This is a genomic window from Enterococcus sp. DJ147D b (assembly GCF_058216655.1).
Genome location: NZ_CM177104.1, coordinates 2,249,187 through 2,306,857 on the forward strand (window position 1 = coordinate 2,249,187; position 57,671 = coordinate 2,306,857).

At 37.0% G+C, this 57,671-nt stretch carries 55 protein-coding genes, 1 tRNA gene, 1 pseudogene and 1 other annotated feature (2 of these 58 cut by a window edge); of the genes and pseudogenes, 17 read left to right on the forward strand and 40 right to left on the reverse strand.

Features of this window, described 5'->3' with window-relative positions:
• The 3 genes from AC4BD1_RS10600 to AC4BD1_RS10610 form a co-directional block, all read right to left on the reverse strand.
• On the reverse strand, positions 1-339 hold the 5' portion of the coding sequence (locus AC4BD1_RS10600) for a 6-phospho-beta-glucosidase (protein WP_490466486.1). 1,095 nt of this gene lie to the left of the window's left edge; the window shows 339 of its 1,434 coding nt (coding positions 1-339); its start codon is at positions 337-339; its stop codon lies beyond the left edge, outside the window.
• A gap of 36 nt (positions 340-375) precedes the next feature.
• Positions 376-1,707, reverse strand: a complete 1,332-nt coding sequence (locus AC4BD1_RS10605; protein ID WP_206897606.1) for a PTS sugar transporter subunit IIC — start codon at positions 1,705-1,707, stop codon at positions 376-378.
• A gap of 193 nt (positions 1,708-1,900) precedes the next feature.
• A complete protein-coding gene (locus AC4BD1_RS10610) occupies positions 1,901-2,650 on the reverse strand; it encodes an SIS domain-containing protein (protein WP_206910201.1) in 750 nt (249 codons plus the stop codon).
• Between the two features lie 147 nt (positions 2,651-2,797).
• On the opposite strand from AC4BD1_RS10610, the gene AC4BD1_RS10615 reads away from it, so the two are divergent.
• Positions 2,798-3,427, forward strand: a complete 630-nt coding sequence (locus AC4BD1_RS10615) for an NAD(P)-dependent oxidoreductase (RefSeq protein ID WP_490466487.1) — start codon at positions 2,798-2,800, stop codon at positions 3,425-3,427.
• Between the two features lie 69 nt (positions 3,428-3,496).
• On the opposite strand, the gene AC4BD1_RS10620 is transcribed toward AC4BD1_RS10615, so the two are convergent.
• The 9 genes from AC4BD1_RS10620 to AC4BD1_RS10660 form a co-directional block, all read right to left on the reverse strand.
• A complete protein-coding gene (locus AC4BD1_RS10620; RefSeq protein WP_206910203.1) occupies positions 3,497-4,306 on the reverse strand; it encodes an MBL fold metallo-hydrolase in 810 nt (269 codons plus the stop codon).
• A 55-nt stretch (positions 4,307-4,361) separates the two neighbouring features.
• Positions 4,362-5,234 (reverse strand): two-component system regulatory protein YycI, encoded by an 873-nt coding sequence (locus AC4BD1_RS10625; protein ID WP_206910204.1) that lies wholly within the window; start codon positions 5,232-5,234, stop codon positions 4,362-4,364.
• Positions 5,235-6,554 (reverse strand): YycH family regulatory protein, encoded by a 1,320-nt coding sequence (locus tag AC4BD1_RS10630; protein ID WP_206910206.1) that lies wholly within the window; start codon positions 6,552-6,554, stop codon positions 5,235-5,237.
• Positions 6,551-8,386 (reverse strand): cell wall metabolism sensor histidine kinase WalK, encoded by a 1,836-nt coding sequence (gene walK / locus AC4BD1_RS10635; protein ID WP_490485597.1) that lies wholly within the window; start codon positions 8,384-8,386, stop codon positions 6,551-6,553. Before walK ends, AC4BD1_RS10630 begins: the two co-directional genes overlap by 4 nt.
• Before the next feature lie 3 nt (positions 8,387-8,389).
• Positions 8,390-9,094 carry a response regulator YycF gene (yycF, locus tag AC4BD1_RS10640; RefSeq protein ID WP_067482900.1) on the reverse strand — a complete coding sequence of 235 codons (705 nt, stop codon included), beginning with the start codon at positions 9,092-9,094 and terminating at the stop codon, positions 8,390-8,392.
• 406 nt (positions 9,095-9,500) lie between these two features.
• Positions 9,501-10,181, reverse strand: coding sequence for an MIP/aquaporin family protein (locus AC4BD1_RS10645; RefSeq protein WP_206910207.1), 681 nt, complete (start codon positions 10,179-10,181; stop codon positions 9,501-9,503).
• An 86-nt stretch (positions 10,182-10,267) separates the two neighbouring features.
• Positions 10,268-11,128 (reverse strand): DegV family protein, encoded by an 861-nt coding sequence (locus tag AC4BD1_RS10650; RefSeq protein WP_490466489.1) that lies wholly within the window; start codon positions 11,126-11,128, stop codon positions 10,268-10,270.
• Positions 11,121-11,687, reverse strand: a complete 567-nt coding sequence (locus tag AC4BD1_RS10655; RefSeq protein ID WP_490466490.1) for a DUF1836 domain-containing protein — start codon at positions 11,685-11,687, stop codon at positions 11,121-11,123. The genes AC4BD1_RS10650 and AC4BD1_RS10655 overlap by 8 nt, the downstream gene beginning before the upstream one ends.
• A gap of 457 nt (positions 11,688-12,144) precedes the next feature.
• Positions 12,145-12,837, reverse strand: coding sequence for a MurR/RpiR family transcriptional regulator (locus AC4BD1_RS10660; protein ID WP_490466491.1), 693 nt, complete (start codon positions 12,835-12,837; stop codon positions 12,145-12,147).
• A gap of 43 nt (positions 12,838-12,880) precedes the next feature.
• Here AC4BD1_RS10660 and AC4BD1_RS10665 point away from each other — a divergent pair, with 43 nt between their 5' ends.
• The 4 genes from AC4BD1_RS10665 (at position 12,881) to AC4BD1_RS10680 (ending at position 16,363) form a co-directional block, all read left to right on the forward strand.
• Positions 12,881-13,498: an AAA family ATPase gene (locus tag AC4BD1_RS10665; RefSeq protein ID WP_206910211.1), complete on the forward strand. Its 618-nt coding sequence runs from the start codon at positions 12,881-12,883 to the stop codon at positions 13,496-13,498.
• A 12-nt stretch (positions 13,499-13,510) separates the two neighbouring features.
• On the forward strand, positions 13,511-14,812 hold the full coding sequence (locus AC4BD1_RS10670; protein WP_490466492.1) for a PTS sugar transporter subunit IIC: 1,302 nt from the start codon (positions 13,511-13,513) through the stop codon (positions 14,810-14,812).
• A gap of 531 nt (positions 14,813-15,343) precedes the next feature.
• Positions 15,344-15,416: transfer RNA gene (locus AC4BD1_RS10675), tRNA-Lys, on the forward strand.
• A gap of 524 nt (positions 15,417-15,940) precedes the next feature.
• On the forward strand, positions 15,941-16,363 hold the full coding sequence (locus AC4BD1_RS10680) for a VOC family protein (RefSeq protein ID WP_490466493.1): 423 nt from the start codon (positions 15,941-15,943) through the stop codon (positions 16,361-16,363).
• 108 nt (positions 16,364-16,471) lie between these two features.
• Here AC4BD1_RS10680 and AC4BD1_RS10685 read toward each other — a convergent pair whose 3' ends face one another.
• The 6 genes from AC4BD1_RS10685 to AC4BD1_RS10710 all read right to left on the reverse strand — a co-directional run bounded on the left by AC4BD1_RS10685 (position 16,472) and on the right by AC4BD1_RS10710 (position 23,037).
• Positions 16,472-18,199, reverse strand: coding sequence for an ABC transporter permease/substrate binding protein (locus AC4BD1_RS10685; RefSeq protein WP_490466494.1), 1,728 nt, complete (start codon positions 18,197-18,199; stop codon positions 16,472-16,474).
• Positions 18,192-19,385 carry a quaternary amine ABC transporter ATP-binding protein gene (locus tag AC4BD1_RS10690; protein ID WP_206910216.1) on the reverse strand — a complete coding sequence of 398 codons (1,194 nt, stop codon included), beginning with the start codon at positions 19,383-19,385 and terminating at the stop codon, positions 18,192-18,194. The genes AC4BD1_RS10685 and AC4BD1_RS10690 overlap by 8 nt, the downstream gene beginning before the upstream one ends.
• A gap of 140 nt (positions 19,386-19,525) precedes the next feature.
• On the reverse strand, positions 19,526-20,158 hold the full coding sequence (locus AC4BD1_RS10695; RefSeq protein ID WP_206897622.1) for a GntR family transcriptional regulator: 633 nt from the start codon (positions 20,156-20,158) through the stop codon (positions 19,526-19,528).
• Between the two features lie 128 nt (positions 20,159-20,286).
• Positions 20,287-20,424, reverse strand: a complete 138-nt coding sequence (locus AC4BD1_RS10700; RefSeq protein ID WP_490466496.1) for a FeoB-associated Cys-rich membrane protein — start codon at positions 20,422-20,424, stop codon at positions 20,287-20,289.
• Between the two features lies 1 nt (position 20,425).
• Positions 20,426-22,567 carry a ferrous iron transport protein B gene (gene feoB / locus AC4BD1_RS10705; RefSeq protein WP_490466497.1) on the reverse strand — a complete coding sequence of 714 codons (2,142 nt, stop codon included), beginning with the start codon at positions 22,565-22,567 and terminating at the stop codon, positions 20,426-20,428.
• The gene (locus AC4BD1_RS10710) at positions 22,564-23,037 is read right to left on the reverse strand and encodes a FeoA family protein (protein ID WP_206910223.1); all 474 of its coding nucleotides are present in this window, start codon (positions 23,035-23,037) and stop codon (positions 22,564-22,566) included. The genes feoB and AC4BD1_RS10710 overlap by 4 nt, the downstream gene beginning before the upstream one ends.
• Before the next feature lie 408 nt (positions 23,038-23,445).
• Between AC4BD1_RS10710 and nrdH the strand changes: the two genes are divergently transcribed.
• The 3 genes from nrdH (at position 23,446) to nrdF (ending at position 26,964) form a co-directional block, all read left to right on the forward strand.
• Complete coding sequence (gene nrdH / locus AC4BD1_RS10715) at positions 23,446-23,670, forward strand: glutaredoxin-like protein NrdH (protein WP_206910225.1); 225 nt, start codon at positions 23,446-23,448, stop codon at positions 23,668-23,670.
• Positions 23,671-23,794: 124 nt separating this feature from the next.
• Entirely contained in the window at positions 23,795-25,954 is a 2,160-nt protein-coding gene (nrdE, locus tag AC4BD1_RS10720) for a class 1b ribonucleoside-diphosphate reductase subunit alpha (RefSeq protein WP_490485598.1), read from the forward strand.
• Between the two features lie 44 nt (positions 25,955-25,998).
• Entirely contained in the window at positions 25,999-26,964 is a 966-nt protein-coding gene (gene nrdF / locus AC4BD1_RS10725) for a class 1b ribonucleoside-diphosphate reductase subunit beta (protein ID WP_206910230.1), read from the forward strand.
• Positions 26,965-27,169: 205 nt separating this feature from the next.
• Here the strand turns inward: nrdF and AC4BD1_RS10730 are convergent, their stop codons facing one another.
• The 4 genes from AC4BD1_RS10730 to AC4BD1_RS10745 all read right to left on the reverse strand — a co-directional run bounded on the left by AC4BD1_RS10730 (position 27,170) and on the right by AC4BD1_RS10745 (position 30,526).
• Positions 27,170-27,880 carry an MgtC/SapB family protein gene (locus tag AC4BD1_RS10730; protein WP_067482927.1) on the reverse strand — a complete coding sequence of 237 codons (711 nt, stop codon included), beginning with the start codon at positions 27,878-27,880 and terminating at the stop codon, positions 27,170-27,172.
• 112 nt (positions 27,881-27,992) lie between these two features.
• On the reverse strand, positions 27,993-28,799 hold the full coding sequence (locus AC4BD1_RS10735) for a PTS system mannose/fructose/sorbose family transporter subunit IID (RefSeq protein ID WP_206910232.1): 807 nt from the start codon (positions 28,797-28,799) through the stop codon (positions 27,993-27,995).
• Positions 28,786-29,580, reverse strand: a complete 795-nt coding sequence (locus AC4BD1_RS10740; RefSeq protein ID WP_206910234.1) for a PTS mannose/fructose/sorbose/N-acetylgalactosamine transporter subunit IIC — start codon at positions 29,578-29,580, stop codon at positions 28,786-28,788. The genes AC4BD1_RS10735 and AC4BD1_RS10740 overlap by 14 nt, the downstream gene beginning before the upstream one ends.
• 19 nt (positions 29,581-29,599) lie before the next feature.
• Entirely contained in the window at positions 29,600-30,526 is a 927-nt protein-coding gene (locus AC4BD1_RS10745; protein WP_490485599.1) for a PTS sugar transporter subunit IIAB, read from the reverse strand.
• Between the two features lie 228 nt (positions 30,527-30,754).
• Between AC4BD1_RS10745 and AC4BD1_RS10750 the strand changes: the two genes are divergently transcribed.
• The 3 genes from AC4BD1_RS10750 to AC4BD1_RS10760 all read left to right on the forward strand — a co-directional run bounded on the left by AC4BD1_RS10750 (position 30,755) and on the right by AC4BD1_RS10760 (position 34,607).
• Entirely contained in the window at positions 30,755-31,462 is a 708-nt protein-coding gene (locus tag AC4BD1_RS10750) for a GntR family transcriptional regulator (protein ID WP_206910236.1), read from the forward strand.
• A gap of 127 nt (positions 31,463-31,589) precedes the next feature.
• Positions 31,590-32,795 (forward strand): glycoside hydrolase family 88 protein, encoded by a 1,206-nt coding sequence (locus tag AC4BD1_RS10755; protein ID WP_206910237.1) that lies wholly within the window; start codon positions 31,590-31,592, stop codon positions 32,793-32,795.
• A 12-nt stretch (positions 32,796-32,807) separates the two neighbouring features.
• On the forward strand, positions 32,808-34,607 hold the full coding sequence (locus AC4BD1_RS10760) for a glycoside hydrolase family 35 protein (RefSeq protein ID WP_490485600.1): 1,800 nt from the start codon (positions 32,808-32,810) through the stop codon (positions 34,605-34,607).
• Positions 34,608-34,950: 343 nt separating this feature from the next.
• Here the strand turns inward: AC4BD1_RS10760 and AC4BD1_RS10765 are convergent, their stop codons facing one another.
• The 3 genes from AC4BD1_RS10765 to nagB all read right to left on the reverse strand — a co-directional run bounded on the left by AC4BD1_RS10765 (position 34,951) and on the right by nagB (position 38,648).
• A complete protein-coding gene (locus tag AC4BD1_RS10765; RefSeq protein ID WP_490466501.1) occupies positions 34,951-35,787 on the reverse strand; it encodes a hypothetical protein in 837 nt (278 codons plus the stop codon).
• Complete coding sequence (locus AC4BD1_RS10770) at positions 35,774-37,516, reverse strand: DUF2264 domain-containing protein (protein WP_206910240.1); 1,743 nt, start codon at positions 37,514-37,516, stop codon at positions 35,774-35,776. Before AC4BD1_RS10770 ends, AC4BD1_RS10765 begins: the two co-directional genes overlap by 14 nt.
• A 430-nt stretch (positions 37,517-37,946) precedes the next feature.
• Positions 37,947-38,648 (reverse strand): glucosamine-6-phosphate deaminase, encoded by a 702-nt coding sequence (nagB, locus tag AC4BD1_RS10775; RefSeq protein WP_490485601.1) that lies wholly within the window; start codon positions 38,646-38,648, stop codon positions 37,947-37,949.
• Between the two features lie 237 nt (positions 38,649-38,885).
• Here nagB and AC4BD1_RS10780 point away from each other — a divergent pair, with 237 nt between their 5' ends.
• Complete coding sequence (locus AC4BD1_RS10780; protein ID WP_206910242.1) at positions 38,886-40,418, forward strand: ABC-F family ATP-binding cassette domain-containing protein; 1,533 nt, start codon at positions 38,886-38,888, stop codon at positions 40,416-40,418.
• Between the two features lie 103 nt (positions 40,419-40,521).
• Here the strand turns inward: AC4BD1_RS10780 and AC4BD1_RS10785 are convergent, their stop codons facing one another.
• The 6 genes from AC4BD1_RS10785 to rplK all read right to left on the reverse strand — a co-directional run bounded on the left by AC4BD1_RS10785 (position 40,522) and on the right by rplK (position 45,742).
• Positions 40,522-41,703 (reverse strand): MFS transporter, encoded by a 1,182-nt coding sequence (locus AC4BD1_RS10785; RefSeq protein WP_206910244.1) that lies wholly within the window; start codon positions 41,701-41,703, stop codon positions 40,522-40,524.
• 68 nt (positions 41,704-41,771) lie between these two features.
• Positions 41,772-42,467, reverse strand: a complete 696-nt coding sequence (locus tag AC4BD1_RS10790) for a TVP38/TMEM64 family protein (protein WP_490485602.1) — start codon at positions 42,465-42,467, stop codon at positions 41,772-41,774.
• A 713-nt stretch (positions 42,468-43,180) separates the two neighbouring features.
• A complete protein-coding gene (rplL, locus tag AC4BD1_RS10795; RefSeq protein WP_067482950.1) occupies positions 43,181-43,549 on the reverse strand; it encodes a 50S ribosomal protein L7/L12 in 369 nt (122 codons plus the stop codon).
• Positions 43,550-43,599: 50 nt separating this feature from the next.
• Entirely contained in the window at positions 43,600-44,103 is a 504-nt protein-coding gene (gene rplJ / locus AC4BD1_RS10800; protein WP_206897643.1) for a 50S ribosomal protein L10, read from the reverse strand.
• Positions 44,104-44,313: 210 nt separating this feature from the next.
• Positions 44,314-44,439: a sequence feature (ribosomal protein L10 leader region), on the reverse strand.
• 82 nt (positions 44,440-44,521) lie between these two features.
• Positions 44,522-45,211 (reverse strand): 50S ribosomal protein L1, encoded by a 690-nt coding sequence (gene rplA / locus AC4BD1_RS10805; RefSeq protein WP_067482954.1) that lies wholly within the window; start codon positions 45,209-45,211, stop codon positions 44,522-44,524.
• A 108-nt stretch (positions 45,212-45,319) separates the two neighbouring features.
• Positions 45,320-45,742: a 50S ribosomal protein L11 gene (gene rplK / locus AC4BD1_RS10810; protein WP_206897644.1), complete on the reverse strand. Its 423-nt coding sequence runs from the start codon at positions 45,740-45,742 to the stop codon at positions 45,320-45,322.
• A 332-nt stretch (positions 45,743-46,074) separates the two neighbouring features.
• On the opposite strand from rplK, the gene sdaAB reads away from it, so the two are divergent.
• Entirely contained in the window at positions 46,075-46,743 is a 669-nt protein-coding gene (sdaAB, locus tag AC4BD1_RS10815) for an L-serine ammonia-lyase, iron-sulfur-dependent subunit beta (protein ID WP_206910246.1), read from the forward strand.
• 17 nt (positions 46,744-46,760) lie between these two features.
• On the forward strand, positions 46,761-47,633 hold the full coding sequence (sdaAA, locus tag AC4BD1_RS10820) for an L-serine ammonia-lyase, iron-sulfur-dependent, subunit alpha (protein ID WP_206910247.1): 873 nt from the start codon (positions 46,761-46,763) through the stop codon (positions 47,631-47,633).
• A 215-nt stretch (positions 47,634-47,848) separates the two neighbouring features.
• Here sdaAA and AC4BD1_RS10825 read toward each other — a convergent pair whose 3' ends face one another.
• A complete protein-coding gene (locus AC4BD1_RS10825) occupies positions 47,849-48,106 on the reverse strand; it encodes a hypothetical protein (protein WP_490466505.1) in 258 nt (85 codons plus the stop codon).
• Positions 48,107-48,142: 36 nt separating this feature from the next.
• Positions 48,143-48,271: pseudogene (locus tag AC4BD1_RS10830) on the reverse strand (helix-turn-helix transcriptional regulator); the annotation flags it as partial.
• Positions 48,272-48,442: 171 nt separating this feature from the next.
• Here AC4BD1_RS10830 and AC4BD1_RS10835 point away from each other — a divergent pair.
• Positions 48,443-48,847, forward strand: a complete 405-nt coding sequence (locus AC4BD1_RS10835; RefSeq protein ID WP_490466506.1) for a hypothetical protein — start codon at positions 48,443-48,445, stop codon at positions 48,845-48,847.
• Between the two features lie 396 nt (positions 48,848-49,243).
• Here the strand turns inward: AC4BD1_RS10835 and AC4BD1_RS10840 are convergent, their stop codons facing one another.
• From AC4BD1_RS10840 to rpmG, 5 genes are all read right to left on the reverse strand, one after another.
• The gene (locus AC4BD1_RS10840; RefSeq protein WP_206910249.1) at positions 49,244-50,344 is read right to left on the reverse strand and encodes a lactate oxidase; all 1,101 of its coding nucleotides are present in this window, start codon (positions 50,342-50,344) and stop codon (positions 49,244-49,246) included.
• A gap of 160 nt (positions 50,345-50,504) precedes the next feature.
• The gene (locus AC4BD1_RS10845; RefSeq protein ID WP_490486032.1) at positions 50,505-51,332 is read right to left on the reverse strand and encodes an alpha/beta fold hydrolase; all 828 of its coding nucleotides are present in this window, start codon (positions 51,330-51,332) and stop codon (positions 50,505-50,507) included.
• 166 nt (positions 51,333-51,498) lie between these two features.
• Positions 51,499-52,044 (reverse strand): transcription termination/antitermination protein NusG, encoded by a 546-nt coding sequence (gene nusG, locus AC4BD1_RS10850; protein WP_206910250.1) that lies wholly within the window; start codon positions 52,042-52,044, stop codon positions 51,499-51,501.
• 99 nt (positions 52,045-52,143) lie between these two features.
• Positions 52,144-52,314, reverse strand: a complete 171-nt coding sequence (gene secE / locus AC4BD1_RS10855) for a preprotein translocase subunit SecE (RefSeq protein WP_067482982.1) — start codon at positions 52,312-52,314, stop codon at positions 52,144-52,146.
• Between the two features lie 21 nt (positions 52,315-52,335).
• Positions 52,336-52,488 (reverse strand): 50S ribosomal protein L33, encoded by a 153-nt coding sequence (gene rpmG / locus AC4BD1_RS10860; RefSeq protein WP_067482984.1) that lies wholly within the window; start codon positions 52,486-52,488, stop codon positions 52,336-52,338.
• Positions 52,489-52,647: 159 nt separating this feature from the next.
• Between rpmG and cbpA the strand changes: the two genes are divergently transcribed.
• Positions 52,648-53,286, forward strand: a complete 639-nt coding sequence (cbpA, locus tag AC4BD1_RS10865) for a cyclic di-AMP binding protein CbpA (RefSeq protein ID WP_067482986.1) — start codon at positions 52,648-52,650, stop codon at positions 53,284-53,286.
• Positions 53,287-53,480: 194 nt separating this feature from the next.
• On the opposite strand, the gene AC4BD1_RS10870 is transcribed toward cbpA, so the two are convergent.
• Positions 53,481-53,978, reverse strand: coding sequence for a QueT transporter family protein (locus AC4BD1_RS10870; RefSeq protein ID WP_490466507.1), 498 nt, complete (start codon positions 53,976-53,978; stop codon positions 53,481-53,483).
• A 489-nt stretch (positions 53,979-54,467) separates the two neighbouring features.
• Here AC4BD1_RS10870 and AC4BD1_RS10875 point away from each other — a divergent pair, with 489 nt between their 5' ends.
• Entirely contained in the window at positions 54,468-55,445 is a 978-nt protein-coding gene (locus AC4BD1_RS10875) for a diacylglycerol/lipid kinase family protein (protein WP_490485603.1), read from the forward strand.
• A gap of 97 nt (positions 55,446-55,542) precedes the next feature.
• On the opposite strand, the gene recD2 is transcribed toward AC4BD1_RS10875, so the two are convergent.
• Positions 55,543-57,671 carry the 3' portion of an SF1B family DNA helicase RecD2 gene (gene recD2 / locus AC4BD1_RS10880; RefSeq protein ID WP_490485604.1) on the reverse strand. Its footprint extends 442 nt past the window's final position, so the window shows 2,129 of its 2,571 coding nt (coding positions 443-2,571); the start codon falls outside the window, past its right edge; it ends in the stop codon at positions 55,543-55,545.

The window sequence follows — 57,671 nt, forward strand, 5'->3', positions numbered from 1 at the left end:
TAGGTCATCATAAAATTGTAATCCTGTTTCATTTGGTTCTAATTCGTCACCTTTTGGAAAAATTCTGCTCCAAGCAATGGATGTTCGAAAACAATTCAATCCTAATTCCGCAAACAAACGCACATCTTCCTTATAGTGGTGATAAAAATCAATTGCCTCATGATTAGGATAATATTTGCCTTCAATCACACCATCTGTAATTTCTCTTGCTACACCATTTTTTCCAGCAGTCATGACATCAGCAACACTAACACCTTTGCCTCCTTCTTGCCAACCACCTTCTAATTGATGGGCTGCTACTGCACCGCCCCATAAAAAATCTTTTCTCAATACGCTCATACGATCGACTCATTTCTTGTTAATTTGTAAAATCGTTTATAAAACTTGTGACTCTTCTAATTGATCTGCTTCCTCAAAAGAAAGATCATTTTCTTGTGCATAATTCATTGCATCGATTTTCTTCACAAATGGTAGATAGATAAAGAAACCAACTGCTAAAACAAATGTTTGTAACAATGCTGCTTGCCAGCCACCTACTAAAAAGCCTGAGATAATTGGTGGTGTTGTCCATGGTACTTGTACAGCTGTGAATAACGGAACTAGTCCTGTATACAAAGCAAAGTAAGTGATCACGCCAGAAACAACTGGCGTTGCAATAAATGGAATGGCCATAATCGGGTTCATTACAATCGGTGTTGCAAAAATAATTGGTTCGTTAATGTTAAAGATAGCTGGTGCTAAAGATAAACGACCAAGTTGTTTGAACTGCGCTGATTTTGCAAAGAAAACCATGAACATCACGACACCAATTGTCATTCCAGCACCTGTGACTGTCATAAATTGATCTAAAAATTGTTGTGTAACGATATGTCCACCATTCGCAACAGTCAATGCTTTACCAGACTCAAGAATCTCTGTGTTTGCTAATGAATTTGCTTGTAAGATTGGTCCCATGATCCCGCCGACAATCGTTGAACCATGTACCCCAAAGAACCATAAGAATGGAACTAAGAAACCAAGCATCAATGCACCACCAAGTGAATCAGTTACACCTTGCATTGGGCTTTGGATTACTTCGTAAATCCATTGAATCATTGTTGTGCTGAAGACTGCATCAAAGAAAATATATACAAGCATTGCAAAAGTGATCAACACAGCTGCTGGAATCAATGCAGTAAATGAGTTAGCCACATTATCGGGCACTTGCTCAGGCAATTTGATTCGAATATCTCTTTTTAGGAACCAAGTGTAGCCCCATCCAACAAATAATCCCACCAAGATTGCACTGATCATTCCTTGACCACCAGTCCAAGCTTTATCAATTACGTTCCCAATTACAACACCAGATTCTGCATCCGTCACATCTGAACGCATTGTTAATAAAAAGATAACTAATGCAATCATTCCTGCTGGCAATCCTTCAAATCCTTCGTCTTTAACGTAAGAATAAGCAATCCCAACTACTGCAAAAATTGCCATGATCGCAAATGAAGCACCATACGCTTGATTAAAGTAAACAGCAAGACCAGAATTATTGACCCATTCTGAAACGGCTGTAACTGGGAAGTTCGCTAGTAATAGAAAAACCGAACCAACAATGGTGAAAGGCATTGTATATAACATCCCATTACGCAAAGCAGTAATAGGCTTTGTATTAACAAATTTTAAAACCGGAGGTAAAACTTTCTCATTAATCCATTCGTTCATAATACATCTCTCCTTATCCAAGTAAATTAAAAAAATCATCCAATAAAAAATAAGTGCACTTCATCCAATAAATCCTTTTCTATACTCCTTTCTTTCACTTTATATCCGTTTACATATATAACTATAACTAACCTTGCCAAAGAAAAAAAGAGCTCAGCCGTATGCAGGAACATGTTCCAACAAAAAAAACAGGCTAATGTGCTCTTTCCATTTCTTGACTCGCTTTTTGCGCTAACATTTCTAATAAGGTCACCACTGGGACTTGTGTCGTAAGATTCAGTGACTCCTCTTTTCCTCTTGTTTCTGGCATATAATAAGACAAATTGTAGTCTGCCAAACGAGCAATCGTTGACGTTTCGTCATTGGTAATACTCAAGACTTTCGCACCATAACGCTTAAAAGCTTCTGTTTTTTCGATCATTTCAGACGTCTCACCTGATACGGACAAAATAATCGCTAATGTACTTTCTAAACCACGAGAAGGAACTGGGGCGAATGGATCAGTGATACTATATGCATTCAATCCTAAATTGATAAAGTAGCGGCTGCCATATAATCCCAGGACACCACTTGTACCAATTCCAGAAAAAGCAACATGACGAGCTTCTACAATCATTTGTACTGCTTGTTCCAAAACGATTCGATAGCTTTCATTGTTGACTTTTTTCAAAAAAGAATCCACTTGAACAGTTGCATCATAAAATTGTTCAAACATTTGCTGCTTCGCTTGTGTCTGATAATTTTTGATTGCAAATTTCAACTCGGAAAAACCTTGTAAACCTAATTTGTTACAACAACGTAAAATCGTCGTGGTCGACACATGACACGCATCTGATAATTGACGAATCGTCATTCTTGAAACTTCCTCTAAATTGGCAATCAAATAATTATAAACAATCATTTCTAGTTCATTTAACTGCTTTATTTTTTCTGATTCAAACACTGTTTTCCCTCCCCTCATTATCTTTTAATTATAACAGAGCAATAAATATAAAAGAAAGTCTGGCACTGAATTCTTCCAGAAAAAACCAATTCTTTGACCCTACTCACATAACTTCATACAATAAAGGAAATGATAGGAGGTTTTTTGATGAAAATAGCAATTATTGGTGCAACTGGTCACGCAGGTTCATTGATTTTAAAGGAGGCCCTTGCTCGTCAGCTCGATGTTACAGCCGTTGTCAGAAATGCCAAAAAACTAACAGTAGCTGTTCCATTTATTGAAAAAGATTTATACGATTTGGCGACTGAAGACCTTGCTTCTTTTGACATTGTTATTGATGCATTCAACGCACCCGCAGGCAAGGAAGAAATGCATCAAACGTCCCTTGCTCATTTAACAAAAATTTTAACGAATACTTCGACTCGGTTACTTGTCGTTGGCGGTGCGTCTTCTCTATTTACTGACCCAGAAAAAACAACTCGGATGATTGACCAAGTACCAAAAGACGCGCCTTTTTATCCAACAGCTTTCCATATGTCACAAGCGCTTACTCATTTAAAAAACACAAAGGGACTTCGTTGGACCTATATCAGTCCGGCTGCGTTCTTCAATCCAACTGGCGAACGAACTGGAAAATATCAATTAAATGACGACTTTCTTCACAACAATGCACATGGAGAAAGTGTTATCAGTATGGCGGACTATGCCATTGCTTTAATTGATGAGGTCTTAGCAGATAAGCATGAAAACGAGCATATTAGTGTTGTAAGTCAATAAAGTAAATAAAAAATCCCAATAGTTTAATCAAACTGTTGGGATTTTTTATGATATTTTTGGAACAATTTGTTAGATTGAAAACAATTCCGTTGCTTGATCTGGATCCGTATCGTACACATCAAAATCAGACCCCACACCGAAATCTTTTTCTTTTAATATGTTTTCCATCGTCAAATGAGCTAGCTCTTTCAAGTTATTTTCCTTACTCAAGTGACCTAAATAAATACGTTTCGTTCGATTACCAATCACATCAGTCATCACTAATGCACCATCTTCATTTGATAAATGACCACGATCTCCTAAAATTCGTTGTTTTAAATTCCACGGATACGAACCCATCCGCAACATTTCCAAGTCATGATTACTTTCCATCAGATAACCATCTGCGTTTTCAATAACCCCACGCATATAATCACTACAGTAACCAGTATCCGTTAACATCACGAAAGAACGATTTTCTTTGTAGATACGATAAAACTGTGGCGCAGCCGCATCATGCGAAACACCAAAACTTTCAATATCGACATCTCCAAAAGTTTGGACTTTTCCCATTTCAAATAAATGTTTTTGCTCGACGGGTACATTACCGATCAACGGCGACATTGCTTCCCACGTTTTTTCATTGGCATACACGTCTAAATGGTATTTCCGTGCCAGTACACCTACACCATGAATGTGATCTCGATGTTCATGCGTCACAAGAATACCATCTAAGTCTTCAGGTTTACGATCAATTTGAGCCATCAAGGAAGTAATTTTTTTCCCGCTAAGACCTGCATCCACCAATAGTCGTTTCTTCTCACTTTCCAAATAAAGTGAGTTTCCTGAACTCCCACTCGCAAGGATACTGATTTTAAAAGCTGGTTTTTCTTGGACCATTTATTTATTACTTCCCTTCTTCACACTGTAAACTTTTTTCATTATACCTACTTTTTTAATTATCTTCCACTTTTGGAACCACATTATTTGTCACAATGGTGTTACTGAATGCATTAACGGATTCAATTTGAACACTTTTATCACTTGTTTCAATAGCCACATACCAAATTGGAACGTACACATTTTTTTCTCGAACCTTTACGATACAAGAATAAGCAAGTTGACGCCATAAAATTTTTGAAGAACTAGGAATCTTATTATTCACATAAAGCGTTTGGATTGCTTCTTCTTCTGAATATAGATCCATTTTTTCACGTAGCTGTTCAATATTCGTCAAATGTGTTTGCGTATATTTCGTCAGTTGGTAGACACCATCATCCTTTTCCACCATAAAATTGATTTCAGCTGTATCATCATGAAATGGAATTCCTTCATACGACTGACTCGCCTGAATCTCTAGTGAATCTCCGTCTAATGTCGAGAAATTCGTCATAAATTCATATTCATCGCCATAAAGCACATTATTTTGGCTATTCAAAAATTCCGTAATCGAATGTTTAGTTTGTTTATTGTCGATCTTGTACTTTTCGGATTCTTCAGTGGCAAACGTCTTCGTTAAAGTAGACAGCCCGTCAAAAGTGATGCCGCTACGAAGCAACCCCGTAGAATTCTTTTTTCGATGTTGTGTTAAGACCGTGCCTAAATCACTTTGTTCAGCACTTAAATAATATCCTTGCTTGCTCTCAGAAGAAATATTCCCTGAATAAGAAATATCATCACTAGCTAGACGATTTTGTATTGACTCCGTTTGATCTGATCGTATCACATTGTTTTCTTGGTTCATTGCCTCGTGATAACTGCTGAATAAAAAAATATTGAGACCTAAGAAAGCTAGGAAAAAAATCCATTCAATTTTTTTAAAGTCCACTTAGTTCGCCTCCATTTCAGCTAGTTTGTTAGACAATTCACTGGCAGAGTACCAATTCCCTTGATATTTCACATACCATTCTGGTAGCAAATCTACGACTCGGTTTGTTTCTTTGATATTTTGCCACGTATAACCAATGATGACCGATTCAAGTTCTTCTTTTTCCACACCATGGGTAACCAATTGTTGAATCACTTCAGCTGTGCTAGCCAATTCTACTGATTCATCTGAAGGGATAGGTACTTGAATCGCATTTAAACTAGTCTGAATGTTCACTTGCGCTTTTTCACTGGCTTCATCATTAATCGTTATCCCAACTTTTCCTTTACTATCCGTACCAAATACTGGGAAGCCTTCAACAAAAATCCGATAATCGATTTGGTTATCTGTGCGATCAAAATAATGAAGATTTCCTAAGCTACTACCAATTTTACTGATGTATGGAAAACTTTTTGAATAAATATTTCCATTAGCATTTGTATCAGACAATTCTCCTCGAAAATCGACAACTTGACTAGCAGAATGAATTGTCATTGTTTCATTCCCACCATAAAAAATCAATTCGCTACTTTCATCATTGTTTTTTACTTCATCAGGTGACTGGAAGAAAGCATTTCGAAAAAGTGTATAAGGTTGTTGCGATAGAATGTAACTGTATTTTTTTAACTTGATTGGTGATTCTGTATCATATTGTTGAGCAATCACAGATGCTTTTTTAGACATTTTAGTCCATTTATTTTCATCGAAAGATAACTCTTTTTCAATATCCTCCCAATTTAGAGAGATATTGGCTTCATAGATTGTTTGATGAACAAAGTCCAAGAAACGGATTTTTTTATTTTTTTCATCAAACTGGATACAAGTAAATGAAATCATCTCCGCATCATTGGATAGACTACTTATGTCTAAGTTCAATCCAAATGCTTGGATGTATTCTTGTAACAAAAAAGGAGCAAGATAAGTTAACTCAAAACCTTCCGAAAGTTCCTTTTTCTGATCGAATTCAGTTTTATTTCCTGTAACCACTGCTGCAAGTTTGCCAAAACGAGCTTTACCGATAACTGTTTGTAAACGCGAAACTAAGTTCTCACTATTGGTTTCTCGAATATTCTCTCCTTGGACCCACGTCACATGGAGTGGCAAAAAAATTTCTGAAGATTTTCGATTAGCCTGTGATTCAGTCATCACTTGCGTACTTGTTTCATCCACATTCACTGTTTCTTTTCCAGCAGGACTTAGCCAGATAACATAGGAGAAATATAAACTCAGTGCAACCATCAAAACTAGTCCAATCCGGATGATTTTTCCTGAAATTTTCATTCCCACCAGTCCTCCTCGTATGGTTCATAGGGTAGCGAAATATAGAAAGTCGAACCTTGTCCTTCTTTACTTTCTGCCCAAATGGCTCCTCGATGTGCTTTAACTACTTCACGTGAAATTGCTAAACCAAGACCTGTGCCACCTTGCGCACGTGCTCGAGCTTTGTCTACACGATAAAAGCGTTCAAATACTCGATTCAAATCTTTTTTAGGGATGCCTAGTCCTTGGTCAGTTACACTTAAAATGACATTGTTATGTGTTTCTAATAAGCGACAAGTGATTGTTCCTCCATCAGGAGAATATTTAATGGCATTATTCATAATATTATCGATTACTTGGATAATTTTATCGGTATCCACTTCGACCCAGAGATCTCGTTGAGTAAATTCACGGCGAATCGCATATTTCTTTTCTTGATTGCCAACCATCATGTCGAAACGATCGAGGACGAAATTGATTAGCTCATTAAAATTGACATATTCTAATTGTAGTTGTGTATTCCCCGTATCCATTCGAGAAAGATTCAATAAGTCATTGATCATCCGAATCATACGGTCTGTTTCATCTAAAGTTACCTTCAAGAAATTCGGAGCAATCTCTTCATCTTGCCATGCACCTTCGCTCAACGCTTCAATATAGCTACGCATACTTGTTAATGGTGTGCGCAGTTCATGTGATACGTTGGAAACAAATTCGCGACGTTCACGTTCTGTTTTTTCTTGCTCTGTTACATCATGCAATACAGCAACCAAGCCACTAATAAAGCCTGATTCACGACGAATCATCGAAAAGTCAACGCGTAAAATCATCTGGTCGCTTTCGGTAGAACCTGTTGAGCGGTCAAGAACCATCTCATCTGGGTTTTCTAACAATTTACGTAATGTATACTCTTCTTCGATATCAAGTAATGTCAAAATAGACTGACCAATCGCCTCTTCATTTTTAATATCTAACAATGATAAAGCCATATCGTTAATCGTGATAACTTTTCCTCGACGATCGGTGGCAATAACCCCATCCGTCATATGGGAAAGGACACTGTCCAATCGATTTCGTTCAGCTTCCATCGTGTCTTGCGCTTCTTCGATTCGTTCAGCTAACTGGTTAAATGTGTCTGCCAATTGTCCCAACTCATCTTGTCCGTGAACTTTGACTTTTCGACTATAGTCACCTCGCGCAATCCGGATAGCTTGTTCACGCATTTCGCCAATTGGTTGTGTAATTGAACGAGCAACCAAAACCGACACAATCATCGAGATGAATGCCGCAATCAGCGAAGCCGTGAAAAAGATAATCGCTGTGTTGCTAATTTCTGAATACTTTTGCTCAATATCACTTTTGACGTAAAGAGCCCCGATGACGGCATCGCCGGTCGGGGACAGAATAGGCTGAACATTAATATTTACCCGTTTGTCATCTGAATCAAGTGCGACATAACGTTTAGTAGTAAAATCATCAACGGCTACATAATCATTTTTTTTACCGATAGAACTTTGTTCACTTACATCTGTTGTCCCCCGAATAATCCCTTTTTCATCAACCACACGAATTTCGATAATATCGCTTGAAGCACTATTTTCGATAAAACGCTTGATATTCCCATTGACCTCATCTGGATCTGCCGTATCTTTTCGACTAAGTTCAGGACTAATCGTTGAAGCTAATGAGACAACTGTCTGATTCATATCTTTGATAAACGTGTTGATCGTGGAGCGCTCCAAACCACGTATAAAATACGCACCAATAATTTCAATCGAAATCAATAAAATCAAAATGAATGTAATCGCGATTTTAAAATTGACTGATCGAAAAAAGCGGACCTTTTTCTTCATTGATTACTCCTGTTCTGGGTTACGCAAGTAGTAACCAACACCACGACGTGTAACTAGATAGTTCGGGTGACTTGGATTGTCTTCGATTTTTTCACGTAAGCGACGCACCGTAACATCAACTGTTCGTACATCACCGAAATAATCATAACCCCAAACAGTCTGTAATAAGTGTTCACGTGTCATTACTTGTCCAATATGTTTTGCCAAATAGAAAAGCAATTCAAACTCGCGATGTGTTAGTTCAATTGTTTCCCCACGTTTTGTTACCATATAAGCATCTGGGTGAATAGTTAAATCACCAATGGTCAATTCAGATGGTGTCACCTCTTCGACTTCTTTTGCAGCTGCTGCACCACGACGTAAATTTGCTTTGACACGAGCAACCAACTCTCGATTCGAAAACGGTTTCGTCACATAGTCATCTGCGCCAAGCTCTAATCCTAAAACTTTATCAATTTCAGAATCTTTTGCAGTTACCATGATGATTGGCATGTCATAAGTTTTACGAACTTCTCGCGCTACTTCTAGTCCGTCCATTTTGGGTAACATCAAATCTAATAAAATCAAATCAGGAACTACCTCTTCGACTTTTTCTAAGGCTTCTTCGCCATCGTACGCAGTATAAACATCGTAACCTTCTTTTGTTAAATTAAACTTAACGATATCCGAAATCGGCTTTTCGTCATCGACAACTAAAATTTTCTTCATAAAGAGCCACCTCTTTTTTATTATTGTCATACCTTTTCATTATACCGTATTTCGAGATTTGTTTCATCCTTGCATTTTGAAATGAGAAGGAAACTTAAAAAGGTTGTGAGGCAAAGCGGTCAGCTCCGAAAAAATAAGGAGCAACTGAAAAAAATAGCCTCATATATTTTTGATCCGTTACGAATTATTTCGAGGAGTTGCTTTGGGAACACCGTGTAAAAGGTTGTGAAAGAATTATCTAGTCCGTAAATATAAGGAACACTCACACAGAATAGTTTTTACTTTTGCAATGACTATTCATTCATCTAAATTTTTTTTTACTACTAGCGAAAAAGAATGGCACACGATTTATTACAAACAAAAAAGCCAGAACATTTCTGTCCTGACTTCTCTCTTTTTAGAAAGCTTAAGCTTCTACGCGATCGTTTTCAGTATTTAATAAATATTTTGCAACAAGTGCTGCAAGGATTCCACCTACGATTGGTGCTACGATAAATACCCAAACTTGTTCTAACGCTTGGCCGCCAACTAACACAGCTGGTGCTAAACTACGTGCTGGATTAGCTGACATTCCTGTTAATGGAATACCAACGAAATGAATCAATGTTAATGACAACCCAATCACTAAACCAGCTAAGCTACTGTTTCCTTTTGTTTGGCTTGTAACAGTCATGATAACTAATACAAAGATAAAAGTTAAAATAATTTCAACTGATAATGCACCTACTGTACCCATTTCAAAAACATTTTGTCCCAAGTTTTCAACACTTTTACCTGCTGAATCAAGCAAGCCAGATAATGTTAATGAAGCTGCAAATGCCCCAACAACTTGACCAACGATATAGTAAACTAATTCAGTAGCTGAAATTCTTTTATTCATCCACATTGCAATCGAAACGGCTGGATTTAAATGAGCGCCAGAAACAGTACCAATACTGTAAGCTGCTGCAACGATTGTTAAACCAAATGCTAACGCGATACCGGCAATCCCAACAATCCCTTCTGCACCTCCACCTAGTACGGCTGCGCCAGTCCCAACAAAGACTAAAATATAAGTGCCAATAAATTCTGCAATACCTTTTTTCATAAAAAAATACATCTCCTTTCTTTGCAATTATATCATTTTCTTGAAAATTTCCAAGAAATTGCATTCTTGAGATATATTCTTTTCGATCAAGCTTCCAAAATTTGAACACCTACACCTAACAAACCTGGTCCAGTATGCACCACTAAAGCAGGCGAGATTTGACCAAAGTACATTTGTTGTACTTGTGGAAACTCTTGTCGTAGTCTTGCTTCCATGGCATGTGCTTCCTCTTCTGCAGCTCCATGTGCCACAGCTAAATTGAAAACTTTTGCGTTTCCTACTCGTTCTTTAATTAAAGCTACGGTTTTATCCAAACTTTTTTTTCGACCTCTGGCTTTAGCAACAGTGTAATAAATTCCCTCTTCATTACAAGAAATAATGGGATTTAATTTCAAAGCTGTTCCTAAAATGGACGCAACTAAACCAATACGACCACCTTTTTGTAAATATTCTAGCGTCGCCACGTTGAAGAAAACCTTTGTTTGTTTCACTAAAATTTCCAATTGTTTAATGACTGTTTGCCAGTCCATTCCATCTTCAAGCCATTGTGCTGCCTGAATAGCTGAGAAACCTGCACCAATACCAATATTTTTCGTATCAAGAATATATGTTTCTAACGCTGTCTGTTGTTCAGCAATCAGTCGCACAACATTATAGGTTCCAGATAAACCGCTAGAGATTGTAATCGCTAGCACTTTTTCGTATCCATCTGCTTTAATTTGATCAAAAATAGCAGTAATCGTTTCACCATCAGGCAATGAAGTTCCCGGAATTTCTGTTGGTAATTTTTCATAAATTTCTTCTGGGGTAATGTCTACCTTATCAATATATTCACGATCTGAATAAATAATTTTCAAAGGAATCATATACATATGGTATTGTTCCATCAGTTCTGCCGGAACATCTGTACCTGAATCAACTAAAATCGCAATTTTTTCTTTATTCATTTGATTTCTCCCCTTTTAGATAATCTGTTTCTAACATAATTGTTTTTTCTGCAAGTAATTTTAAGGCAAAAGATAAAGTCGCCGTTTTAACAGCAATCCTTTCGATCGGCATTGTTTGATTTAAAATGAGTGGTGCTTGCTCTTTTCCTTGTGACTGTTGACTGATTAAATGAATAGCGGCTTCCTGTTCTTCGCAAAATAAATTATAAGCTTCCCGAATGCCGATCACTTTTCCTTGAAACAGGATTCCGTTTTTGATTTCTGGAATCGTCAAGACTTGTTTTAAAGTTGTAATTGCGATTAAAAAAGCAACATGTTGCTTATTGTAACGTTTTTTGACAGGTGCTGGGATCAATTCTTGTTTAACATAATTATTGACCATCGAAGACGTCAATAATGGATGCTTTTCTCCTTGGATAATCGGTGATAGATAACGATCAATCAGAGTGATCACCTGATCCATGTATAACTCTAAATCGGGTAATTCTTCCCATCGTGGTAAGCAAAATGTTTCGATATCCGTTCCCCACGCAACTAATTGTTCACGCATTTTTTCCATTAGTTCGTCTCCTTTTCTGATTTCACCAACATCATATCAAAGTTATCAAAAACATTCAATCTAGTTTTAAAAACTAGATAATTTTCTTAATTTTCATTATATAAAAAAGTTGGAACAAAAAGAAAGACTCAAACAGCAAAAAATGATTGGCCTAGAATCCTTTTCAGAATTTTAAGTCAATCATTTTTTGTTCATATAGAAAAATTCTATCCATAACTCTTTGAGCACTTCAACAAAACTTACGAAGAAAAAGATTCTTTGACAAAAGATCTTTTTGGCAGCTGTGCAATAAATGTTCCCCATTTGCATTTGTATTAAGCAAATCGTTTTTTATATTCTATACTTCCTAAACACGTTTATAAATTAAAAAACATGTTCACACCTTAGGGAAACCCCTTACAATTTCATATCCAATATTTATACTAATAAGTGAAGAAACAGTGGCCACCTCGTTCTTCTAATCAAAGATAGACTTTAACGCTTCACTCAGTAATTGTTCAAATTGATTCAATGCTGTCCCAAAGAAAAGATTCGGTTGGTATTCTGATAAAACTTGTGGTATATACGTCTCTGTGCTAATTGTTAAGGTTGATAATTGTCCGATTCGAGAATTTTTTTCTCCGACAAAGGAAATTAAATCGATCCGATGTTTTTTGGCCATTTCGGCAAGTTCTGTTAAACGAAAAGTATCCCCAGAATTTGAAATAATAATAATCAGAACGTCTTTTTCAACATTTTCGCGAAGAAATTCCAAATGACTATTAGCAGTCGCACGAAATCCATACAGATTAAACATTTCAGAAAAGTGATTAGCGATATTTTGAGAAAACCCTGATCCTAGGATCATAATTCTTTTTTCGCGATAAATGGTCAGCAAGTTGACGAACATATCTCTATCGGTACTTGAGTAAGTACGAGAGAAATTGTTGAGAGACTGCTTGTTTCCATAAGCAAAAACTAGTTCACTATAACCAGAATAGCCAATCTTTTTTGCCATATTGACAATCGTTGCAGTTGAGACATAGGACTCTTTTGCTACGTCACGAATCCCTAATTTTTTTAGTATTTCACGATTGTTATCCATAAATCGTAAAACAGCAGCTTCTGAATCATTCAACTGATATTTTTCAATAAGCGTTTCCGTATCCATCAGATCACCTCAAATTCAATTCTTTCGTTAGGAGTATTATATTATGACAGAAAAACAGTTTATTCAAGACCCTTGGGCAAAAATGACCACTAGAAATGGTTTAGCAGGAGATGAAGTTATTTCAGCGTTACAAAAATCTATTCGTAGAGGAAAAGAAAAAGAAGCCTGCGAATTTGCCTATGAAATGTACATCACTTCACCTCAATTTGAAGAGAAACTATGGCGTCGATTACTAGCTATCAGTGTAGAGGATATTGGAATGGGAAATCCAATGGCTGCAATGATGATCAATCATTTAAACATCATGCGTAAAGAATTCCAATATAACGAATCAGACCGTGCAATGTTTTTCTTCCATGCCATTCGTTACTTGTGTGAATCAGAAAAAGATCGTTCATCTGATTTACTTAAAAATATTGTGATAAAAAGTTTTGCTATGGGCTATGTACCTGAGATTCCAGACATTGCCCTCGACAAGCATACAACTCGTGGTCAAGAAATGGGACGTGGTTCAGAACATTTTTTACACGAAGCTAGTAAAGTGGTTCCCCAAGCAAAAGTAACGAATGATTACAAAGAACAATATGAAAAAATCATAGAAAAATATGATCCAACTCACGTGGTTCCAAGTACCTTTGTTTTTAATCCTTGGCAAGTATAAGGGGGAAATTTCATGGAAAATTCGACAATCATTACGAAACTCAACGAGATGCTTAGCCCTATCGCTGCAAAAATTGGAAATCAGCGTCACCTTAAAGCAATTTCTAGTGGTATGATGTTTGGTTTGCCTTTTATTGTTATTGGTTCTTTTTTTCTGATTTTTGCTAACCCACCTATCAATTTAGATCAATACAATCCTGAAACAGCTAATTTTCTCCTGAAATTTATGGCAAGCTGGAAAGATTTTGCAGTTGCAAATTACGATCTGATTACTGCACCATATAATTTGACTATGGGACTTATTGGACTCATTAGTGTTTTTGGGATCGCTTTTTCTCTTGCTAGTGAATACAAAATCAATCCATCTATGAATGGCATGGTTGCATCAGTTATTTTTCTAATGGTATGTACACCTGTAACAGAAGGCATGATCAATTTAAATTATTTAGGGACAAATGGTTTGTTCGTAGCTATTATAATTGGTCTTCTGGTGGTTGAAATCAATCGTTTATTTGAAGTAAAAGATATTAAATTAAAACTGCCAGATACCGTACCACCTATGGTAGCAACCTTCATCAACACTTTGGTTCCACTACTGACGAATATCATTCTTTTTTATGGAATGAACTTACTCTTTTTAAGTACAACTAAAAAGATTTTTCCAGAAACAATCATGAGCATACTAACACCAGCCACTGATATTGCAGGAAGCCTTGGCGGGTTCCTGTTGATCGTTACTCTAGGAAATATCTTATGGTTATTTGGCATTAATGGCTCATCCATTATTTTCCCAATCGTATTTACCTTAGGGATGGCGCAAACTGGACTGAACGCTGAACAAATGTCTAATGGAGAAGCGATGACCCATCTAATGAATTTACAAATGTTTCGTATTTCTGTTTTAGGTGGTGCTGGTGGAACCCTTGGCTTAGTCATTTTAATGATGCGTAGCAAAGTGTCAGAATATCGTACGATTGGAAAGCTATCACTTATCCCGGGTATTTGTTCAATCAATGAACCAATCATTTTCGGTCTGCCAATCGTTTTTAATCCAATTCTGGCAATTCCGTTTTTAGTTACACCAATCGTTTCGTTATTACTAACCTATTTTGCTCAAAAAATTGGTTTGATTGGCCTAGGATTTATCGTAGATCCTTCCTTTACACCATTTTTTGCACAGGCATATCTTTCAAGTATGGATTGGCGAAATATTGTCTTTTGTTTACTACTAATCCTTATCAGTGCTGTCATCTATTACCCATTTTTCAAAGTGATGGAAAATAATAAAACAAAACTAGTGAATGAAGAACAATAATCAGCTTTGCTTAGCAACAAAAAATTCCTTTATAACTGTTGAAATAAGAAATCCATTATGAGTTTTACGAGCTATCCTTTCATCCATTTACCTATAAGAGGATAGTTCGTATCATAAGTTAAACATAACTCATAAAACAAATATCCACCTTCTATGAGATTGCTGATGTTGCAGACAAAACGACTTAAGTTATTGTCTTTTAACATTAGCATATATCAAGTTGTAAACAACATGGTTCTCAAACAAAAAAACAAGCACGCCAGCCAAAGCATGCTTGTTTTTATTTTTATTATCGTTAAGAATCAAGAGGCCCGCCGAAAAATCGGCGGGAAAGGAGTAAAAATGAAAAAGTGTTAGGGCTCGTTCTTTTATTAAGAACTTTGTTTTGTTGGTATGCTTATATAATAGCCAGAATTTATGAACAAACTATGAAAAAAATTCTCTAACCTTGTAAATTTTTCTTTGATTTTTTTCTACGTCTTCTTGCATTTTAAAACTCTTAGTGCTAATATTATTAAGTACTTTTGGTACGGGCCGTTAGCTCAGTTGGTAGAGCAGCTGACTCTTAATCAGCGGGTCGCGGGTTCGAGCCCCTCACGGCCCATTGGGTGCCAAACCCACGAGAATGGTAGTTTGTCGGCGTCTTCGGACGTTTGGAAGACAGACTACGCATTCTCTTTTTTTATTTTCGGACATAAAATTCGGATACACTACTCATTTTTTTGACTTTAATAATATGAATACACAAAAACGAGTTCATTAAAGCTTCTATTTTTATTTCTCTGTTTCCCCCTCCTCTTTTTTACTGCTATTCTTCCCAAATAAATATATATTATATCGTAGAAAGACCTCTCTCAGCGAGCTGTTCCAGTGAATGAAATTAGTGTAAATCTTCTAATCCAATAAGATTTACCATTTGAATCGCTACTTTTTTAAGCTTTCTTTGTTCCCTTTTCCAGCAAACAGCGTAACGTTTGCTTTCCATTAATAACTCATTTAAGCTTTGAGGTATGAAATACAGTCTGTCACTTGGTCAGTTGTCCGTTGTGTCATTTGAGCATTAAAAACAAAGTAAGCTTAGTAAACCAACTAACTTCTACGCTGGAAAAAACTTTAGGAGGAACAACCATGGACATCTATTTGACATTTACCAATCAAGCAAAAGAAGTCATCTGTTTTTACGAAAAAATCTTCTCCGTCACTTGTACCGATCTAACAACTTTTGGAGATATGCCTAGTTCACCTGATTTTTCTATCCCGGAAGAACAAAAAGAGCTTGTTTTAAATGCTAGTCTGATGATTTATGGCACACGCGTCATGTTTTCCGACACGCCAGAAAGTATGTCTGTTCCGGTTGTGATGGGCAATAATGTTTCTTTAGTCATTCAGACGACTACTCCAACAGAAACCAAGCAACTTTTCCAACAATTAAGTGAAGGCGGAGAAGTTACTATACCTTTAGAACCCACCTTTTGGGCAAAACTTTACGGGACTTTTACTGACCGCTACGGAATCAATTGGATGGTCAATCTTCCCTTAGAGGAAGACTAGCTATCAGCCTTGCGCTAGGTAACTTTCTTTTTGGTTTTTTCTGACTTACTCATACAAAATAAAAGGAGTACAGCCATTCTGGCTGCACTCCTTTTTTGTCAACTTCTGTTAAGCTTTCCAGCTAGCTACTTTATCTTGGTTATTTTCAATCCAAGTTTTTGCAGCTTCTTGCGGATCTTTTCCATTGTTGATTTCTAGCATAACTTCTTCCATGTCTTCTTTCGTCCAATTGAATTGGTCCAATACTTTATATGCTTCAGCTTGATCTTCTTTCAATCCTTTACGAACCATTGTATGGATCTGTTCTTCACTACCCATACCATTTTTAGGATCTTCTAAATATTTCAACTCATATTTTGCGAACATCCAATGAGGTGACCAACCAGTAATCACAATTGGTTCTTTCTTCTTAATAGCTTGTCCTAAAGCAACTGTCATTGCACCGGATGAAGAGGTTTCTACCGTCCAGTCTGCTAAATTATCATATGTGTTGATTGTATTTTCTGCGGCGTTGACTACACCAGCGCCAGGCTCGATCCCAATGATTTTTTTATTTGCTTGATTTGTTAAATCAGCAATTGAGTCCACATCCATATAGTCTGGAACAACTAACCCAACTTTTGCACCTTTTAAATTTGCTCCTAAATCAACAATTTGATCTTTGTATTGAGCATATTGTGAGCCATGTGTTTTTGGTAACCACGCAGAAACCATGCCATCTGATTCGCCCTTAGCTATTGATTCCCACATGATTGAATTATCGAGTGGTGTCATCGTTACATCATACCCCATTTGGCGTAAGACTTCGCCTACCACATTCGTTGAAGCCACTTCTGTATCCCATTCAACATAAGATAAGTTGATTTTCTTCGTTTCTTTACTTGAAAAGACGCTACCAACACCTAGTGCACCTAGTAAGATAACTGCTGTTGCAAGGATGATTGCTCCACGACGTTTTTTACTTTTAACACCTGCAGGATCACTTGCTTTTTTGGTACGTGGTTGATTCAAATGTTGTGTGAAACGGTCAATGATAATCGCTAAAATAACTAAAGCAACACCATTAACGAACCCGTTCCCAACTTGTGCACGTTGTAATGCGGACAACACTCCACGTCCTAATCCAGGCGCACCAATCATTGAAGCAATCACAACCATGGATAATGAAAGCATCGTCGTTTGGTTGATACCAGCCATAATAGTATTTTTGGCTAAAGGTAATTCTAATTTAAATAATTTTTGCCAGCCTGTACTCCCAAATGAATCAGAGGCTTCCACTAACTCTTTCGGTACTTGACGAATACCTAAATTCGTAAAACGAACAGTTGGCGGTAAAGCAAAAATGACAGAAGCGAAAACACCGGGTACCATTCCAATTCCGAAAAAGGCAACTGCTGGAATTAAATAAACAAAACCAGGCATTGTTTGCATAAAATCAAGAATCGGTTTGATTATGCTCTGAGCTTTATCACTTTTTGCCATTAAGATCCCTAAAGGTACACCAATGATAATCGAAATCACACTTGATAATAAAACAAGGGTCACCGTATTCATCAAATCAGTCCATAAACCTTGATTATAGATAAACCATAAACCCACCAGTGTAAATAAAGTTAATCCTAGACGTTTTTTAGAAATAAAGAAAGCTACTATTGTTAATAGTAAAATGAAAATTGGTGCTGGAATAATCAATAAAAGATTTGTTATCCCAGTCATGATTGCTTGTCCTATTGTTTGTAGGAAAGAAAATAAGCTCGAAAATGTTGTTGTGAACCATTCCGTAATCGTTTCTACCCAATCAGCAACAGGAATTTGATAGTTTAATAAATTATTCATGTTCACTCACCTCACTTGTTTCTGCCAACGCTTCAATCACACTTCCACGAATGACAACTCCTCGTAACTTGCCATTATCAACAACTGCTAGTGGCGTTGGTGAATCATAAATAATATTAAAGATGTCATTAACTAACATATCCTTATCAATGGTCGTTACATTCTCATCCAAGAAATCAGTCAATGGCCGTTTTTGACGACGCGCTTCCAAAGCATTTTCAGCTGTAATAATTCCTTTTAAGTGACGTTTTTTATCAACAGCCATCAGCATACTTACTTCTTCACTGCGCATTCGTGTCAATGCAACGTTTGGTCCATCAACTTCAATATTTGTTGTTAAAGCTGGTACCATGATATTTTGTGCAGTCAAGACTTTTGAACGATCGACTTCTTCCACAAATTCACGGACATATTCGTTGGCAGGGTTTGTTAAAATTTCTTCCCCTGTTCCAATCTGCATAATCTCTCCATCTTTCATTAGAGCAATTCGATCCCCAATACGTAAAGCTTCGTTTAGATCATGCGTGATAAAAATAATTGTTTTTTGAACAGAAGCTTGTAATTCAAGTAGCTCATCTTGCATCTCACGACGAATCAATGGATCCAATGCAGAGAAAGCTTCGTCCATCAGCAAAATTTCTGGATCATTTGCTAGCGCACGTGCTAGACCAACACGTTGTTGCATCCCACCAGATAATTGATTAGGATATTGATCTTTAAATGAAAGCAAACCGGAATTTTCTAACGCTTGTTCTGCTTTTTTTTGGCGTTCTTCTTTGGGTACGCCACGAACTTCTAATCCATACTCCGTATTTTCCAAAATCGTTCGTTGTGGAAACAACCCAAAGTTTTGAAAAACCATGTTGATTTTATGACGACGAACTTCGCGTAGTTCTTCTTTATTTAATTGGGATACATCTTCCCCATCAATATAAATATTCCCAGAAGTTGGCTCAATCAGACGATTCAATAATCGAATCAATGTAGACTTTCCACTTCCTGAAAGTCCCATGATGACGAAAATTTCGCCTTCTTTCACATCAAAATTCACATCGTATACGCCAACTGTTGCACCAGTTTTCTTTAAAATTTCTGTTTTTGGTTGATGCTGTTGCATCATTTCTAATGCGGTTTGTGTCTTTTTACCAAAAATTTTTGTTAATTTTTTTACTTCAACTTTTGCCAAACCAATTCTCCTTTTTTTCGCAAGTTTCAATTTTTTTTCATGAAAAAAGTGACCACACAATATTAACATCATGTAGTCACTTTGTCAAAAAAAGAAAAAAGAGCGTACAATCGCTTGTCCGCTCTGCATTTTGCTCATTTTTATTCTTCTGGATAGAAAAAATTCATCATTCGTTGTAATGTATATTCATTTCCAATAAAGTGAACTGTATCGCCTTCACTAAATTTTGCGTATGGGCCTGGAGAAACGAGTAGTTCTTCTTCGTGCGAGATCGCAATGACTGTCGCACCAGTGACTTGCCAAATGTTTAATTCACTGATTGATTGATCCAAATGTTCCGCATTTTTACTTAATTGCAATTCAAATGGTAACAATGGATTCATTTTGTGGATACGTTTTGTTTGGTTAACTAATTGATCCAGAAGTTGCGAAAAGTGATCTAACTCTTCTTTTTGTTTTTCGACACTAGCCATAATATCTGCTTTGGTCTCCTGAATGGATTGTACATCTTGATATTGTAATAAAAATTCTTTTGCTTTTTCTTTGGAAGCAACAAATGCACCACTACCATGACGAACTTCCATGATTCCCAAATCAACTAAAACATTGATGGCTTTACGTGCCGTTTCTGGTGAGGCATTATAAGTGCTTGCTAAGGTTGAGCGGGCATGGATTTTTTCGCCAACTTTGTAACGATTTTCCACAATTCGTTCCGCTAAGTCCACCGCAATTTGTTGATAACGTGGACGAACAACTTTTTTCTTTTCCGCCATGGCTTCTTTCCTCTTCCCTTTCGAATCTTGTCAAACTCATCTTACTATGCTCGGTTAAAATAAGCAAAAGAAGCTGAAGTAAAACGAATGTCTTCCCTCAGCTTTTTATCAGTTCTTACTCAATTTTTTTATTTTTCAGCGCTGGATGCTTTTTTCACTGGACAAGTAGTATGACAATCGTCACAATTTTTACCTTTTTTCACACGAGAATAAACAATATAGCCTGCACTACCAAAAATCAATACACTTAATAAAAATGTTGCCATCTTATCTTTCTCCTTTCAATGAAAGTGACACAACAGATTCTTTCTGTGCCATCGGTTTTTTTATGATGCCATACACGAGAGCAATCCATACGAAGCCAGCTAAATAAGTCATGATTGACAAAGATCCACCTTCAAATACCGCATGCCCAATTTGATAGATGATAAAACTTACTAAGTAAGCTAAGCCACACTGATAACCAATCGCAATCCATGTCCACTTTTTCGAACCCATTTCACGATGAATTGCGCCAATTGCAGCAAAACATGGCGCACACAGCAAATTAAATGCAAGGAACGAATAAGCTGCGACTGGCGTATACGTTCCACGAAGAACTTGCCAGATTTCTTGTCCGTTTTCGGAAACTTCTGTATTTCCGAAAAGAATACCAAATGTTCCAATCACATTTTCTTTTGCTACTAACCCAGTAATCGTTGCAACGGCCCCTTGCCAATTTCCCCAGCCAAGTGGGTGGAAAATAGGTGCAATGATTCTTCCCAGTCCAGCTAAAATACTGTGGGTTTCCGCTACTGACTGACCACGGAAATTATAAGAAGATAAAAACCAAACAGCAATACTTGAAACAAAAATAATCGTTCCTGCTTTTTTCACAAATGATTTACAGCGATCATACGTTTGTCGCAAAATCGTTTGAAGCTGCGGAAAATGGTACATAGGTAATTCCATAATAAATGGGGCTGTTTCGCCAGCAAATAAGCGTGTCTTTTTCAACGCAATCCCAGATAAAATAATGGCACTCATTCCCAAAAAGTAAGCAGACGGTGCTACCCAAGAAGAATGTGGGAAAAAAGCGCCTGCAATCAATGCAATGATTGGTAGTTTTGCGGAACAAGGCATGAAAGTCGTAACCATAATCGTTAAACGACGATCTTGTTCATTCTCAATCGTCCGACTCGCCATCACGCCCGGTACACCACACCCCGTCGCAATCAACATCGGGATGAACGACTTACCTGACAAGCCAAACTTGCGGAACAAACGATCCATCACAAAAGCAATGCGTGCCATATACCCGCAGTCCTCAAGAAAACTTAAACAGAGAAACAGAACCATCAGTTGTGGTAAAAAGCCTAACACTGCACCAACACCAGCAATGATTCCATTCAAAATGAGTTGTTGCATCCAGTCTGCGACTTGAGCAGCCTGTAACCAGCTTCCAACTGTTTCCGGTACCCATGAGCCAAAGAATGTATCATTGATCCAGTCCGTGCCCATCGTTCCAATTGTTTGAATGGCTAAATAATAGATAAACCACATCACTAGCGCAAAGATTGGTAACGCCAACCAACGATTCGTTACGATTCGATCAATTTTGTCGCTTAACGAATATTGGAAGGAGTCAACCGTTACCATACTCAAAGCTGTTAGCTGTGTGATAAATTCATATCTTTCATTGACGAGAATCGTTTCGCTTTCTTCTGCAAAAATTTTTTCTGTTAACTGGATCAGCTCTTCAATTTCTTTTGTTTGTTGCGTTGTTAACACTAATTCAGAACTAGCTAATGTTTCTCGTTCAAAGTACTTCAAGGCATACCAACGTTGGTTTTTCATTGTGAAATCAAAATGCAAGACATCTTCAATTTCATTTAATGCTGCTTCCAATCGCGGATCGTACTCGCACGGTTCTGGTATGGTAAAAGTTTCTCGAGTAGTTAACAACTTTGAAACACGCTCAAGTCCTTGGTTTTTGACAACACTCATCGGAATAACTGGCACACCTAAACCATAAGACAATTTTTCCAGATTAATTGTTTTTCCTTCTTTTTTGACCACATCCATCATGTTTAAACAGACAACCACTGGAATTTCTAAATCAAGTAACTGCGTAGTTAGATAGAGGTTTCTTTCCAGATTCGTCGCATCTACGATATTCAACACAACATCTGGACGTTCATGAATCAAATACTCTCTGGCAACCATTTCTTCAGGTGTGTACGGTGAGAGAGAATAAATACCGGGTAAATCTTGAATATGAATGGCTGGATGTTTTTTCAGGCTACCTGATTTTTTTTCGACTGTCACTCCTGGCCAATTTCCAACATATTGATTGGCTCCCGTCAGCGCATTGAATAGACTTGTCTTCCCACTGTTAGGATTACCAACTAACGCAACTTCAATACTCATTCACTTTGCTCCTTTTGAACAAGAATCAATTCAGCTTCTTTTTTTCGCAATGTTAATTCATATCCGCGTAAAGTAATCTCGAGTGGATCGCCCAATGGTGCTAACTTCCGAATCACAACTCGAACATTTTTAGTCACACCCATATCCATTAAACGTCGTTTCACTGCACCTTGCCCATGAATAGCAACCACTGTCGCACTTTCACCAACAGTTAGTTGATCAAGGGATGTCCAAGCTTCAGCTAATGATTCTGGCTTCTTCACAATGATTTGCGCTAATAATTCTCGATTGACTGCAATTCGATTGTTCTTTAATAGTAGAATTGCATTTTCCCCTGAAAAATTCACAACAACAATTTTGGTTCCTGGAATGATTCCTAAATTTTGTAAATGATTTTTGACAGACTCTTTTGTCTGGATTTTGACAATTTGGTAAACTAAATTCTGTTTTGCTTGTGCTAAAGTTTCCATCCGAAATCCTTTCTTGTGAAAAAAATCATGTAGGGAAATGATTTCATTCTTTTTGTTTCTATTTATTTTTATTGAACATATTAACGATTGATAATCATTCTCAACAAGAATAACTCCATCAATTGAGAAAGTCAATTATCATTGTGAAAGATTACACTTTTGTTATAAATTATTTTAATTTGATGGAAAAAAATTCTTTTTAAGCGGTTATCCACAGCTTTTTTTTACTTGATTATGGTTTTTTCCTTACTGATGCTTGCTTTCAATTGTTTTTCAAAAAACACAAAACTTAGTATTCCACAGTTTCCACAACACAATATATAGTGTTTCTTAATTGACTTTTTTACTAAGAGTTTTATACTATTGATTATAGATAACGACGGAATATGTTATGAGGAGGCAGAAAGAATGAACGTAAAAATTTTTTCTAAAAACAACTGTATGCAATGTAAAATGGTCAAACGCTTTTTAGCTGATAATAAAATTGATTTTGAAGAAGTAAATATCGATGAAAAACCAGAAGCAATCAATTGGTTGAAAGAACAAGGATTCCAAAGCGTCCCTGTGACAACTTCTGAAATTGAAACAGTTATTGGCTTTCGTCCAGATCAATTACGCAAATTAGCTAGCTAATTTGTCTATCAACTAAAAATAGGTAGCACACTTGGATTTGACGGCTCGACCAAAAGCCCCAAATCCTTTTTTAAAGCACGATTCTCCAAAACTAAACAAAAAGAAAAGAAGGTTGGGCGTACTTATGAGTCTTAAAAATTTAAAAGATGTCAGTTACTTTAAGTTAAACAACGAGATTAACCGACCAGTTAACGGTCAAATTCCTTTGAACAAGGATAAAGAAGCTCTTGCAGCTTTTTTTGAGGAAAATGTGCAACCAAATACAATGATATTTCCAACAATCAAAGAAAAAATCGATTATCTGATTGAAAATCAATATATCGAAGCAGAATTTATCCAATTATATTCTGATAAATTTATTGAAAAGTTGTACCAATTTTTGGCAGACCAACACTTTACCTTTAAGTCATTTATGGCAGCTTATAAATTTTATTCTCAATATGCGTTAAAAACAAATGATGGCTCTGCTTATCTTGAATCTTATGAAGATCGTGTAGCTTTCAATGCTTTATACTTTGCAAATGGTGATGAAGCACTTGCATTAGCTTTAGCAGATGAAATGATCCATCAACGTTACCAACCCGCAACTCCTTCATTCTTAAATGCTGGGCGTAAACGTCGTGGCGAGTTAGTTTCTTGTTTCTTAACACAAGTGACTGATGATATGAATTCAATTGGGCGATCAATCAACTCCGCTCTACAATTATCTCGTATTGGTGGCGGTGTAGGGATTACTCTTTCCAACTTACGTGAAGCAGGTGCCCCTATCAAAGGATATGAAGGAGCAGCTAGTGGTGTCGTTCCTGTCATGAAATTATTCGAAGATAGCTTTAGTTATTCAAATCAATTAGGTCAACGTCAAGGTGCTGGTGTGGTTTATTTGAACGTTTTCCACCCAGATATCGTTGCCTTTTTATCTGCCAAAAAAGAAAATGCTGATGAAAAAATCCGTGTCAAAACACTTTCTCTTGGTGTTGTTGTTCCAGATAAGTTCTATGAATTGACTCGTAAAAACGAAGAAATGTATTTATTTAGTCCTTATAGTGTAGAAAAAGAATACGGCGTTCCATTTTCTTATGTAGATATCACGGAAGAATATGATAACTTAGTAGCAAATCCTAATATTCGTAAGCAAAAAATCAAAGCACGTGATTTAGAAAATGAAATTTCAAAATTACAACAAGAATCTGGTTATCCTTATATCATCAATATTGATACAGCGAACCGTGAAAACCCAATCGACGGCAAAATCATCATGAGTAATCTATGTTCTGAAATCTTACAAGTCCAAACACCTTCTGTTATCAATGGCAAGCAAGAGTACGAAGTGTTAGGAACAGATATTTCATGTAATCTAGGTTCAACGAATATTGTTAACTTGATGGATAGTCCCGACTTTGGAAAATCGATTCGAACAATGACTCGTGCCCTAACATACATTACAGATGCTTCTGATATTGATGTTGTGCCACCAATCCAAAATGGAAACAAACTAAATCATACCATTGGACTAGGCGCAATGGGCTTACACACTTACTTTGCAAAAGAACAAATGGAATATGGTTCTGAAGATTCGTTAGACTTTACCAATATCTATTTCATGTTGTTGAATTACTGGACATTAGTTGAAAGTAATCAAATTGCTCGTGAACGTAAGGAAGTTTTCCACAACTTTGAAAAATCAGACTATGCGAATGGTACTTACTTTGACAAATATATCACTGGCGAGTTCCAACCAAAATCGGAAAAAGTAAAAGCATTATTTGAAGGTATCTTCGTCCCAACTGCACAAGATTGGGAAGAGTTAAAACAAGCGATTATGAAAGATGGCCTATACCATCAAAATCGTCTGGCGGTAGCGCCAAACGGTTCAATTTCTTACATTAATGATACAAGTGCAAGTATCCATCCGATTACGCGGATGATTGAAGAACGCCAAGAAAAGAAAATCGGAAAAATTTACTATCCTGCACCTTATCTTTCAAATGAAACGATTCCTTACTATACTTCTGCTTACGATATGGATATGCGTAAAGTCATCGACATTTATGCGACTGCGCAAAAGCACGTTGATCAAGGAATGAGCTTAACTTTATTTATGCGTTCAGAAATTCCAGAAGGCTTATATGAATGGAAAACAAGTAGCAAGCAATCCACACGTGATTTAAATATTTTACGTCACTATGCCTTTCATAAAGGTGTGAAATCAATTTACTATGTACGTACCTTTACCGATGATGCAGAAGAAATTGGCAGCAATCAATGTGAAAGTTGTGTCATTTAACAAGCCAAGAATTTAGAAACGACAATCAATAAAGGAGTAAACTCATGTCAGAAACTTATTATGAAGCAATTAACTGGAATGAAATCGAAGATATTATTGACAAGTCTACCTGGGAAAAACTAACGGAACAGTTTTGGTTAGATACTCGTATCCCACTTTCAAACGATCTAGACGACTGGCGGACACTTTCTGAACTAGAAAAAGAAACCGTTGGGCATGTATTCGGTGGTTTGACGTTGCTTGATACCGTCCAATCAGAAAGCGGGATGGATCAGCTACGAAATGACGTCCGTACACCACATGAAGAAGCTGTTTTAAACAATATTCAGTTTATGGAGTCGGTTCACGCAAAAAGTTATTCTTCTATTTTCAGTACATTAAATACAAAAAAAGAAATTGAAGAAATTTTTGAGTGGACTAATACAAACGTCTATTTACAACGCAAAGCAGAACGTATCAATGAGATCTATAAAAACGGTACACCTTTAGAGAAAAAAGTAGCGAGTGTTTTCTTAGAAACATTCCTCTTTTACTCTGGTTTTTATACACCTCTTTATTATTTAGGAAATAACAAATTAGCAAACGTTGCTGAAATCATCAAATTGATTATCCGCGATGAATCTGTTCATGGAACGTACATTGGTTATAAATTCCAACTTGGCTACAACGAGTTACCTGAAGCAGAACAAGAACAATTAAAAGACTGGATGTACGATTTGCTTTACGAATTGTATGAAAATGAAGAACGTTATACAGAAGAATTGTATGATGAAATGGGTTGGACAGAGGAAGTAAAAACCTTCTTACGCTACAATGCAAATAAAGCATTGATGAATCTCGGGATGGATCCACTTTTCCCAGATACTGCAAATGATGTCAATCCAATCGTCATGAATGGGATCTCAACTGGTACAAGTAACCATGATTTCTTCTCTCAAGTCGGAAATGGTTATTTACTAGGTCATGTGGAAGCAATGAAAGATGACGATTATTTAATTGGATTAGAATAAACATTCGACATTCTTTAATCGAATCTTTTGGTCATTTTCTTTCGCTAAAAAGAAAGGAACACATCAACTATTCGCTCTAGAAAACCAAAAATCATTTGACTTATTTTCTGGGAAATTTTCCTTTGAGCTGCTGTTGATTCATAAAAAAATGTCTAAGACATAATCAAAATGATTACGTCTTAGACATTTTTTACGTTCCTAGTTGTCAAGAAAGACTAACTAAGCGTAACTTAGTAATATTTTTATATGTGGAAAGTTCCTCGATCACATCCGTGTAAGTCATTCCCTTGGGTAAATCAATCGTGTAAATATTCGTGTAAATGCGATAATCTTCAACAAATTTAACATCAAAATTCACATCTTCAATTTTAATTTTTCTCGCTTCAAAATAATCAGACAAAAAATCTTTGGTTTCCTGTCGATGAATAAATTGGATCTCTAATTTTTTTGTTGTCGGAACGTGAATAATCCGCTTAACCATTGTCAAAGCAATCATCACTCCAATGAAACTGATGATTGCAATTGAATAAAAGCCCATCCCGATTGCAATTCCTAGGCCAGCTCCTGCCCAAAGAGAAGCCGCTGTCGTCAAACCAGTCACCGAGCGCTTTGTTACAATGATCGTTCCAGCACCTAAAAAACCGATTCCACTAACAACTTGAGCAATCAATCTTGCTTCATCTGAACGAATCACGCCTGAAAGATCTGGATGTTGCATTGCATCCTGCACTGCTCCTCCAGCAATTTCGACTTGTATCAAAGCAATGATACATGCGCCCATACAAACTAAAATATGCGTGCGCATTCCTGCTGGACGATTTTTATATTGTCTTTCAAAACCAATTGCACCCCCAAATAACATCGCCAATCCTAGACGCAGAGTGATTTCTGGAATCGTTAATACCATATCTGCCATCTCACCATCTCCTCTCATTCAATATAGCACATTTTTTATGGGTAAGAAAAAAGAAGACGACCAAATACTCATTGATTTGGTCGTCTTCTTTTCAATCATGTCTTTTTTATGATTAGCCCAAAATTCCGAGTGCACTTAACGCAATCGATAAAATCAAAATAATCCAGATGACACGTGTGGAATTTAATTTCTTGTGGCCTAGCATCCAGTAAGTCAACAAGACTAATAAAACTGGTACTAATGAAGGTAAAATAGCATCCAATGTATCTTGGATCACTAGTTCTACGCCATCTTTTTTATAAACAAACGGTACAGTTGCTTTCACAACGGAAGGAATCAATGCCCCAATAACCGTAACTCCTAAGACAGTTGCCGCATTCGTAAAAGCAGATAACTTATCTTTTAAGGTCGTAACTAATTTTACCCCTTGTTTATAGCCCAATGGTAATAAAGCAGCTCGACCAAATAGCAAAGCAATATTGGCGATGACCCAGATAACACATCCAACAATTGAACCACTTTGGGCTAAGGTACCTGCAATTGACCCAAAAATTGTTCCCCAAATTACATGGAATAGTGAATCCCCTACACCTGCAAGTGAACCCATCAATGCTGTCTTTAACGCAACGATCGTATCTTTTGCTTGATAGCCATCTTCTTCTTCGATTGCAACATCGATCCCCATAATCAAATTCCCAAAAATCGCATTTGTATTAAAAAATTGGTTATGTGTTCGTAACATATCTTGTAGTTCCAATGGATCTTCTCCATAAAACTTTTTCAAAACAGGCAACATCCCATATAAATAACCTGAACTCATCATTCGTTCATAGTTCCAGTTCAATTGACTTCCTAAAATATAACGCCAACTAATTGCGTTCAATTCTTTTTTTGTTAGTTTTTGATTATTCATCACCATCAAATCCTCCCTCGAAAGTTCCAGTGTTTGCTACTGTTTGAACACGTGCTGCTTTTTCGCTATCACGTTTAAAGACAATCATTGCTGCAATGACACCCACAATTGAAATACCTAACATTGGTACTTGCAAATATGCAGCTAAAAAGAAACCTAAAAGCAAATAAGGAATATATTGTTTTGTAGGAAGGTAATGTAGCAAGATTCCGATACCAACTACTGGTAACACACCGCCAGCTGTTTTTAGACCATCCATCAACCAAGCTGGTGTATTTTCAGTAATTGTTGAGACTGCAGCGTCACCTACAAGTAACATCAACAGGATTGGAATCGCACGTGATAATCCCCATAAGAAAGAACCAGACAATACAAGTCGAGGAATTCGGCCAATTTTCATCTCATCAATTGCACGATCAATACGGTGTAACAAGAAAACATTACAGAAACGAGCTACTACATCAAGTTGCAACATCAATAAAGAAACTGGAACAGCTAATCCAATTCCATACTCTGCTCCTTTTCCTGAAATCACCGCAAAGGCAGTTCCTAGCACGGCTCCTGTAAAGTAATCAGGAACTGAAGCGCCACCGAATGCTGCGATACCTAAACGCATCAATTGAAGCGTCCCGCCAACCATTAACCCCGTTTTTAAATCCCCCATGATCATTCCTGAAATCATTCCGGCGATTGCTGGCTGCGTTAGTGTATTTGAAATAAGTGAATCATTAATGGCAATAAAAGCATAAACAGTAATAAGAATAATTTGATATATTTCTAAATGCATGGCTGTCTTCCTCCTAATATTAGCTTCTTAATTTTTCCATAAAGTCGATAATTGGATCATTTGGCACCAATTGCGCAGTTACTTTCACTTTTTTTGCGGCAATCGCTTCGAAAATTGTTTCTTCTTCTTTCAATACTTTGATGCTCTTCGTTACATATCTTGCGCCTTCTTTATAACTCATGTTTCCGACATTGACCGTTTCCAGTCGGCCACCAGCTTCTAAATATCGCAATACGTCCGTTGGATTTTTAAAGACCAAGAAAATTCTTTGTTTTCCGTACTTACCTGATTGAATATTTTTAGCTGCAGTAGCGACGTCTAAAACAGAGAGACGCATCGATGTAGGCGCTGCCATTCTTAACGAAGATTTTTGTAAAGAATCTTTAGCTGCTTCATCATTGATCACAATAATTCGTTGCGTATTCAAGCTGGGTGACCAGATACCCGCCACTTGTCCATGAATCAAACGTTCATCGATGCGGACGTTAACAATATTTGCTTTACCTTCATATTCTTTGTATTTTTCTAAATCTGCATTAGAAACAATCGGATCTTTTTCGACTTCGGCTTCCATCATTTTCTTTTTAACGTTTGCAATTCCGCTTAACGATAGTTGAATCAACTCACTGACACTTGCTTGGCTGTTCAACGTAGCTTCAATGACTAATGGTAAAGACATTCCAGCAATAATTTCTACGTCGTCATTGTCAAGATAGTTAGCCAATGCAACATTACACGGTGTTCCACCTAATAAATCGGCAATAATCAAAGCCTCTCCATTAAGGGCTTTCATTTTTTCTTTTAATTCATTTTCAAATTGTAGATTGTCCCCATCTGGTTTCAAAGAAGCTGTATGAACATGTGTCTGTTTGCCAACAATCATCTCCAAACTTGCTTTGACCCCTTCTGCCATATTTCCATGGCTAATCAATAGGATATTTCTCATCTGTTTTCATCCCCCAAATTGAATATTAAACTTAACATATTATGTTTTGCATACTCATACTATATCACACCACTTTCTCCACGTAAACCTAACATCTTAACATATTATATTTTTTTCGATAAAAATCACATTTCGTGAATTAACCCAAGGATAATCAATTGCTAAACTAAAGTTAACATGTTATGCTACTAGTTAGTATTTACCGCAGAGAATGGAGGGTATAATCGAATGATTCCCAAATATGAACAAATTAAGCAAGATTTATTAACAGAAATAAAAAAACATAAATTTATTCCTGGAGATAAATTTTATTCCGAAGCTGACATCAAACAAAAATATTCTGTCAGCTCAATTACAGCTGTCAAAGCATTGAACGAGTTGACAAACGCAGGCTATCTGTACCGTATTCAAGGAAAAGGAACGTTTGTTTCCAAATCAAAAGTCTCCCAAAGTGTGAAATTTTCTGATATTGAACTTCATTCTTTAGACAAAGAAAAAGTCAAAGTTTTAGCTATTGAAGAAGAGAATCACCCTACTATTTTAAAGGAACTTGGCTTACCTGCCAATGCTTCCTACTATAAAATCAAGCGTGTTCGTTTTTTTGAAGACGTGCCTTTTCTTTTACATATCACTCATTTACCTAAAAAGTTGGTAAAAGAACCACTGGCAAAAGATCTCTCGGCCTACGCAAGTGTTTATGAGCGGGTACGCAAAGACTTTGACATTGATTTATTTTCCCTAGCTTCTGTTGAAACAGACGAAATTATTTTTTCTGATGACTCAGAACTATTGAATTTACTACAGTTAAGTTTTAGAGAACCTGTCGTCAAGCAAGTCAAACATTCTTACTTAGCTGATCAAAGTGTCGCAGAGTACATCGTCAGCTACAAACATTGGAAATATTTCAAAACAAAAATCGAAGTGGAAGCTGAGTAAGCTACCACTTTTTTTGTGCTTCAGTCCTTTTTTAAATGGATAAGAAGAAATGGAACATTCGCTTTTTATAGTTAAGTACGGTATACTAATCTAAGTTAATATGTTAACAAGTTAAAAGGAGGCTCTCATGAAACTTCAAGATAAGCAAAAGGAATTGATTCAACTCAGTAGTAACGTACAAGAAGACTGGTTAGCACAACAATTAGATTGGTGCTGCCAACAAATCGAAACAAATATGCAACGTTATGGGTTAGATTTCCCTTCCGCCTGTGCAACAGACGGAAACTATCGAATCAAACCAAATGATGATTGGACAAATGGTTTTTGGACTGGGATGCTTTGGCTCGCTTACGAATGGACGGGAAAAGAACTATTTTTAGTGCGTGCGATGGAAAATATCCATAGCTTTCAAGAGCGATTAGACAAGCATTTTGTGTTAGATCATCATGATATTGGCTTTTTATATAGTTTATCTGCTGGAGCGGGTTATACTGTTACCGACAGTTTGTTGTGTCAGCAGCAAATTTTACAAGCTGCAGATGTTTTAATGGCTCGGTTTCAGCAAAAAGGACAATTTATTCAAGCTTGGGGAAAATTTGGGGAACCCAAAGAGTATCGGCTAATCATTGACTCACTAATCAATTTGCCGTTACTCTTTCGTGCAACAGAAATTTCTGGTGACACACGCTATCAAGAAATTGCCCAAAAGCACTATCATACTTTACTGAAAACGGTCATTCGAGAAAATGCGACCACTTTCCATACTTATTATTTTGATCCACTAACCGGCGAACCCAGCCATGGTGCAACTCATCAAGGAAACAGTGATGAGTCGATTTGGGCACGCGGACAAAGCTGGGCAATTTTAGGTATCCCATTAAATGAAAGTTATTTACAAAATAAGCAACTAAATGGGACAAAGGAAGTTACACCTCTAACAAATGCTGGCTTCCCGTCAAACTATAAGGAAATCGTCGATGTCTTTTTAACGAACCTACCTCAAGATCTCGTTCCTTACTGGGACTTTGATTTTAATGACCAAGTTCCTTCAGATAAAGACAGTTCTGCTCTAGCAATCACTGCATGTGGTCTACTGGAAGCTGATAAAAGTAGTGCCTATCCATCTGCAAAGGAATTAGCACAAGGAATGATTTATCAATTAGGTGAAAAATATTCAGCCAAATCCGAAACGCAAAACGAAGGTCTTCTATTACACGGTGTCTATGCGCATGCAGAAGGAAAAGGCATCGATGAACCAAACCTTTGGGGCGATTATTTTTATTTTGAAGCACTGATGCGTTTAGCAAGACCTGAGTGGAAAAAATATTGGTGAGGAGAAAAAACGATGCAGACATTTGAAATCAAAGAAGATTTTTTACTTGATGGAGAACCCATCAAATTAATCAGCGGAGCGATTCACTACTTTCGACTAGCACCTGCTCAATGGGAAGACAGCCTATATAATTTAAAAGCTTTAGGCGCCAACACGGTTGAAACCTATATTCCTTGGAACATCCATGAACCTCAAGAAGGAACTTTTGAGTTTGAAGGAATAAAAGATGTTGTAGCTTTTGTTAAGTTAGCACAAGAATTAGGTTTGATGGTTATTTTGCGTCCTTCTGTTTACATTTGTGCTGAGTGGGAATTCGGTGGTTTACCAGCTTGGCTTCTGAAAGAACCTGGTATACGATTACGCTCAACTGATCCTCGATTTATGGAAAAAGTCAAAAATTATTATACTGTTTTGCTACCAAAACTAGCACCGCTTCAAGTCTCTCAAGGTGGCCCTGTTATCATGATGCAAATCGAAAATGAGTATGGTTCATATGGCATGGAAAAAGAATATCTTCGCCAAACAAAACAACTGATTGAATCTTTTGCTATTACGGTTCCTTTATTTACCTCTGATGGTTCTTGGCCTGAAGTTTTAGATGCGGGAACATTGATTGAAGACGATGTATTTGTGACTGGAAATTTTGGCAGTCGTTCAAAAGAAAATGCAAACGTTTTAAAAAAATTCATGGAACAACATGGAAAAAATTGGCCCATCATGTGTATGGAATACTGGGATGGTTGGTTTAATCGCTGGAACGAACCCATTATCAAACGTGATCCACAAGATTTAGCAAATGAAGTCAAAGAAATGCTGAAAATTGGCTCTCTTAATCTGTACATGTTCCATGGTGGTACAAATTTTGGCTTCTACAATGGCTGTTCAGCTCGAGGAATGACCGACTTACCACAAGTTACCAGCTATGATTATGATGCATTGTTAACTGAATCTGGTGAACCAACTGAAAAATACTATCTCGTGCAACAAGCAATCAAAGAAGTCTGTCCTGATGTTTGGCAAGCAGAACCAAGAACGAAAAAATTGAGTGCCCTTGGAAATTATCCAGTAACAGAAAGTGTTTCCTTTTTCAAAACAAAAGATCAAATGATGACGGGAATTGCTTCTCCTTACCCATTAACCATGGAAAATATCAGTACAGGTTATGGCTATATCCTCTATTCTGCTCAGTGGAAAAATTATCAGCACGAAAATAAATTACGACTTGTTGAAGCAAGTGATCGTGCGCATATCTATAGTGATGGCAAGCATCAGGCTACACAATATCAAGAAACACTCGGTGAAGAAATCATGATTACTGGTCAAAAAGAAAACGAGGTAATCCAAATCGATGTATTAGTAGAAAATTTAGGTCGAGTGAATTACGGAGCTAAATTAAATGGTCCTACACAGTCAAAAGGCATTCGTGGGGGCATCATGCAAGATATCCATTTTCATCAAGGATATGTTCACTATCCATTGACGTTGGAAAAAGAACAACTCGAAAAAATTGATTACCAAGCTGGAAAAGTACCAGAGCAACCTTCTTTTTATCAATTCAAGTTTGATTTAGCAGACACTGCAGATACGTTTATTGATTGCTCCCGTTATGGTAAGGGCGTTGTAGTTGTCAACGGAATCAATCTGGGGCGTTATTGGAATCAAGGGCCACTTCTAACTCTATATTGTCCAAAAAGTTTCTTGAAACAAGGAGAAAATGAAGTTGTGATTTTTGAGACGGAAGGAGTGAAAATCGAAGAACTTTGTTTTGTTGATGCACCGAAGGAAAAAGTTATTGATCGACCAAACCTGTAAAGGTTGTGGCTCCAAGCGCTCAGCTCCAAAAAAATATTGAGCAACTGACTAAAATAGCTTTTCATATTTTGGGACAGTTGAGAGTTATTTCGAGGAGTTGCTTGGGGAACACCGTGAATGAGGTTGTGGCTCCAAGCGCCCAGCTTCAAGCAATAAGGATACTTTTCTAACAATGGCTTCCCTTTTTTCTATGAAAAAGAGGTATTACCAAAGTGTGGATACTTTGGCAATACCTCAATTGAAGTTATGAATCAAAGTATCCACTTCAACGACTAATTACAACTCGTACATAGCAAAAACAGCTGGAGCGTTTACTTCAGCCGTTTTTGCTATGTTCTTTTAATTATTCATCGCGAATATTTCGTCCAAAGACTTCGATTTGTGTTAATGCTGGAAATGGTGAGTCATCATTTGCTTTTTTCAAGTTTTTTAGTGTTAGTTTGCTTGTTTTTTTCAGTGGAAAAGTAATTTCTTGGAATGACAAGGCATCTGTCGTAGGTACAACCAGCGTTTCGCCATCTGAAAAAAGTAACGTGATTTCTGTCCAAAAACTATCATGTGGAAAATCTCCGCGAAAGAGCACTTGTACCCGATCTGTCTCAATCATTCGTCCAAAATCGATAACTAACTCTGCATCTGCTTGTTGATTGATTCCCCAAGAAGCAAATGGATAGGAACCATGAGAAAGGTTGCCATATTTACCATCAATCGCATTTTTAGCAAAAAAGACAGCATCATTTCGTGTTTCTACATTTGCAAACGCATGCGGATAAACACCTGTATCATTTTTTTGGTCATGTGTATTGATGGACAAGTTTTGATAGTTAGTGATTTCAAATTCATAAGCTTTACGAATCATCAACTGATGTCGAGTTGATTGAAATCCAGTTTCTACACTTGATTTCATCAAGGATTCCTCCAAAGGAAAATGATATTCCCATTTTTCTTCGGGCAAATAAATCAAATTTGGTGCTAATGTCTCATCTAACTGAACGACAAAATAACTTTCATTTGCCTCTGTAGTCACTACGACTTTATCGCCCAACTGATAACGGTAATCTTTAATTGCCAAAACAGCCATATCTTCTCCCATTGCTTCAAATGGTCCTACTTCTTTGTTATGATCGATTTTTCCAATAATTGGTTGATTGTATTGATTTTTCAAACTAATTTTCAGCATGTTTTTCTCCCTTTTCTGTTATGCCACCAACTAAACAAATCAAGCGATGTGTTCCGGGTTGCAAATGATTTTTCAAATACGGTAAGCTAGTCCGCGGGAAAAACAAAGAAGTATTTGCTTCCAATTGCGTGACCTTTGCTTCTTCATATCCTTCAACAGCTATGATTTGCGAGCATAACTCTTCTGAATTGATTTTCGCGGATAATGGCTCAATTATGCCTCCAATGTTTTTCCCTTTTAACGGTAAACTAAAACCCCCTTCTCTGATTTCAATTGGGATCATCGTTTTGATTTCATGGAATCGTACGTGCCATTCACCAAAAGGATAAATCGCTGTCTGAATTTCTACTTCTTCAAAGGGTTGCCAGAGATAGCTTACACAATTGTTATCCGCGTGATAAGAAATGACTTCTCCTTTCACTCGGTAAGATTGACCGTCTCTGGAAACTGCCAGAACATTATCAAACGCACCCGCTTCATACTCGACGCCAGCTTTTGGGACACTAAACCCAAACTTGGTTGAATAGACAAATTTACTGTATTTCGCTTCTGCATGCGCTTGGTGATACACTAGATTTCCAAATGGATACCCCAATACATGCTGTCCATTTTTTGCCTGAACGATGAACATATTTCCTGTAGTTATAAACTGGTTTTCTTTTTTTTCGATTGGTTCTGGCTCTGCTTGCCAAAATGGATGTGTTCGTTCCGTAGCTAATAATAAGAAAATCTTCAATGCCCAATAGGGTGATCCTGGAGCATTATATCCTTCTGCCATGACAAGATTCTCGTAGTGGTACCCAATTGACAATCGTCCATCAAAAGTAAAGATATCGTGTGTCAGCCACGTCTGTAGATGATTGGATAAAAGTGTTTTCATTTGTCCCCAAGGAATTGCTTCAACCTCTGCAAAAATCAGTGCTGAAAAAAATGCACCTTGAGCAAACCGATAAGTCAGACTTCGTCCGTACGGTAGTGCCTCGCCATCTGAGTCAAAGAAATAAATAAATTCTTGCGCAAATCTTTTAGCACGAGCAACAAATTTATCTGCCCATTCTGGTAGTTCTTCTTTCATGAATTTCGCAAAAATCAACCCGTAATAATGAAAAGCAAAAGGCACATAATAATCTTTTTGTGTGAGTTTTCCATCCACATACCAACCATTTTCAATCGCCATTGTATCAATCAAAGTCAATTCTTCAATCAATTTTTTCTGATTCAACTTTTCTCCGCAATGAGCTAGTGCCAAACGAATCAGTACTTTGAAAAAAGTCCAATTATTTTTCGGAATTTTTTTATCCAATGCTTGAGTCAACCAAGCAACAAGATTTCGTTGATCCTTGGTTGACATTTCCAGCCAAAAATAATCTTTATCTAATAATAAAGTTAGTGAAAGTGCAGCCATTTCAACGATATATTGATCATAGTCTTCGACTGCTCCCCAGTAGAATGGGCTGTCTGGGTTGGTCCCATTTGAAATCTTTTGGATATAAGCATCTCTTAATTCATCCTCTTGCTTCGTTGTCCAATACGGGCCTAAGCCCCAAAGCACACGGATAAGCGCTTCCATATCTGCGCGTTTTTGATCGTATACTGCGCCACTACTCCCCAAGTGTAATCCGGATAATTCCGAATGAATCATCTCATCTCGTAAAGGTTGAATCATGTCTTCCAATGCGTACTGAAAATCTTCGCGCGTAAAAAAATGACTTTTTTCTTCCTGATACACTCAATCTCCCCCTTGCCTCTTTCAATCAAGGATAACAAGGTACTATTGCTTTTTCAACTTAACATTTTTTTCAAAATGAATGTTAGATGAGAAAAAAATTTTTTAGCCACTAACTTAACCTATTAACTTTGTACGAGGCATTTTTAATTCCAAGGATTCAGCCGGCTTTTCGTTTTTACTTAACCTAAAACAAATGAAAAATTTTTTATCAAATAATTTTCCCTTTTTTAAAATAAAAATGGCTATCACGAATGCCTCATTGAAATATACACAAGAAAATAGGAGATAAGACAAAAGTTTTGCCCTATCTCCTATTTCTGAATATCTCAAGCAACTCTATCAAAATAGCTTACATTCATTGCAAAATATGAAAAGTTATTTTGAATGCTTGCTCGCTATCTTGTCGGAGCTGATTGCTTGGAACCTCTTCTTATAGCTTGCTTGCAGCTTCTTCGTCGATGATTACAACAACATTATCATGGTTTTGCAATGCACTTGCTGGCATTTCTGTTGTCACAGGTCCATCAACCATTCCTTTGATGGCGTCTGCTTTGTTTTCGCCATAAGCCATCAAGACGATTTTCTTTCCTTTAAGAATTGAACCAATTCCCATTGAAACAGCTTTAGTTGGTACATCTTCCACTTTGTCAAAGAAGCGTTTATTCGCATTGATTGTTGATTCAGTTAAGTCAACGACAGAAGTTGTTCCGTCAAATGGCGCACCAGGTTCGTTGAAACCAATGTGTCCATTTTGACCAATTCCTAAGATTTGGATATCAATTGGATTTTCGTCAATTGTTTTGTCATATTCTTTACATGCAGCAGCTAAATCTTCTGCTTTACCATTTGGTACATAAGTTGCTTTGAATGGTTTTTTATCAAATAATTGAACGTTCATAAAATGACGGTAGCTTTGTTCATCTGATCCGCCTAGTCCAACATACTCATCTAAGTTAACAGAAGTCATGTCACTAAAATCAATGTCGCTTGAAGTCATTTCTTTATATAAAGTAATTGGCGTACTACCTGTTGCCAAACCTAAAACCTTTGCCCCATTTGCCATGCCATCTTTGATTATTTCAAAAGCTTTTTTGCCGCCTTCTTCAGCGTTTTTCACACGAATGATTTCCATAGTGATTACTCCTTTGCGTTTTGGTATAGCCCAATTATAGCACCCTTTTTTTCAGATTACAATAATTAGTATAGACCAAATTTGAATTTTTTTCATTTTCTTGACATTTTTCATTCATTTGTGTTAGTTTGCATAAGACGAGGTAATTAAATTGATTTTTGCTGCATTTTAACCAGGATACTTGACGACTGCGGACAGAACTGTCTGCAGTTTTTTTACTATTAAGAAGGAGAAATTATGAGTATATTAACACTAACAAATATCACCCAACAATTCGGTGATAAAATTCTTTATGAAGACATTCAACTACAATTAAATGCTGGCGAGCATTTAGGACTGATTGGTCAAAATGGTGCGGGAAAAAGTACCTTGATCAAAATTATCACAGGGGAAATTCTTCCAGATAACGGTCATATCCAATGGCAAAAGAATATTCATCGTGGCTATTTAGATCAGTACGTCGAAGTCGATGAACAATTGACAATCCAAGAATTTCTGAAAACTGCTTATGCTGATGAATTTGAAAAAGAACAAAAAATCGGCGAACTTTATACCCAATATGGTGAGACGTTTGATGACTCCCTACTTGAAAAAGCAGGAAAATTACAAACCGAACTCGATCAAGGTATCTTTTATCAAATTGATACGCTTGTAGCTGAAATGAGTAGTGGGCTTGGCTTAGACGTGTTAGGCACCAATACATTATTAAAAGAACTGAGCGGTGGACAACGTTCAAAAGTAATCTTAGCCAAATTACTTTTAGAAAATCCAGATGTTTTAATCTTAGATGAACCTACAAACCATTTAGATGATCAACACATCCAATGGCTGACACAGTTTCTGCAAAGCTTTCAAGGTGCATATATCGTGATTTCCCATGATCAAGAATTTTTAGATCAAATCACTACACACATTGCAGATATCGAATTCGGTCAATTAACAAAATACACAGGTCATCTAAAACAAGCTTTGAAACAAAAAGAACAAAATCGAGAAAGTTATTTACGACAATATCATGCGCAGCAAAAACAAATCGAGAAAACTGAAGCTTATATTCGTAAATACAAAGCTGGCTCTCGCTCAACCATGGCAAAGAGTCGTCAAAAACAATTAGACAAAGTTGATCGATTGAAACCGCCAACCAATACAGCAACTGCTGTATTTGATTTCCCTTTCACACCAATTGTCACAACATTAGCACTAGAGACAACCGATTTAGTCATTGGGTACGAACGACCTCTGCTATCACCTATCAACTTGACGATTCGTTTTGGTGAAACTGTTGCGATTCGTGGCTTTAATGGGATTGGAAAATCGACATTGCTTAAAACCTTAATTGGTGAAATCAAACAATTAGATGGTCAGTTTCATTTTCCAGAAAACACCAAAATCAATTATTTTTCACAAGATTTAACTTGGGAAAATCCATTGGAAACACCGTTACAATATTTAAGTGGGCACTTTCCTAAAGCAACAATCAAAGAATTACGTCGTCAATTAGCCAAAGCTGGCTTAGTCAACCAGCTGGCAAGCGAACCTCTAGCTACACTAAGTGGTGGTGAGCAAACAAAAGTAAAACTTGCACAGATGACTATGAACAGTGGGAATCTACTGATTTTAGATGAACCTACAAACCATATTGATCACGAAACGAAAGCAAGTTTACAAAAAGGGATTCAACAATTTACAGGAACTGTCTTAGTTGTTTCCCATGAACAAGAATTTTATCAAGAACTGGTTGATCGAGTGATTGAAATCGAAACGACTTAGACAACGTACAGCAACAATCACTTAGCAAATAAAACGTGCCAAATCAAAAGGTGAAGCAAAACGAAATGAGGTTTTGCTTCACCTTTTTTTAGTGCTAACTTTTTTATTTTTTACGGAATAAAATCAATTGACAGAAATAAGCACATGCTTGAAAAGCTAAGCCTGCAAGAGTGACACCCATCCAGCCGAAATGTTCCCACATCGTTGTACCTACTAACGATCCTGTTGCTCCACCAATAAAATACATGAACATAAAAATCGTATTATTGCGGTTACTTGCTTCTTCACCCAGACCTTGGACACGTGCTTGATTAGACACTTGACCAAACTGATTCCCAACATCTAATAAAATAATTGCAAATAACAAAAGTGCTAAATGGTCGCCGCCAATGAGAAGTAAAACGAAACTCAGTGTTTGCATCCACAACCCCATCGAAATAATCTTTCTTTCCGAATAAGAATCTGCTAAACGTCCCACAATTGGTGCCGCAACAGCTCCCGACAAACCAAAAATTGCTAAGATCCCTGCTTCAAATGTCCCCCAATGATACGCAGGGCTGCTAATATAAAAAATCAACGTTGACCAAAAAATCGAAAACGTTCCAAACATAAAAAAGCCATTGAATGCCGATTCACGTAATAAACGTTGTGATACAAATAAATGCGGTAAGCTCTTCAAAGAATCAACATAAGAAACGGATGCTTTTCGATTTTCTTGTGTTCTTGGTAATTTTTCATAAAGCAATACTGTTAATAATCCCACAGCGACCAGTGCAAATAAATAGACCATCCGCCAAGAAAATACACTGGCAATAATACCTGATATCGTTCTCGATAATAAGATCCCAATCAATAAGCCACTTAATAATTGACCCATTACTTTTCCGCGTGCTGCTGAACCTGCTAAAACAGCCCCATATGGAATAATGATTTGTGGCACGATAGACAATAATCCAATTAAGAAAGATGCACATGCAAATAACGTAAACGATGGCGCAAAAAAAGCAGCCAATAATGAAATAGCCGATAATGCAGCCATCCGAATAATCAATTTAGGTCGATTGACAACATCTCCCAATGGTACTAAGAACAACAAGCCCAAAGCATAGCCGAGTTGCGTCAACATGGTTAAAATACCAATTGCACTTGTACTAACTGAAAAACTTGTTGCTACTTTTGTTCCAATCGGTTGGATATAATACATATTGGCAACCACGACACCACAAGTAGTTGCTAGTAAAGTCGTCAATGCTCCTGTTAATTGAATTTGTTTTTTTTGTTCCATTCTTTCCCCTCACTTCCAACTAATAGTGTAGCTCTTTCATCAAAGAAATGAAATCATCTATGAATATTTTATTCACTTTTCTTTTCCATACCTAACCGATGTTTTTCACGATCTTTATAAATAATCACAACTAACCCAATCAGTAAAAGTACACTTGCAACAATTCCTACTGCTGTTTTGCTATAGCCATGAAACAATGCTTCACCCCCGCAAGCATATAAGATTGATGAAGGTAATACGCCTAAAATCACTGACATCGTCACTTGTTTTAAAGATAAATTTAGTGTATATGCTGTAAAACTGACAATGGAGGAAGGAATTACTGGTACCATGTAGCCAATCATCACACCTATTTTAGGGTGTCTCATTCGAGTAATCGCTTTTACCCAACGGTTTTCTTTGGTTGATCGATCCAAAAAAGATATATGATGCAATAAAAAAATAGCAAATAAGTTCCCTATGGCATTCCCACTAATATTGATGAAACTTCCAACAACTGGACCATAACTAACCCCCACTAAGATACCGACAATCGATGTTGGAATCCCCGGCACCACACACATTACTGTTGTTAATAAAATCAGTAATATTGCAGTGAGTACCCCATGAGAACGTACTGTTTTTTGTAATAACGCCTGACTTGCCTTAGGATTTAGCAAGATAGCAAGATCCTTTGCATACTGCAAATAGACATGATAGCCAATCAATAAAATCAATCCGATACCACATAGAATCAAAATGAGTTGAATCCTTCGCTTTTTCATTGATACTCCTTTTCTCAACTATTTCTTTTATTTCTTATTTTAGCATAGGTTTCACTTTCTTTGCTTCCTCCTTCATTCAGCCTATCTCAGCTCCAATCTTTTTATTTTCTTTATGTATTCGCTTTTTAACCAAAGTAAAGTCTATTTATTCCTTCTCTATTCAAAGCTCAATCCCTAATCTTCAATAGATTATCAAAAATATTGATTAGAATACTGCTCACTTCCAAAAAGTAGGATTAACTAGTTTACCCCAAAAAATATTTTTCAATGCTGACATTTGGAATAGCCATAATACTTATCCTATACTTTCATTATAATCACGTATTGATTCTTAATAGCATTTGTTGAAAAAAAACAGACAATTAGTAAACATAGATAATTCAAACTATCCCTAGCGTTCAACTTTATCTAGATATTTTTCGCCTATTTCAACGTCCAAATTCTTTTTCTTCTCGTGAAAAATGTAATTGGTGATACTGTTCAAATTACACTTGATGTTTTTGTAGAACAGATACAACAAACACATAAAATATCAAAAAAGTAAAAAAGCCAATTTATAACTCTCTAGCTCTTACTGGAACATTATTCCGTGAGAGTTTTTTTGTCTCGCGTTAGACTCATGTTTTGACATCATCAAGTAGCAAGTATAACAAGTATAATAAAAAAGCATCGAAATCCTTGATGGGATTTCGATGCTCTATAATCAGCAAAAATTATTTAACTGTTACTGATGCGCCAACTTCTTCAAGTTTAGCTTTTAATTCTTCAGCTTCGTCTTTAGACACGCCTTCTTTAACTGGTGCAGGAGCGCCATCAACTACTGCTTTAGCTTCTTTCAAGCCTAAGCCAGTTGCTTCACGAACTGCTTTGATAACTTTAACTTTTTGGTCTCCAGCTGCAGTTAATTCTACAGTGAATTCAGTTTGTTCTTCAGCTGCAGCACCTGCTACAGCACCAGCTGCAGCTACAGGAGCAGCAGCAGATACGCCAAATTCTTCTTCAATAGCTTTAACTAGGTCGTTAAGTTCTAGGATAGTTGCTTCTTTTAACTCAGCAACGATGTTTTCAATGTTCAATGCCATGATAATTTCCTCCATTAAATGTTGTTTGTTTTATTTATGCTATGCGGCTATTAAGCTGCATCTCCATCTTCTTTGTCTGCGACTGCTTTGACAGCGTAAGCCACGTTGCGGACTGGCGCTTGTAGTACAGATAGCAACATAGAAAGAAGTCCTTCGCGGTTTGGCAATTTTGCCAAGGCTGTAATTTCTTCCAATGAAGATACTTTACCTTCGATGATACCGCCTTTGATTTCTAATGCTTTTGCGTCTTTAGCAAATTCATCCATGATTTTTGCTGGTGCAACTACATCTTCGTTACTAAATGCAACGGCTGTAGGGCCAGTAAATACTTCGTCCAAGCCTTCTAATCCAGCTTGTTTTGCAGCACGTGAAAGGATAGAGTTTTTGATAACTTTCATTTCTACGTTTGCATCACGAAGTTGTTTACGCAAGCGAGTTACTTCATCAACAGTTAGTCCACGGTAGTCAACGACTACTACAGATGCTGCTGCTGTAAATTTTTCACTTACTTTATCAACGATCTCTGCTTTTTTTGCGATTGCTGCTTCACTCATTTTGAGTTTCACCTCCTGAATTTTGATGGAAGAGTCTTTAGTTACCTCATTACGCTGTTCAAAAGGAATCCTTTTTACTTTGCTTAATCAGTATTGTTTATCCTCTAATCACTTTGCTCTTAGTGATTCAATCTCGCATTGCTCGAAAGGAAACTCCTTTCACTTTGCTCAACGAGTAATGTTCATCAGCTAACCTCTCCGCTCTTAGTGATTCACAATAAAAAAACCCTATGCCACCGTAGACATAGAGGGACTATTGAAATTATTCAATAAACGTCCTCGGTAGGAAATTAAGGCAAAGCCACCTACTGTCTTCGGTACAAGTTAATTATTAACCTCAACTAGCTTAGCACGCTAAACTAGTTGAGTCAAGAATTATTTTTCAGTTGGATCAATCAACTTTCTAATTTAATTCAAATTAGAAAGAAGCTTGGTCAACGTGGATACCAGGTCCGAATGTTGTTGTTACAGTAACATTCTTCATGTATTGACCTTTAGCTGCTGATGGTTTAGCTTTCACTAATACATCATGGATTGTTTGGAAGTTTTCGATAAGTTTTGCGTCATCGAATGAAACTTTACCGATTGGAACATGTACGTTACCAGCTTTGTCAACGCGGTAAGTTACTTTACCAGCTTTTACTTCGTTAACAGCTTTTGTTACGTCCATTGTAACTGTTCCAGTTTTAGGGTTAGGCATTAAGCCTTTAGGTCCTAATACACGACCTAATTTACCAACAGTTGCCATCATGTCAGGTGTTGCAACAACTACGTCAAAGTCAAACCATCCACCTTGGATTTTTTGAACCATGTCGTCGTCACCAACGAAATCTGCACCAGCTGCTTCAGCTTCTTTTGCTTTTTCGCCTTTAGCAAATACTAAAACAGATTGTGTTTTACCAGTTCCGTTTGGTAATACAACAGCACCACGAATTTGTTGGTCTGCTTTTTTAGGGTCAACATTCAAACGGTAAGCAACTTCAACAGTTGCGTCGAATTTTGCAATGTTAGTTTCTTTTGCCAAAGCTACTGCTTCTGCAACAGGATAAACTTTACTTGAATCAACTTTTTTTAATGCATCTTGCATTTTTTTGCTCTTTTTAGCCATTTTGTTTCCTCCTTGATTGTGGTTATAACGGTTGTACCTCCCACGTGTTCTATATCTTTCAATACAGAGCCAACTGAGAAGCTACTTTCTTGGGGTCGTTAGAATAAATTATTCTACAACGATACCCATGCTTCGTGCAGTTCCTTCAACCATGCGCATTGCTGATTCAACGTTAGCAGCGTTTAGGTCTTCCATTTTCAACTCAGCGATTTCTCTTACTTGATCGCTAGAAATTGTAGCAACTTTATTTTTGTTTGGTTCGCCTGAACCTTTTTCGATTTTAGCTGTTTTTTTCAATAAAACTGCAGCTGGTGGTGTTTTTGTAACAAAAGTAAATGAACGGTCTTCATATACTGAAATTACAACTGGGATAATCAAGCCTGCTTGATCAGCTGTACGAGCGTTGAATTCTTTAGTGAATCCCATAATGTTGATACCCGCTTGACCTAGTGCAGGACCTACTGGTGGTGCTGGAGTTGCTTTACCTGCAGGAATTTGCAATTTAACGATTTTTTCTACTTTCTTTGCCACGAGACATACCTCCTTAAGTCCGTGATGTGGTTAATTGGAGATACATATTTCTCCTCCCACGTTTTCATCTATCAATTTTTTAAAAAGTTAGATAAAAATGCGCATTTCAATGCACACTGATACATTATAGCAAATTCAATCATATTTTCAAGAATTTTTTCGATTATTTTTAGAGTTATGAGAAAAAAGTGCTAAAAATTTTCTTATAAAAGGAAAGATTTTTCTCTTTCTCTCACCCTTTTGTGCTAAACTTACGCCAGAATAAATAAATGTACGAAAAATGAAGTTTTTTATAGAAACTTTTTTCCTTAAGAATTTGACGAGGTGAAAAAATGAAAGAGTTAAAGTATAGAAGTGTTTTTGATATTATCGGACCAGTGATGATTGGTCCAAGCAGTTCTCATACTGCAGGTGCAGCTAGAATTGGAAAAGTGATTCGCAGTATTTTTGGCGAACAACCAGATTCTGTTGAGATTTACCTTTATGAGTCCTTTGCAAAAACGTATCGTGGTCACGGTACCGATATTGCTTTAGTTGGTGGTTTGTTGGGAATGGAGCCTGATGATGAGCGTTTAGCTGATTCACTAAAATTAGCGTATGAAGCTGGGATGGAAGTTTTGTTCGTACCTAAAAGTGAAAAAGCAGAGCATCCGAACTCAGTTAAAATGCTTTTAACAAAAGGAAAACGCAAATTGTCAGTGACAGGCATCTCGATTGGGGGCGGAAATATCCAGATTTCCGAACTTAATGGTTTCAAAATTTCTTTAAGCATGGGAACACCAACACTGATCGTTGTCCATCAAGATGTTCCTGGGATGATCGCTAAAGTGACCAATATTCTTTCCGAAACAAACACAAATATCGGAACGATGACCGTGACAAGAGAATCAAAAGGTGAAAATGCCATTATGATTATCGAAGTGGATGATCCACAAGTCGAAGAAACTGTCCGAAAACTACAACAGCTACCACATATTGATAGCGTGAATTACTTTGATTAAAGGAGTCTGCAAAGCCTATGTTTTTATCAATTGAAGAATTAGTCGAACAAGCAAAAGACTACTCATCTGTCGCAGAGCTAATGATTGCAACTGAGATGGAAATGAGTGGCCGTTCGCGCGAACAAATCATTCAAATCATGGAAAAAAATCTAACAGTCATGGAGCAATCGATCACTGAAGGAAAAGCTGGAGTCACTTCTGTTACAGGAATTACTGGCGGAGATGCGAAACGTTTAGATGCTTACTTGGAACAAGGTGATTTTTTAAGTGGTGACACGATTTTAACAGCTGTAAGAAATGCTATTGCAGTGAATGAAGTTAACGCCAAAATGGGGCTTATCTGTGCGACGCCTACTGCTGGAAGTGCGGGTGTTGTCCCGGGTGTGCTAATGGCCGTTCGTGAACGTCTTTCTTTAACACACGAGCAGCAACTAGATTTTTTATTCACAGCAGGAGCTTTTGGATTAGTCATTGCAAACAATGCTTCAATCAGCGGTGCCGAAGGTGGTTGTCAAGCAGAGGTTGGTTCTGCTAGTGCGATGGCAGCTGCAGCTTTAGTTTGTGCAAAAAATGGCACACCGCATCAAGCTGCTCAAGCAATTGCCATCACATTAAAAAATATGATGGGGCTAATCTGTGATCCTGTCGCTGGACTAGTAGAAGTTCCCTGTGTGAAACGAAATGCTTTAGGTTCCTCACAAGCTTTTATTTCCGCAGACATGGCACTTGCAGGAATCGAAAGTGTCATTCCACCAGACGAAGTAGTTGCGGCTATGTATCAAGTTGGACGCCAAATGCCATCGATTTTCAAGGAAACGGCTGAAGGCGGTTTGGCTACGACACCTACTGCACAACGATTAACCAATGAACTGTTAACTAAACAAACTTAAAAAGGTCGGGGCAGATAATTCTGCCTCAGCCAAACTGAAGACAACAACCATGAAAGGATGGTTGTTGTCTTCAGTTTTTTTCTTTGTTTATATGTGAGAATCGAAAACTTCATGCATTCCAATTTCATACCTCAACGGGCTACTACGTTGAAATACGTTGTTACACAACGATTTTTAGTTCAATAATGATTACTTCTATGGATTATCTGCTCTATTTATTTATAACCCACAAAATAAAGAAACACTATAAGCATCGTTAAAATATCAAGCACAACGATCACAATCATCAGTGCAATCGCTCGTTTAAATTGTTTTGGAATAATTTTATTCTTCCACGTAAAAATCATGGAAAGGGCGATGGGTGCGGAGTAAGGAATAAACACCGCAATTACTAAAAGAATAATCAAAGCAAAATTCCATAATTTCAAATCTTGTATCTCAAATAGCCTATTTTTTCTAACTCGTTTGTTCATCCTTTCTGAATCCACCACTTCATTTTCAGAATAAAAATAATCAATTGGCAAATTAAACAATTGAGCTAATAAAATAATATTATCCGTAGTAGGAATCGCTCGTTGGTTTTCCCAATTAGAAATTGTTTGTCTAGAAACTAAGATTTTTTCTGCTAATTCTTCTTGTGTTAGTTTTTTTCAATCTTTCTGCTTTTGTTTTTTGGTGCATACGATCAAACAACCCCCTTTCTTATCAAATTTTACGAATGTAAAGTCTTATGTAAAACACCTTTGCTAGTTAGTTACATCATTGCGTAGTAAGTTATTTTTGTAAAAAAAAAATTTTAGAAAGAAGTGTTGAGAAGGTTAGCAAAAAATTTAAAAGTTGTTACAGGTTTATTATCAGTTATTACAATTTCCGGAGCTCTTGTCCCAACAGCTACTGTCTTAGCTGAAGAAAATAATCAGATTAGCCTGACTAATGAACAAACAAGCACACAAGAAATATATGTCCTCAATGAAAATAATCAAAACTATAACCAAGCTGTGAAGTATTTAAAAGAACATGCCACTAGTTTATCCGTTACATACTTTAAAGAATATTTTTACGGAAAAACTGTCACTTCTGAAAATCACGATGCATTGTTGGATGGTTATCTTGAGTTTTTAAGTACCAAACCTCATTCTAGAGTTGGTATTGAAGTCATTTTAGGAATTATCGCCTCTTCTATTGCAATTATTCAAGGAATGTATAATCGTTAATTTATTTTATGAAAGGACTAAAAATGAACATCTTCAGGGATATTTTCAAATTTTTTATTGATCACTATGATTTTATCGCAATCTTATTACTCTCAGGAGCTGTAATATCTTTATCTGTCAAATTAGCTAGACAGCAAGATGAAATTGACCAAATTAAGCAGCAACTTCACACTTACGAAGTACAAGATCTTTTATCAAGAAAAAAGAAGTAGCCGAGCTTACTAGGTTGATAGTTCTTACAAAATATTTGATGATAAAGTGGCTGTGACAAAGGTGTTTCGCTTCAAGCAATAAGTACACTTTATAAAAAAGAGCAGTGACAATATGTTTGTCACTGCTCTTTTTTTATTGATAGATTTAAATATAGCTAGAAAGTTTTTGGTTACACTTTCTCACCTAATCCAACAATGTCGTATTTTTTACTTCTTCAATTGTTTTTGTACCAGCTAATTGCATAGTAATGGATAGTTCTTTATTGAAATGTTCAAAGACGGAAGTTACACCTTCTGCTCCACCTAAGTTCAATCCGTAAATCACTGGACGACCAATTGCTACTAGATCCGCACCACTTGCCAATGCTTTGAAAACATGTTCACCACGACGTACACCTGAATCAAAAACAATTGGTACGCGTTTATTAACTGTTGCAGCAATCATTGGTAATACTTCAAATGAGGCAGGACCACCGTCTAATTGGCGTCCACCATGGTTTGAGACCCAAATGCCATCTGCTCCAGCAGCAATTGCAACTTCAGCGTCTTCTGGTGATTGAATGCCTTTTACAAAAACAGGAAGATGTGTAAATTCTTTGATTTTTTTGATGTCCTCTGGAACTAACCCTTGTTTAGCCGCTGCATAAATTTCAGCGATTCCTTTTCCTTCACCATTTCCGCTAGCACTTTGTTCACTATAAGCAGCTAAGTTAGGCATTGGTAAAGGGAATTGGAATTGATTGATGACATCTTCTTCACGATAGCCACCTAATGTCGAATCCGCTGTAAGAATAATTGCTTTTGCTCCGGCTTCCATCGCTTGTGTCAAAATAAATTCATTGAAGCCATCATCTTTACTCATATATAGTTGGAAAAATTGTGGTGCATCTGGTGCTGCTGCAGCGGCATCTTTAATTGTTGTATTCGCATACGTGCTGATTGAGAAAATTGAACCAGCAGCTGCGACACCTTTTGCAGTATCTGCCTCCCCTTTTTCATGAGCTAATCCTTGTGCAGCTGATGGTGCTTGAATAATTGGTGTATCTAGATCAATGCCGAAAATAGATGTGTGTAAATCAGCATGATCAATCCCGCGTAAGACGCGTGGCATAATTTTTTTAGTATTGAATGCAGAAGTATTTTCTTTCATTGTCCATTCATCTTCAGAGCCGCCACGAATATACCCGAAAGCACCTGCTTCCATGCGTTCTCTCACGCGACCTTCTAGTGATGCAATATTCACGATTTCGATTGGATGTTCTTCATTACTTGTATGATAAGTCATTTTGACTCCTTCTTTCTTTTCAACTTTACAAAAGTAAGTATATTACTCTTACAAAAAGTAAGCAAATATTTATACTCGAAAAAAAGAGCACTAGCTTAAAATAGCTACCGCTCAATTTATTTCAACTAAAAATTTTTATTTTACTGCACTTTCCTAAATTCTATTCTTTCGCTTCCCACAGAAATTTCTGGACAAGTTTATCTACTTCTTGATTTTCATGCAGCATACTATGAGAAGCATTATCTCCTTCAACGACATGTTCCTCCACTTGATTACCATGCTGGGTTAGCAACGCAAATACAGCTAACGCACTATTGAGCGGTACCGTTCCATCACTTAAATCCGTTTGGCTCAATTGCCCCGCAATCAATAATATCTTGGTCTGCGTAGGAACATTGTCGATCATTCGCTGATAGTCTTGGTAACGACTAGAAGTTACCGCTGATCCATTGGCTAATTCATCTGATAATGTTTGTGTGCTATCATCAACAAAATCATTAAATGGCGCACCAATTGCTACAAATTTTTTGACTTGAGGTAATGAATTCTCTTGACCATAAGTTGCTAAGTAGCGCAACGCACTCACGCCCCCCATCGAATGACCAACAACATTCACTTTTTCCACGCCATATGTTGTTTGTAAATAGGCTAAACAGTTTTTGATCCATTCCGTCTGATTCCATTCATTGTTGACATTATCAGTAAACAAAACTTGAACCATTGGATTTTCTGCCTGTTGGTTTAACTCTCCCGTTGCTTGAACCGTTCCATCTGGGCGCACAGTCAACTGAAGGGATTGTTTTGCTACTTGATTTTCTTCTAGCCGTTGCAACATGCCCTTAAAAGAATTGACTGTTCCACTGTAGCCATGAAAAAAAAGTGTTGGGGTCGTTGACTTCTTTGGAGCCTCGCTTGTTTGTGTCGTTTTTTCAATTTGCGTAGATGCGCTGGAACTAGCTTTGCTCGTTGTTCTTTGACAACCAGCCATGATGACCAGCCCTAATAAAAGAAAGCTAGTGAACAAAGCAAAATTGATTTTCTTTGAACGAATTTTTTTCAATGACTTTTTCCTCCTTTAATAAGTGATCGTCTTGTTTACTAAAAAAACCTGAAGCGCTAATCACTGGGATCAACAATTCAGGTTTTTTGTTTAATTAGTCAATTTTATCTACTTGATCGAAGTCAAGCTCAGTGCTTGTTTCGCGACCAAACATATCGATATTTACTTTTAGTTTTTCTTTTTCTTCATCGACTTCAGTCACGTGTCCTTCAAGTCCAGCAAATGCACCTTCAATGATTTTCACTGTTTCACCAACGCCAACTTCTAAATCATTTTGACGCACACTCATACCGATTGAACGTAAAATGTGATTTGCTTCTTCAGGTAACAAAGGAGCGGGCTTACTGCCGGCGCCGTGAGATCCTACAAAACCAGTTACTCCTGGCGTATTACGAACAACATACCAAGAACCGTCGGACATAATCATTTCAACTAGGACATACCCAGGGAATGTTTTATGAACCGTTTCTTTTTCTTTGCCATTTTTTATTTCAGTCTCTGTTTCTTCTGGGACAACGACACGAAAAATATAATCAGCCATTTTCATGCTTTGCGCACGAGATTCAATGTTTGCCTTTACCTTATTTTCATAACCAGAATACGTGTGCAGCACGTACCAATTTTTTTCAAAAGATTCCATTTACGGCTCCTCATTTCGTTGTAAAATAAAAAAACCTCAGTCACCCGAAGTTTTTCTTCCACCCAATTGTAGCACAAATCAAGCTCATTTACTAGCGTCTTATTTAAGAACTAGTGCAAATAAGCTTTGGATTGCCGTGTCCATAATGAAAAACATCAAAGCAAAAATAATTGATGTTTCAATGACAACTAAAGTGTCACGACGCAATTGTCTTTTTGTTGGCCAAGTCACTTGTTTCATTTCAGCCAGTACACTTTTAATAAATTTCACCGCTGTGTCCTCGTTTCCTTCTTATTTTGTTTCTTTATGTAATGTGTATTGATTACAATATTTACAAAATTTATTGATTTCCAAACGCGCGCCACTTTTTCCTTCACTAACCGATTTGGTGTAGTTTCGAGAGCCACAAACGGAACAAGCTAATGCAGCTTTTTTCTTTGCCATCCGTGTCTACCTCCTAACTGAAAATCAAATTTATACCTATTAACATTAGCATGAAAATAAGTTCTTGTCAATTTGTGGTAAGTACGAGCTATTGTTTTATAAATACTTATGATATGATTAGTAAGAAATGAAGTAAAAATGAGATATGGAGGTATTATTATGCTACTTAAAACACTTGTATATAAGAAAAAAGATCTAACAACTGTAACCGAAACAAACACATTAGAAGAAGCACTTGAAATCTTAGAAACATCTGGTTATCGTTGTGTACCAATTTTAGACGAATCTGGGAAAATCTTCCGCGGAAACATCTACAAAATGCACATCTATCGTCATAAAGCAAATGGCGGAGATATGACTTTACCAGTCACTCACTTGTTAAAAAATGCGACAAAATTTATTTACGTGAACACTTCATTCTTTAAAGTGTTCTTCACGATTAAAGAGTTACCTTATATTGCTGTTCTCGATGATGAAAATCATTTCTATGGCATCTTGACTCACAGTACATTGCTAAACATGTTGTCACAATCTTGGAGCGTTGAGCAAGGAAGCTACGTTCTAACTATTGCTTCTACGGGTAAGCAAGGTGACTTAGCAGCTATTTCTAAAATCATTTCTAAATACAGCAGCATTGCCAGCTGTATCACACTGGATATCGGCAAAGACGAATTTATTCGTCGCACATTGATTACTTTGCCAGCTGATACTGATCAAAAACTTTGCGATACGATTGTTGAGCATTTGGAACGTAAAAACTATAAAGTTGTTGAAATCGAAAACTTAAGAGATATGTAAATAACAAAAAGTTACGCTAACTTGGCGTAACTTTTTTTCGTATGAGATTTTATTTCTATCTTTTTTAGACAGACTCTAAAAAATACAAAAAGAACTAACCTTCACTCTACAAGAAAATTGGCTAGTTCTTTCTAAATTTATGGATTCACTTGTCACTGTTTTTAGGATGTTGTCTACTGCTCTGATTAGAAAATCTATACTCTTTTATCAAATCCAATTGCTCGATTCAAGTAATACATAATTGGTGCAGAGATTGCCATTGTCACGAATTCACTCAATGCCAATGTTCCATAAGTGATCCAAAAAGGTTTGCCACCTGTTGGCACTAGCATGTACGCAATCAAAATCATACTCACTGTGAAAAATAAAGTATTCAATGCCAAACGAACTTTGACGTTTTTTACTTTATTATGCAATAAAGCTGTAATACCTAGTGCAAGTAATGTTTGTCCTCCACCGAACAAGACATCTAAAATACCAAAACCAAAAAAAGCATTATACACAACTACACCGCCTAAGACGCCCCATAATAGTTTTCGATTAAAGACGACTAAGTGATTCAAGCTTTCTGAAATTCGGATCTGAACTGGTCCTGATGAAAGTGGTGTAACAAAAGTCAACGCTAAATATAAGGCCATTACAATTCCATTAATCATTACTACTCTTAAACGCTGATTACTTTTTGTTTTCATTTCCTTTTCCTCTTTTCTCCTAGTTTTGTTAACGCGGGATGGTCGACGAACCGCAAAAGGTATTATAGCAGATGTCTTTTACTTTTCAACCATGCTTTTATTTTTTAAGCAACAGTCACAATTGTAAACGTTTGCAAAAACGGTGTGTTTTATGGTATAAAATAAGTGTAAGAGGACATAGGAATTCCCCGTCACGCAAACGAAGTAGGTTTTGCACGCAGAGAATTGTTATGAACTTAAATAAACAACAGAAAGGTGTGGGAATTTGAGCTACCTCTTACTATTACCAAGGTCTAGCAAGCAGCGGAAGAACTAAGTGGACATTTCGAACCTTAGAATTCTTCTCCTTACACAGTTAAGGATTGAGCACTTGCTAGACTTTTTTTATTTTTTTCGGATAAGTTCTTTTTTATTTCGGATTTCCTCTGCTATAATAACTAGGAATCTGCAAAAAAAGATCTTTTTTTGCGTTAGCCACAGGAGGCACACATGAATTTTCATTATCATCTTTTAATCAATCGAGCTGCTGGAAGTGGCAATGGTCAAAAAGTCGCCGATAAAATGTTTCCCATTTTCGATCAGCATCAAGCCAACTATTCTGTCTATTATTCAGAATACCCTGGACATGATGCAGAGCTAGCAGAGCAACTTGCTAAAGACACACTATTACCATGGACTACTGAGAATCAAGAAACAGTGACTACTTTTCCGCTCCTAGTCATCGTTGGTGGTGACGGAACGCTACACCAAGTGTTAAACACGTTTTACCAATTAGATTTGGAGTTACCCGTCGCTTATGTTCCAGCTGGTTCTGGAAATGATTTTGCCCGCGGAATTGGCTTATCTCGTAATACAGAACAAGCGGTCACTCATTTATTGAATACAGATAAGCCACAAGAAATCAATCTATTGACTTATCAAGAACAAGTAACTGACACCAAAGGAGTTTTAGTCAACAATCTTGGCATTGGTCTTGATGCGGCAATCGTTCATACAACAAACCATTCCGCTACCAAAGAGCGCTTAAATAAGTATAATTTAGGCTCACTTTCTTATATTTTATCCATTTTACATGTCTTTTTTACACAAAAAGGATTTCCAATTTTGGTAGATGTTGGCGGAAAAACAATAAATTTTGAAAAAGCTTTTCTTTGTACAACGACCAACCACCCTTATTTTGGGGGTGGCGTTGCTATTGCACCAACTGCTGAGGTATTTAAACCAACAATTGATTTTGTTGTGGTTGAGAGAATTAATTTATTCAAAATTATTTGGATCGTGATTTTATTACTACAAAAGAAACAATTAAAATCAAAGAATTTCCACCATTTTACTACAAGCAAACTACGTATCGTCTCCACGACTCCACAGTTTGGCCAAGCAGACGGCGAAGACATTGCACCCCAATCATTTGATTTACAGTTTGGAACGAAGACCCAGTCATTTTGGTGCCAAACAAAAAAATAAGGAGATTGTTTCCAGAACAACTCCTCAATATATGGTAAAAAGAATTAGCGGGTAAAATCAACGATGGTTGATTTTACCCGCTAATTTTAGTGTTTTGTCATTTCAAACGAATCTTTTCCATCCCAATCATTGGATCGATTGATTGATTTTCAATTGCTTCACTTGTTAAGATGTAATTTTTAGGTTCTTCGTTTGCTCCCACTTCTTTTTCTGTTTCCATCGTTTGTGTTTCAAATAAAGGAACTTCTTGAACAACAAATTCATTTTTGACTTCTTTTTTATTGGAAACAACTGCCTCTTCTTTTTTGGCTGTCTTCACTACTTTTTCTGATCCTTCACTTGTATAGGAACCATCTTCAAAAGGATCATTTCCCACTAATGAATCTTCATATGCAGTCAACTTCGTCCGCGTAACAAGCGTCATACTATCGTTTTCTTCAATCCTTCGTTTCAGGGTCGTCATACGACTAGCCGTTTCATTTTTGACGCAAGTCAAATAAGCTTGCTCTTCTCCCAACAAAATCAACAGATCTTTACTTCGGGTAACTGCTGTATACAATAAATTACGTTGTAACATCCGTTGATACTGATGCACCATCGGCAAGATAACCATCTTAAATTCGCTACCTTGCGATTTATGGATCGAACAACAATATGACAAGGTAATTTTATTCCACTCGTTTCGCTTATACGTTACCTCGTTTGCATCGAATTGAATAACTAATTCATCCACTTTATCGTCAGAATCTTTCGCTAAAATGATTCCTGTGATGACACCCATATCTCCATTAAAAACATTCAGTTCTGGTGTGTTGACTAGCTGTAATACTTTGTCCCCAATTCGATAAACTGTTTCATTCCAGCGAACTTCTTTTTTATTAGGTCCACCCGGATTAAAGATTTCTTGCATCATCTTATTCAACGCATCAATTCCAGCTGCACCTCGATACATTGGTGCTAATAACTGAATATCTTGCGCAGTAAATCCTTTATTTTTAGCCTTTTCTACGATTTGCGAAATCAAAGGTTCGATTTGGTACGCATCACTTCTAAAAAAAGAGCGATCTTTTTGATTCTGAGTAAAATCACTTGGCAAGCGACCTTCCTTGATTTCATGTGCTAATGGAATAATACTGGATCCGTCCCCTTGTCGATAGATCTCATTGAGTTCCATTTTTGGAATCTGTTCGATGTCTAGTAGGTCATGTAATACTTGACCAGGACCAACGGATGGTAGCTGATCTTTGTCCCCAACTAAAATAACCTGCATATTTGTTGGAATTGCTTTAAATAAAGTATTCGCTAACCACGTATCCACCATCGACATTTCATCGACAATCAATAAACCACCTTCTAGCTCTTTCGTGCTGACAGAAGGTGTTTTTTCACGGCCATTCAATCCAAGTAAGCGATGAATTGTGCTAGCTGGCAAGCCTGTTGTCTCATTCATTCGCTTAGCTGCTCGTCCCGTTGGCGCTGCTAGTAAAACCGGAAAGAGTTCTTGCGTATATTTATTGGGATCTAGTTCAATTCCATTTAATTCAGCGAATAAATGAACGATCCCGTTGATGACCGTTGTTTTTCCTGTCCCTGGTCCCCCTGTCAAAATAAATAAAGGCGAACGTATCGCTTCAGCAATCGCTTTTTCTTGTGAATCGCCATATTGGATTCCAAAGATTTTTTCGATACGTCGAATGTTTTTAGCGATCTCTTTTTCTGGATAATGAATTTCTTTTTTACGACTTAACAATCGTTGAATCGAGTTGCCAATCCCCCATTCTGAAAAATACAAGCTATTTTCATATAAGTTTGTTTCTTCCTGTTGGATTTTTCCCTCTTCGACCAGTTGAATAATAACCGTGGCAACTTGATCCGGCTCAATCTCAACCGGACGACTGGTTTCTAAAATCCGGATTGTTTGCGCCAAAAGAGTGTCAGCAGGAACATATGTATCACCTGTTTGGACACTATGCTGGAAAATTTGATGCAAGATAGCCGCACGAATTCTCCTTGGCGAATCCGAAGCAATCCCAATTTGTTCCGCCAGATTGTCTGCTCGTTTAAATCCAATTCCTTCAATATCTTCGACTAACTGATACGGGTTTTCTTGAATAATATCTAACGCTTCATTTTTGTACGCTTGATAGATACTGAAAGCCAATTGACTACCGAAACCATATCGATTTAACCCCATGATGACTTGATCCATTCCATGATTCAAGCGAA

Excerpts from the sequence above, each read along its gene's own strand:
- AC4BD1_RS10655 (WP_490466490.1), bottom strand. The coding sequence starts at position 11,687 with ATGGAAAAAATGCGTGAACAATTAGTTGCGTGGGGAACGGATATCGAA.
- cbpA (WP_067482986.1), top strand. The coding sequence starts at position 52,648 with ATGCTACTTAAAACACTTGTATATAAGAAAAAAGATCTAACAACTGTA.
- AC4BD1_RS10765 (WP_490466501.1), bottom strand. The coding sequence starts at position 35,787 with ATGCTGAAAATTAGTTTGAAAAATCAATACAATCAACCAATTATTGGA.
- AC4BD1_RS10755 (WP_206910237.1), top strand. The coding sequence starts at position 31,590 with ATGAAACTTCAAGATAAGCAAAAGGAATTGATTCAACTCAGTAGTAAC.
- AC4BD1_RS10685 (WP_490466494.1), bottom strand. The coding sequence starts at position 18,199 with ATGAATAATTTATTAAACTATCAAATTCCTGTTGCTGATTGGGTAGAA.
- AC4BD1_RS10875 (WP_490485603.1), top strand. The coding sequence starts at position 54,468 with ATGAATTTTCATTATCATCTTTTAATCAATCGAGCTGCTGGAAGTGGC.
- AC4BD1_RS10665 (WP_206910211.1), top strand. The coding sequence starts at position 12,881 with ATGACAGAAAAACAGTTTATTCAAGACCCTTGGGCAAAAATGACCACT.
- AC4BD1_RS10605 (WP_206897606.1), bottom strand. The coding sequence starts at position 1,707 with ATGAACGAATGGATTAATGAGAAAGTTTTACCTCCGGTTTTAAAATTT.
- AC4BD1_RS10825 (WP_490466505.1), bottom strand. The coding sequence starts at position 48,106 with ATGAACAAACGAGTTAGAAAAAATAGGCTATTTGAGATACAAGATTTG.
- rpmG (WP_067482984.1), bottom strand. The coding sequence starts at position 52,488 with ATGGCAAAGAAAAAAGCTGCATTAGCTTGTTCCGTTTGTGGCTCTCGA.
- nrdE (WP_490485598.1), top strand. The coding sequence starts at position 23,795 with ATGAGTCTTAAAAATTTAAAAGATGTCAGTTACTTTAAGTTAAACAAC.
- rplL (WP_067482950.1), bottom strand. The coding sequence starts at position 43,549 with ATGGCATTGAACATTGAAAACATCGTTGCTGAGTTAAAAGAAGCAACT.
- feoB (WP_490466497.1), bottom strand. The coding sequence starts at position 22,567 with ATGAGTATTGAAGTTGCGTTAGTTGGTAATCCTAACAGTGGGAAGACA.
- AC4BD1_RS10780 (WP_206910242.1), top strand. The coding sequence starts at position 38,886 with ATGAGTATATTAACACTAACAAATATCACCCAACAATTCGGTGATAAA.
- AC4BD1_RS10680 (WP_490466493.1), top strand. The coding sequence starts at position 15,941 with ATGGACATCTATTTGACATTTACCAATCAAGCAAAAGAAGTCATCTGT.
- yycF (WP_067482900.1), bottom strand. The coding sequence starts at position 9,094 with ATGAAGAAAATTTTAGTTGTCGATGACGAAAAGCCGATTTCGGATATC.
- AC4BD1_RS10650 (WP_490466489.1), bottom strand. The coding sequence starts at position 11,128 with ATGAATAAAGAAAAAATTGCGATTTTAGTTGATTCAGGTACAGATGTT.
- AC4BD1_RS10630 (WP_206910206.1), bottom strand. The coding sequence starts at position 6,554 with ATGAAAATTTCAGGAAAAATCATCCGGATTGGACTAGTTTTGATGGTT.
- AC4BD1_RS10740 (WP_206910234.1), bottom strand. The coding sequence starts at position 29,580 with ATGCATTTAGAAATATATCAAATTATTCTTATTACTGTTTATGCTTTT.
- AC4BD1_RS10790 (WP_490485602.1), bottom strand. The coding sequence starts at position 42,467 with ATGAAAAAGCGAAGGATTCAACTCATTTTGATTCTATGTGGTATCGGA.
- sdaAB (WP_206910246.1), top strand. The coding sequence starts at position 46,075 with ATGAAAGAGTTAAAGTATAGAAGTGTTTTTGATATTATCGGACCAGTG.
- AC4BD1_RS10670 (WP_490466492.1), top strand. The coding sequence starts at position 13,511 with ATGGAAAATTCGACAATCATTACGAAACTCAACGAGATGCTTAGCCCT.
- AC4BD1_RS10735 (WP_206910232.1), bottom strand. The coding sequence starts at position 28,799 with ATGGTGATGAATAATCAAAAACTAACAAAAAAAGAATTGAACGCAATT.
- AC4BD1_RS10760 (WP_490485600.1), top strand. The coding sequence starts at position 32,808 with ATGCAGACATTTGAAATCAAAGAAGATTTTTTACTTGATGGAGAACCC.
- AC4BD1_RS10750 (WP_206910236.1), top strand. The coding sequence starts at position 30,755 with ATGATTCCCAAATATGAACAAATTAAGCAAGATTTATTAACAGAAATA.
- rplA (WP_067482954.1), bottom strand. The coding sequence starts at position 45,211 with ATGGCTAAAAAGAGCAAAAAAATGCAAGATGCATTAAAAAAAGTTGAT.
- sdaAA (WP_206910247.1), top strand. The coding sequence starts at position 46,761 with ATGTTTTTATCAATTGAAGAATTAGTCGAACAAGCAAAAGACTACTCA.
- nagB (WP_490485601.1), bottom strand. The coding sequence starts at position 38,648 with ATGGAAATCATTCGTGTGAAAAACGCTGAAGAAGGCGGCAAAAAAGCT.
- AC4BD1_RS10645 (WP_206910207.1), bottom strand. The coding sequence starts at position 10,181 with ATGAAAAAAGGTATTGCAGAATTTATTGGCACTTATATTTTAGTCTTT.
- AC4BD1_RS10710 (WP_206910223.1), bottom strand. The coding sequence starts at position 23,037 with ATGGAAACTTTAGCACAAGCAAAACAGAATTTAGTTTACCAAATTGTC.
- AC4BD1_RS10745 (WP_490485599.1), bottom strand. The coding sequence starts at position 30,526 with ATGAGAAATATCCTATTGATTAGCCATGGAAATATGGCAGAAGGGGTC.
- AC4BD1_RS10695 (WP_206897622.1), bottom strand. The coding sequence starts at position 20,158 with ATGGCGGAAAAGAAAAAAGTTGTTCGTCCACGTTATCAACAAATTGCG.
- nrdH (WP_206910225.1), top strand. The coding sequence starts at position 23,446 with ATGAACGTAAAAATTTTTTCTAAAAACAACTGTATGCAATGTAAAATG.
- AC4BD1_RS10845 (WP_490486032.1), bottom strand. The coding sequence starts at position 51,332 with ATGGCTGGTTGTCAAAGAACAACGAGCAAAGCTAGTTCCAGCGCATCT.
- AC4BD1_RS10660 (WP_490466491.1), bottom strand. The coding sequence starts at position 12,837 with ATGGATACGGAAACGCTTATTGAAAAATATCAGTTGAATGATTCAGAA.
- nrdF (WP_206910230.1), top strand. The coding sequence starts at position 25,999 with ATGTCAGAAACTTATTATGAAGCAATTAACTGGAATGAAATCGAAGAT.
- AC4BD1_RS10730 (WP_067482927.1), bottom strand. The coding sequence starts at position 27,880 with ATGGCAGATATGGTATTAACGATTCCAGAAATCACTCTGCGTCTAGGA.
- AC4BD1_RS10840 (WP_206910249.1), bottom strand. The coding sequence starts at position 50,344 with ATGACTTATCATACAAGTAATGAAGAACATCCAATCGAAATCGTGAAT.
- AC4BD1_RS10785 (WP_206910244.1), bottom strand. The coding sequence starts at position 41,703 with ATGGAACAAAAAAAACAAATTCAATTAACAGGAGCATTGACGACTTTA.
- nusG (WP_206910250.1), bottom strand. The coding sequence starts at position 52,044 with ATGGAATCTTTTGAAAAAAATTGGTACGTGCTGCACACGTATTCTGGT.
- AC4BD1_RS10615 (WP_490466487.1), top strand. The coding sequence starts at position 2,798 with ATGAAAATAGCAATTATTGGTGCAACTGGTCACGCAGGTTCATTGATT.
- AC4BD1_RS10700 (WP_490466496.1), bottom strand. The coding sequence starts at position 20,424 with ATGGCAACATTTTTATTAAGTGTATTGATTTTTGGTAGTGCAGGCTAT.
- walK (WP_490485597.1), bottom strand. The coding sequence starts at position 8,386 with ATGAAGAAAAAGGTCCGCTTTTTTCGATCAGTCAATTTTAAAATCGCG.
- AC4BD1_RS10870 (WP_490466507.1), bottom strand. The coding sequence starts at position 53,978 with ATGAAAACAAAAAGTAATCAGCGTTTAAGAGTAGTAATGATTAATGGA.
- AC4BD1_RS10620 (WP_206910203.1), bottom strand. The coding sequence starts at position 4,306 with ATGGTCCAAGAAAAACCAGCTTTTAAAATCAGTATCCTTGCGAGTGGG.
- rplJ (WP_206897643.1), bottom strand. The coding sequence starts at position 44,103 with ATGAGTGAAGCAGCAATCGCAAAAAAAGCAGAGATCGTTGATAAAGTA.